At 72.0% G+C, this 54312-nt stretch carries 64 protein-coding genes (2 of these 64 running past the window's edge); 4 read left to right on the forward strand and 60 right to left on the reverse strand.

Translation table 11 applies throughout. From position 1 onward, the window contains the following. The 10 genes from ABD345_RS12045 to ABD345_RS12090 all read right to left on the reverse strand — a co-directional run. Window positions 1-1119, reverse strand: partial view of a hypothetical protein gene (locus ABD345_RS12045; RefSeq protein WP_344551996.1) — the 5' portion only. Its footprint begins 456 nt before the window's first position; only the first 1119 of its 1575 coding nucleotides appear in the window; it begins with the start codon at window positions 1117-1119; its stop codon lies off the left edge, out of view. 65 nt (window positions 1120-1184) lie between these two features. Beyond that, a complete protein-coding gene (locus tag ABD345_RS12050; RefSeq protein ID WP_344551997.1) occupies window positions 1185-2945 on the reverse strand; it encodes a GMC oxidoreductase in 1761 nt (586 codons plus the stop codon). 21 nt (window positions 2946-2966) lie between these two features. Next, the gene (locus ABD345_RS12055; protein ID WP_344551998.1) at window positions 2967-4574 is read right to left on the reverse strand and encodes a succinic semialdehyde dehydrogenase; all 1608 of its coding nucleotides are present in this window, start codon (window positions 4572-4574) and stop codon (window positions 2967-2969) included. Between the two features lie 84 nt (window positions 4575-4658). After that, window positions 4659-6311, reverse strand: a complete 1653-nt coding sequence (locus ABD345_RS12060) for a serine/threonine-protein kinase (RefSeq protein WP_344551999.1) — start codon at window positions 6309-6311, stop codon at window positions 4659-4661. Between the two features lie 155 nt (window positions 6312-6466). Continuing rightward, window positions 6467-7558: a protein kinase gene (locus tag ABD345_RS12065; RefSeq protein WP_344552000.1), complete on the reverse strand. Its 1092-nt coding sequence runs from the start codon at window positions 7556-7558 to the stop codon at window positions 6467-6469. A gap of 161 nt (window positions 7559-7719) precedes the next feature. Continuing rightward, window positions 7720-9360, reverse strand: a complete 1641-nt coding sequence (locus ABD345_RS12070; protein WP_344552001.1) for a serine/threonine-protein kinase — start codon at window positions 9358-9360, stop codon at window positions 7720-7722. Between the two features lie 246 nt (window positions 9361-9606). Beyond that, window positions 9607-10725, reverse strand: a complete 1119-nt coding sequence (locus tag ABD345_RS12075) for a GuaB3 family IMP dehydrogenase-related protein (protein WP_344552002.1) — start codon at window positions 10723-10725, stop codon at window positions 9607-9609. Between the two features lie 162 nt (window positions 10726-10887). Next, entirely contained in the window at window positions 10888-12390 is a 1503-nt protein-coding gene (guaB, locus tag ABD345_RS12080) for an IMP dehydrogenase (RefSeq protein WP_344552003.1), read from the reverse strand. 264 nt (window positions 12391-12654) lie between these two features. Next, window positions 12655-13377 carry an RNA polymerase sigma factor ShbA gene (gene shbA, locus ABD345_RS12085; RefSeq protein ID WP_344552004.1) on the reverse strand — a complete coding sequence of 241 codons (723 nt, stop codon included), beginning with the start codon at window positions 13375-13377 and terminating at the stop codon, window positions 12655-12657. A gap of 195 nt (window positions 13378-13572) precedes the next feature. Then, window positions 13573-14184 carry a response regulator transcription factor gene (locus ABD345_RS12090; RefSeq protein ID WP_014136228.1) on the reverse strand — a complete coding sequence of 204 codons (612 nt, stop codon included), beginning with the start codon at window positions 14182-14184 and terminating at the stop codon, window positions 13573-13575. 533 nt (window positions 14185-14717) lie between these two features. On the opposite strand from ABD345_RS12090, the gene ABD345_RS12095 reads away from it, so the two are divergent. Beyond that, entirely contained in the window at window positions 14718-15044 is a 327-nt protein-coding gene (locus ABD345_RS12095; RefSeq protein WP_030457376.1) for a WhiB family transcriptional regulator, read from the forward strand. An 82-nt stretch (window positions 15045-15126) separates the two neighbouring features. Here ABD345_RS12095 and ABD345_RS12100 read toward each other — a convergent pair whose 3' ends face one another. The 3 genes from ABD345_RS12100 to groES form a co-directional block, all read right to left on the reverse strand. Further along, a complete protein-coding gene (locus tag ABD345_RS12100; protein ID WP_344552005.1) occupies window positions 15127-16128 on the reverse strand; it encodes a LysR family transcriptional regulator in 1002 nt (333 codons plus the stop codon). Window positions 16129-16264: 136 nt separating this feature from the next. After that, entirely contained in the window at window positions 16265-17893 is a 1629-nt protein-coding gene (gene groL / locus ABD345_RS12105) for a chaperonin GroEL (RefSeq protein ID WP_344552006.1), read from the reverse strand. Between the two features lie 117 nt (window positions 17894-18010). Then, entirely contained in the window at window positions 18011-18316 is a 306-nt protein-coding gene (gene groES, locus ABD345_RS12110) for a co-chaperone GroES (protein WP_014136232.1), read from the reverse strand. 366 nt (window positions 18317-18682) lie between these two features. Here groES and ABD345_RS12115 point away from each other — a divergent pair, with 366 nt between their 5' ends. Further along, complete coding sequence (locus tag ABD345_RS12115; protein WP_344552007.1) at window positions 18683-19861, forward strand: class I SAM-dependent methyltransferase; 1179 nt, start codon at window positions 18683-18685, stop codon at window positions 19859-19861. Here ABD345_RS12115 and ABD345_RS12120 read toward each other — a convergent pair. From ABD345_RS12120 to tsaB, 5 genes are all read right to left on the reverse strand, one after another. Next, the gene (locus tag ABD345_RS12120) at window positions 19837-20724 is read right to left on the reverse strand and encodes a polysaccharide deacetylase family protein (RefSeq protein ID WP_344552008.1); all 888 of its coding nucleotides are present in this window, start codon (window positions 20722-20724) and stop codon (window positions 19837-19839) included. The two genes, ABD345_RS12115 and ABD345_RS12120, sit on opposite strands and share 25 nt — an antisense overlap. Window positions 20725-20791: 67 nt before the next feature. Beyond that, window positions 20792-21052 carry a hypothetical protein gene (locus tag ABD345_RS12125; protein ID WP_344552009.1) on the reverse strand — a complete coding sequence of 87 codons (261 nt, stop codon included), beginning with the start codon at window positions 21050-21052 and terminating at the stop codon, window positions 20792-20794. Next, window positions 21049-22137: a tRNA (adenosine(37)-N6)-threonylcarbamoyltransferase complex transferase subunit TsaD gene (gene tsaD / locus ABD345_RS12130; RefSeq protein ID WP_344552010.1), complete on the reverse strand. Its 1089-nt coding sequence runs from the start codon at window positions 22135-22137 to the stop codon at window positions 21049-21051. The genes ABD345_RS12125 and tsaD overlap by 4 nt, the downstream gene beginning before the upstream one ends. Further along, a complete protein-coding gene (rimI, locus tag ABD345_RS12135) occupies window positions 22130-22609 on the reverse strand; it encodes a ribosomal protein S18-alanine N-acetyltransferase (protein ID WP_344552011.1) in 480 nt (159 codons plus the stop codon). Before rimI ends, tsaD begins: the two co-directional genes overlap by 8 nt. Window positions 22610-22663: 54 nt before the next feature. Beyond that, window positions 22664-23311 (reverse strand): tRNA (adenosine(37)-N6)-threonylcarbamoyltransferase complex dimerization subunit type 1 TsaB, encoded by a 648-nt coding sequence (gene tsaB / locus ABD345_RS12140; protein ID WP_344552012.1) that lies wholly within the window; start codon window positions 23309-23311, stop codon window positions 22664-22666. A gap of 167 nt (window positions 23312-23478) precedes the next feature. On the opposite strand from tsaB, the gene ABD345_RS12145 reads away from it, so the two are divergent. Beyond that, window positions 23479-24048: a L,D-transpeptidase gene (locus ABD345_RS12145; RefSeq protein ID WP_344552013.1), complete on the forward strand. Its 570-nt coding sequence runs from the start codon at window positions 23479-23481 to the stop codon at window positions 24046-24048. A 16-nt stretch (window positions 24049-24064) separates the two neighbouring features. Here the strand turns inward: ABD345_RS12145 and ABD345_RS12150 are convergent, their stop codons facing one another. The 7 genes from ABD345_RS12150 to glmS all read right to left on the reverse strand — a co-directional run bounded on the left by ABD345_RS12150 (window position 24065) and on the right by glmS (window position 31551). Further along, window positions 24065-24265, reverse strand: coding sequence for a hypothetical protein (locus ABD345_RS12150; protein WP_344552014.1), 201 nt, complete (start codon window positions 24263-24265; stop codon window positions 24065-24067). 102 nt (window positions 24266-24367) lie between these two features. After that, window positions 24368-24880: a tRNA (adenosine(37)-N6)-threonylcarbamoyltransferase complex ATPase subunit type 1 TsaE gene (gene tsaE / locus ABD345_RS12155; protein ID WP_344552015.1), complete on the reverse strand. Its 513-nt coding sequence runs from the start codon at window positions 24878-24880 to the stop codon at window positions 24368-24370. A 62-nt stretch (window positions 24881-24942) separates the two neighbouring features. Beyond that, window positions 24943-26097 carry an alpha/beta fold hydrolase gene (locus ABD345_RS12160; RefSeq protein WP_344552016.1) on the reverse strand — a complete coding sequence of 385 codons (1155 nt, stop codon included), beginning with the start codon at window positions 26095-26097 and terminating at the stop codon, window positions 24943-24945. 3 nt (window positions 26098-26100) lie between these two features. Continuing rightward, entirely contained in the window at window positions 26101-27285 is a 1185-nt protein-coding gene (alr, locus tag ABD345_RS12165; RefSeq protein ID WP_344552017.1) for an alanine racemase, read from the reverse strand. 290 nt (window positions 27286-27575) lie between these two features. Next, window positions 27576-29012, reverse strand: a complete 1437-nt coding sequence (locus ABD345_RS12170) for an NAD(P)H-hydrate dehydratase (protein ID WP_344552018.1) — start codon at window positions 29010-29012, stop codon at window positions 27576-27578. Between the two features lie 250 nt (window positions 29013-29262). Beyond that, window positions 29263-29631, reverse strand: a complete 369-nt coding sequence (locus ABD345_RS12175) for a holo-ACP synthase (RefSeq protein ID WP_344552019.1) — start codon at window positions 29629-29631, stop codon at window positions 29263-29265. 63 nt (window positions 29632-29694) lie between these two features. After that, window positions 29695-31551, reverse strand: coding sequence for a glutamine--fructose-6-phosphate transaminase (isomerizing) (gene glmS, locus ABD345_RS12180; RefSeq protein ID WP_344552063.1), 1857 nt, complete (start codon window positions 31549-31551; stop codon window positions 29695-29697). Between the two features lie 99 nt (window positions 31552-31650). On the opposite strand from glmS, the gene coaA reads away from it, so the two are divergent. Continuing rightward, on the forward strand, window positions 31651-32643 hold the full coding sequence (gene coaA / locus ABD345_RS12185; RefSeq protein ID WP_344552020.1) for a type I pantothenate kinase: 993 nt from the start codon (window positions 31651-31653) through the stop codon (window positions 32641-32643). A gap of 41 nt (window positions 32644-32684) precedes the next feature. Here the strand turns inward: coaA and glmM are convergent, their stop codons facing one another. The 35 genes from glmM to rplC all read right to left on the reverse strand — a co-directional run. After that, a complete protein-coding gene (gene glmM / locus ABD345_RS12190) occupies window positions 32685-34049 on the reverse strand; it encodes a phosphoglucosamine mutase (protein ID WP_344552021.1) in 1365 nt (454 codons plus the stop codon). 134 nt (window positions 34050-34183) lie between these two features. Further along, window positions 34184-34690, reverse strand: coding sequence for a 30S ribosomal protein S9 (rpsI, locus tag ABD345_RS12195; RefSeq protein WP_014136250.1), 507 nt, complete (start codon window positions 34688-34690; stop codon window positions 34184-34186). A gap of 47 nt (window positions 34691-34737) precedes the next feature. After that, entirely contained in the window at window positions 34738-35181 is a 444-nt protein-coding gene (rplM, locus tag ABD345_RS12200) for a 50S ribosomal protein L13 (RefSeq protein ID WP_014136251.1), read from the reverse strand. A gap of 229 nt (window positions 35182-35410) precedes the next feature. Next, a complete protein-coding gene (locus ABD345_RS12205) occupies window positions 35411-37069 on the reverse strand; it encodes an ABC-F family ATP-binding cassette domain-containing protein (RefSeq protein ID WP_344552022.1) in 1659 nt (552 codons plus the stop codon). Between the two features lie 42 nt (window positions 37070-37111). Further along, complete coding sequence (gene truA / locus ABD345_RS12210) at window positions 37112-38014, reverse strand: tRNA pseudouridine(38-40) synthase TruA (protein ID WP_380276350.1); 903 nt, start codon at window positions 38012-38014, stop codon at window positions 37112-37114. Between the two features lie 121 nt (window positions 38015-38135). After that, window positions 38136-38636 carry a 50S ribosomal protein L17 gene (rplQ, locus tag ABD345_RS12215; protein WP_033213976.1) on the reverse strand — a complete coding sequence of 167 codons (501 nt, stop codon included), beginning with the start codon at window positions 38634-38636 and terminating at the stop codon, window positions 38136-38138. A 127-nt stretch (window positions 38637-38763) separates the two neighbouring features. Then, the gene (locus ABD345_RS12220) at window positions 38764-39786 is read right to left on the reverse strand and encodes a DNA-directed RNA polymerase subunit alpha (protein ID WP_014136256.1); all 1023 of its coding nucleotides are present in this window, start codon (window positions 39784-39786) and stop codon (window positions 38764-38766) included. 133 nt (window positions 39787-39919) lie between these two features. After that, on the reverse strand, window positions 39920-40327 hold the full coding sequence (rpsK, locus tag ABD345_RS12225) for a 30S ribosomal protein S11 (protein WP_014136257.1): 408 nt from the start codon (window positions 40325-40327) through the stop codon (window positions 39920-39922). Between the two features lie 73 nt (window positions 40328-40400). After that, the gene (gene rpsM, locus ABD345_RS12230; RefSeq protein WP_033213983.1) at window positions 40401-40781 is read right to left on the reverse strand and encodes a 30S ribosomal protein S13; all 381 of its coding nucleotides are present in this window, start codon (window positions 40779-40781) and stop codon (window positions 40401-40403) included. 173 nt (window positions 40782-40954) lie between these two features. After that, complete coding sequence (gene rpmJ / locus ABD345_RS12235; protein ID WP_003956441.1) at window positions 40955-41068, reverse strand: 50S ribosomal protein L36; 114 nt, start codon at window positions 41066-41068, stop codon at window positions 40955-40957. A gap of 35 nt (window positions 41069-41103) precedes the next feature. Continuing rightward, window positions 41104-41325 carry a translation initiation factor IF-1 gene (gene infA / locus ABD345_RS12240; protein WP_003956442.1) on the reverse strand — a complete coding sequence of 74 codons (222 nt, stop codon included), beginning with the start codon at window positions 41323-41325 and terminating at the stop codon, window positions 41104-41106. A gap of 186 nt (window positions 41326-41511) precedes the next feature. Next, complete coding sequence (gene mscL / locus ABD345_RS12245; RefSeq protein ID WP_344552024.1) at window positions 41512-41946, reverse strand: large conductance mechanosensitive channel protein MscL; 435 nt, start codon at window positions 41944-41946, stop codon at window positions 41512-41514. 109 nt (window positions 41947-42055) lie between these two features. Further along, window positions 42056-42892, reverse strand: a complete 837-nt coding sequence (map, locus tag ABD345_RS12250; RefSeq protein WP_344552064.1) for a type I methionyl aminopeptidase — start codon at window positions 42890-42892, stop codon at window positions 42056-42058. A 114-nt stretch (window positions 42893-43006) separates the two neighbouring features. Next, entirely contained in the window at window positions 43007-43666 is a 660-nt protein-coding gene (locus ABD345_RS12255; RefSeq protein ID WP_344552025.1) for an adenylate kinase, read from the reverse strand. Next, window positions 43666-44973, reverse strand: coding sequence for a preprotein translocase subunit SecY (secY, locus tag ABD345_RS12260; RefSeq protein WP_344552026.1), 1308 nt, complete (start codon window positions 44971-44973; stop codon window positions 43666-43668). The genes ABD345_RS12255 and secY overlap by 1 nt, the downstream gene beginning before the upstream one ends. Before the next feature lie 260 nt (window positions 44974-45233). Beyond that, window positions 45234-45686 (reverse strand): 50S ribosomal protein L15, encoded by a 453-nt coding sequence (rplO, locus tag ABD345_RS12265; RefSeq protein WP_380273573.1) that lies wholly within the window; start codon window positions 45684-45686, stop codon window positions 45234-45236. A gap of 2 nt (window positions 45687-45688) precedes the next feature. After that, window positions 45689-45871 carry a 50S ribosomal protein L30 gene (gene rpmD, locus ABD345_RS12270; RefSeq protein WP_014136270.1) on the reverse strand — a complete coding sequence of 61 codons (183 nt, stop codon included), beginning with the start codon at window positions 45869-45871 and terminating at the stop codon, window positions 45689-45691. Beyond that, window positions 45871-46491, reverse strand: coding sequence for a 30S ribosomal protein S5 (gene rpsE, locus ABD345_RS12275; protein ID WP_030457410.1), 621 nt, complete (start codon window positions 46489-46491; stop codon window positions 45871-45873). The genes rpmD and rpsE overlap by 1 nt, the downstream gene beginning before the upstream one ends. Before the next feature lie 48 nt (window positions 46492-46539). Next, a complete protein-coding gene (gene rplR, locus ABD345_RS12280; protein WP_014136272.1) occupies window positions 46540-46923 on the reverse strand; it encodes a 50S ribosomal protein L18 in 384 nt (127 codons plus the stop codon). A gap of 3 nt (window positions 46924-46926) precedes the next feature. Beyond that, window positions 46927-47466, reverse strand: a complete 540-nt coding sequence (gene rplF / locus ABD345_RS12285; RefSeq protein WP_344552027.1) for a 50S ribosomal protein L6 — start codon at window positions 47464-47466, stop codon at window positions 46927-46929. 22 nt (window positions 47467-47488) lie between these two features. Further along, the gene (gene rpsH / locus ABD345_RS12290) at window positions 47489-47896 is read right to left on the reverse strand and encodes a 30S ribosomal protein S8 (RefSeq protein WP_100837834.1); all 408 of its coding nucleotides are present in this window, start codon (window positions 47894-47896) and stop codon (window positions 47489-47491) included. A gap of 267 nt (window positions 47897-48163) precedes the next feature. Continuing rightward, entirely contained in the window at window positions 48164-48349 is a 186-nt protein-coding gene (locus tag ABD345_RS12295; protein WP_344552028.1) for a type Z 30S ribosomal protein S14, read from the reverse strand. A gap of 3 nt (window positions 48350-48352) precedes the next feature. Continuing rightward, window positions 48353-48922, reverse strand: coding sequence for a 50S ribosomal protein L5 (gene rplE / locus ABD345_RS12300; RefSeq protein ID WP_344552029.1), 570 nt, complete (start codon window positions 48920-48922; stop codon window positions 48353-48355). Next, window positions 48922-49233 carry a 50S ribosomal protein L24 gene (gene rplX / locus ABD345_RS12305; protein WP_030457413.1) on the reverse strand — a complete coding sequence of 104 codons (312 nt, stop codon included), beginning with the start codon at window positions 49231-49233 and terminating at the stop codon, window positions 48922-48924. Before rplX ends, rplE begins: the two co-directional genes overlap by 1 nt. 15 nt (window positions 49234-49248) lie before the next feature. Continuing rightward, window positions 49249-49620, reverse strand: a complete 372-nt coding sequence (rplN, locus tag ABD345_RS12310; RefSeq protein ID WP_030300391.1) for a 50S ribosomal protein L14 — start codon at window positions 49618-49620, stop codon at window positions 49249-49251. A 102-nt stretch (window positions 49621-49722) separates the two neighbouring features. Continuing rightward, the gene (rpsQ, locus tag ABD345_RS12315; protein WP_014136278.1) at window positions 49723-49995 is read right to left on the reverse strand and encodes a 30S ribosomal protein S17; all 273 of its coding nucleotides are present in this window, start codon (window positions 49993-49995) and stop codon (window positions 49723-49725) included. Beyond that, the gene (rpmC, locus tag ABD345_RS12320; protein WP_344552030.1) at window positions 49995-50219 is read right to left on the reverse strand and encodes a 50S ribosomal protein L29; all 225 of its coding nucleotides are present in this window, start codon (window positions 50217-50219) and stop codon (window positions 49995-49997) included. The genes rpsQ and rpmC overlap by 1 nt, the downstream gene beginning before the upstream one ends. Beyond that, window positions 50219-50638 carry a 50S ribosomal protein L16 gene (gene rplP, locus ABD345_RS12325; protein WP_030457415.1) on the reverse strand — a complete coding sequence of 140 codons (420 nt, stop codon included), beginning with the start codon at window positions 50636-50638 and terminating at the stop codon, window positions 50219-50221. The genes rpmC and rplP overlap by 1 nt, the downstream gene beginning before the upstream one ends. A 5-nt stretch (window positions 50639-50643) precedes the next feature. Then, on the reverse strand, window positions 50644-51480 hold the full coding sequence (gene rpsC / locus ABD345_RS12330; RefSeq protein WP_344552031.1) for a 30S ribosomal protein S3: 837 nt from the start codon (window positions 51478-51480) through the stop codon (window positions 50644-50646). Next, window positions 51480-51827: a 50S ribosomal protein L22 gene (gene rplV, locus ABD345_RS12335; protein ID WP_033250909.1), complete on the reverse strand. Its 348-nt coding sequence runs from the start codon at window positions 51825-51827 to the stop codon at window positions 51480-51482. The genes rpsC and rplV overlap by 1 nt, the downstream gene beginning before the upstream one ends. A gap of 88 nt (window positions 51828-51915) precedes the next feature. Continuing rightward, on the reverse strand, window positions 51916-52197 hold the full coding sequence (gene rpsS / locus ABD345_RS12340) for a 30S ribosomal protein S19 (RefSeq protein ID WP_014136283.1): 282 nt from the start codon (window positions 52195-52197) through the stop codon (window positions 51916-51918). Between the two features lie 11 nt (window positions 52198-52208). Next, entirely contained in the window at window positions 52209-53045 is an 837-nt protein-coding gene (rplB, locus tag ABD345_RS12345) for a 50S ribosomal protein L2 (protein WP_344552032.1), read from the reverse strand. 45 nt (window positions 53046-53090) lie between these two features. Then, window positions 53091-53408, reverse strand: a complete 318-nt coding sequence (gene rplW, locus ABD345_RS12350; protein WP_014136285.1) for a 50S ribosomal protein L23 — start codon at window positions 53406-53408, stop codon at window positions 53091-53093. Next, a complete protein-coding gene (rplD, locus tag ABD345_RS12355; protein ID WP_014136286.1) occupies window positions 53408-54085 on the reverse strand; it encodes a 50S ribosomal protein L4 in 678 nt (225 codons plus the stop codon). Before rplD ends, rplW begins: the two co-directional genes overlap by 1 nt. 5 nt (window positions 54086-54090) lie before the next feature. Further along, on the reverse strand, window positions 54091-54312 hold the final stretch of the coding sequence (gene rplC / locus ABD345_RS12360) for a 50S ribosomal protein L3 (protein WP_014136287.1). The gene runs 426 nt beyond the window's last position; the window shows 222 of its 648 coding nt (coding positions 427-648); its start codon lies off the right edge, out of view; it ends in the stop codon at window positions 54091-54093.

Consider the following 54312-nt stretch of genomic DNA (forward strand, 5'->3'; position numbering starts at 1 on the left):
CAGCACCGCCCGGTCGCGCTGGGCCAGCCGCCCCCGGTGCGCGGACCAGCCGAGCGCCAGCGCCGCGACCAGCGCCGGCAGGACGGCGAACCACCAGCCGTCGCCGTGGTCGCCCAGGTCGAACAGCGACACCGCCAGGTGGCTGTCCTCGAAGCCCCCGACCAGCAGCGTCGCGCCGCTGCCGATGCCGTGCACCGCCACGCCGTAGTTGGTGACCATCACCAGGGGGCCGGCTTTCCAGAGCGAGTCGCCGTAGGAGAGTTGCATCACCAGCCCGACCGCGGTCAGCAGCACCAGCAGCCCGCAGACCACCCGGAAGGCGTGCTGCCAGGCGACCAGCAGGCTGCCCAGCCAGCCGCGCCGGGCGGCCTCGGCGCGCAGCGCGGCCGCGCCGTCCACGGCCAGCACCACCACGGCCGCGGCGATGCCCGCGGAGAGCGTCAGCGGCAGCAGGGCCGGGCCGACCTCGGAGCTCATCGAGGCGTAGCCGTCGCCGTCGCCCGACTCCTGGCCCGCCAGCCAGCCGAGCAGCAGTGCGACCACCGCGGACACCGCGCCGGTGCGCAGCGCCTGGATCCCGACCGCGGCCCCGGCCGGTTCGGCGGCCCCGGCCCGGCGGCGGGCCCGGGCGCCGAGGTGCAGGCCGAGCCAGAGCAGCAGCAGCCAGCCCAGCGCGACCAGGTACAGCACCAGGTGGACGTTGGTCTCCAGGCTGGTCGTCGAGGCGTCGCCCCTCCGCTTGGTGGCGTGCATGACGATCCGCAGCGGCGCGCCGAAGCCGGTGAGGACGAGGGACAGCCAGCTCTGGAAGCCGTTGTCGGACCCGAACGGCGTGATCCGGAACGAGTCGTCGTCCTGGCTGCCGGTGCCGATCGCGGCGGCCAGCACCAGCAGCAGGGTGGGGGCGATCAGCACCCGGCCGGCGGTCAGCCAGCCCCGGGAGAGCGCCGGCGCCTCCCGGGTGTGGTGCACCTTGCCGGCGCCCCACGGGGAGCCGCCGACCGGGCCGGTGTCCTCGATCACGTCCCCGATCGCGGGCGCGGAGAGCGGCCTGCCGCAGTTGGCGCAGGTCACCGCGGGGTCGGCCGAGGCCGCTCCGCAGGACGGGCAGATGGGCATGCTGGTTCCCCCCAGGGTGGTTCGTGCTTCGAGGGCCCGTTTATCCCACCGCGGGTAAAGGGATGTCAATCTCCTTCCGGGGCCCGGCGGGGCACCTCGGGCACGGCCAGCAGCGGCAGCCTGAGCGCGCCGAACGCCCCTGCCGGGACGGCGGGTTGACGCGGAGTGACGGGCGGGACCGGTCGGTAGCCGGCGCCCGGCTCGGGGCGCGGGTCGGCCTCGCCGCGGTTGGGCCACATCGACATGGCGCGCTCGGCCTGTGCGGTGATGGTGAGCGAGGGGTTGACGCCCAGGTTGGCGGAGACCGCGGAGCCGTCGACCACGCTGATCCCGGGGTGCCCGTACAGCCGGTGGTAGGGGTCGACGACGCCGGTCTCGGCGCTGTCGCCGATCGGGCAGCCGCCGAGGAAGTGCGCGGTCAGCGGGATGTCGAAGACCTCGCCGGCGGTGGAGCCGGGGAAGCCGTTGATGGAGGCGGCGAGCGCCCGGGCGCCCTCCTCGGCGGCCGGGATCCAGCTCGGGTTGGGCGCGCCGTGGCCCTGCCGGGAGGTCAGTCTCCCGTTCTTCAGCGAGACGGTCAGCGAGTTGTCGAGGGACTGCATGACCAGGCCGATGATGGTCTTCTCCGACCAGCGGTGCTGGTTCATCGACTGGGCGAAGATCCACGGGTGCCGGGCGGCGGTGCCCAGGTAGCGCAGCCAGCGCGGTCCGCGCCCGGCGCCGCTGACCTGCTGGATGGAGAGCGCGCCCATCGCGTTGGAGCCGCGCCCGTAGCGGACCGGCTCGATGTGGGTGTTCGCGTCGGGGTGCACCGAGGAGGTGATGGCCACGCCGCGGGTGAAGTCGGGGCGCTCCCCGTAGCGCCGGGTGGAGGTCTGCGCGCCCACCAGGGCCTCGGAGTTGGTGCGGGTGAGGTGGCCGAGCCGGGCGGAGATCCGGGGCAGCAGCCCGCCCGCGCGCATCCGGTGCAGCAGGGTCTGGGTGCCGTAGGTGCCGGCCGCGACGACGACCCGCTCGGCGGTGATCGTGCGCGCCCCGGCCTTCCGGGCCCGCCGGGTGCGGGCGTCGGTGGGCAGCACGTCGACCGCGTAGCCCCCGCCGTGCGGGCGCAGCCGCTCGACGGTGGTCATCGGCAGGATCTCGGCGCCGGCCCGCTCGGCCAGGTACAGGTAGTTCTCGGTGAGGGTGTTCTTGGCGCCGTGCCGGCAGCCGGTCATGCACTCGCCGCACTCGGTGCAGGCCCGGCGCTTCGGCCCGGCGCCGCCGAAGTACGGGTCGTCGACCTCGCCGCCGGGCGCGGCCTTCGCCTCGCCGGTGCCGTCCCGTCCGTCGCCGAAGAACACCCCGACGGGTGCCAGGTGGAAGGTGTCGCCGCAGCCCATCGCCTCGGCGGCGGCCTTCAGGTGCACGTCGGAGGGGGTCATGGTGGGGTTGAGCCGCACCCCGAGCATCCGCTGCGCCTGGTCGTAGAACGGGGCGAGCTCGGCCTGCCAGTCGGTGATGTGCGCCCACTGCCGGTCCTCGAAGAACGCCTTCGGCGGGACGTACAGCGTGTTGGCGTAGTTCAGCGAGCCGCCGCCGACGCCCGCCCCGGCCAGGATCAGCACGTTGCGCAGCAGGTGGATGCGCTGGATGCCGTAGCGGCCGAGGGCGGGTGCCCACAGGTAGTCGCGCAGGCTCCAGGAGGTGCGGGGCAGTTCCTCGCGGCGGAACCTGCGCCCGGCCTCCAGGACGGCGACCTTGTAGCCCTTCTCGGTGAGCCGCAGGGCGGCGACCGAGCCGCCGAAGCCCGAACCGACCACCACGACGTCGTAGTCGTACGACACTGCTGCCCCCTCCAGGGTCGGCTACTTCAGCCGGAACGCCTTCATGGCCTTCAGGCCGGTGGTGAAGAGCTCGGCGAACTTCCGGTCGTCCATGCCCATCGACGGGCCGATCGGCAGCAGCCGCTGCACGGCGACGGTCTGCGCCTCGGTGTAGCGCAGGATGCCCTCGGCGCCGTGCCGCCGGCCGAGCCCGGAGTCGCCCATGCCGCCCATCGGCGAGGCCACCGAGCCGTACGCGGCGGCGTACGCCTCGTTGACGTTGACGGTGCCGGTGCGCAGCCGGGCGGCGACCTTGCGGCCGCGGGCGGTGTCCTTCGTCCAGACCGAGGAGTTCAGGCCGTACGGGGTGCCGTTGGCGGCGGCGACGGCCTCGTCCTCGGTGTCGAAGCGGTAGACCGAGACGACCGGGCCGAAGGTCTCCTCCGAGCAGACCGCCATCTCGGGGGTGACGCCGTCCAGGATGGTGGGTTCGTAGAACAGCGGGCCCAGGTCGGGCCGGGCCTGCCCGCCGGTCAGCACCTTCGCGCCGGCCCCGACGGCCTCCTCGACGTGCCGGGTGACGGTCTCCAGCTGGCGGGCGGAGACCAGCGAGCCCATGTCGGCGCCGTAGGCGAGGCCGCCGCCCAGGCGGAGCGCGGCGGTCTTCTCGGCGAACTTCGCCAGGAAGGCGTCGGCGACCGAGCGGTGCACGTAGAGCCGCTCGATGGAGATGCAGAGCTGGCCGGCCGAGGAGAAGCAGGCCCGGACGGCGCCCGCGGCGGCCCGTTCCAGGTCGGCGTCGGCGAGCACCAGCATGGCGTTCTTGCCGCCGAGTTCCAGCGAGGCGCCGACCAGGCGTTCGGCGGCCCGGCGGGCGACGTCCCGGCCGGTGCGGGTGGAGCCGGTGAAGGCGACGTAGTCGGCGCGCTCGACCACCTGCGGGCCGACCACCGGGCCGTCGCCGAGCACGATCTGCCACAGCTGCGGGGGCAGTCCGGCCTCGACGAACAGCTCGCGGGCCCACAGCGCGGTCAGCGCGGTCTGGGTGTCCGGCTTGTTGACCACCGCGTTGCCGGCCACCAGGGCGGGCAGCGCGTCGCCGACCGACAGCTCCAGCGGGTAGTTCCACGGCGAGATCTGCCCGACCACGCCCTTGGGGCGGCGGGACTCGACGGCGCTGGTCAGCCCGGGGACGGCGCCGCCGCGGCGGCGGTCCTTCAGGTAGGAGTGCGCGGTGCGGCCGTAGTGCCGGGCCGCCGAGGCGACGGCCATCACCTCCTCGAAGGCGTGCAGCCGGGCCTTGCCGGTCTCCGCCTGGATCAGGTCCAGCACCTCGTCCTGCCGCGCCAGCAGCAGGTCGTGGAAGCGCAGCAGGACGCCCGCCCGGTACCGCACCGACAGCGCGGCCCAGGCCGGCTGGGCCCGCCGGGCCTGCTCGAACGCCAGCTCCACGTCCTGTTCCGAGGACACCGGCAGGTCGGCCAGCGCCTCGCCGGTGAGCGGCGCGAGGGTCCGCGCGCGCTGCCCACCGGCGGCGGTGACGCCCTTGGCCAGCCGGGCGACCAGCGCCGCGGGCACCGCCGAAGCGACGCCGCGCGCCGCGCCCTTCGCCGCAGGGTTGCGCCGGGCCTGGATCGTGCTCTCCGTCATGCGGGCAGCCTAGGCCCTGGACCCCGACTTGTGTACCCGCCGGTAACAGCGAAAGCCGAACGTGTCGCCCCGGCCGGACGGAGCCTAGGAGGTCGGGGTGAAGTTGTTCAGCACCGTGGTGAACTGCCGCAGGCTGTCGCGCCAGTCCTTCTCCGGGCCCGACACGTACACCATGAACGCCGTCCCGTCGGCGCGCCGGAACTCGACCTCCTTGGCGCTCCGGCGGGCGTCCTTGGCGCCGAAGCCGAACTCCCACACCGCGCCCTCCTCGCCCTTGATCTTGGCGATGGCGAGGCTGGTGCGCTGGTAGTCCTTCAGGCTCTTGCTCAGCGAGGTCTCCATCTGCAGGAAGTGCTCCTGCGGGGAGAGCGGCTGGCCGACCGTGACCGCGAACAGCAGGAAGTGCTCCAGGTTGTCCGGCGAGTAGTAGATCTGCCCGCCGGGCTTCTCGGTGCGCACCCAGTCCCCGTCGGTGGGCAGCAGGAAGCGGAACCCGGCCGGGTCGTCCTGCCAGGTGTACCCGGCGGGCGCGGGCGCGCCGCTGGGCAGCGGGCTGTCGGTGGGCAGCGGGTTGTCGGTGCCGGACGCGGCCGGGCCGGGCGTCACCGTCACGACCGGCGTCCCGCGGTGCTGCTGGTAGTAGTACGCGCCGCCGCCCGCCCCGGCCAGCAGCAGCACGCCGACGGCCGCCCACAGCACGGCCCGACCGCGCCGCCGGGGCGGTGCGGCCTGCGGGGCGGGGGCGGGCGGTGCGACGGGCGTCGCCGCCCGGTCCGGGCCGGACTCGGTGGCCGCCTCGGCCGCCGGGGCGGCGGGTTCGCCCTCCGCGACCCGGTCGACCACCGGGACCAGCTGGGTGGGCAGCCGGGACGCGCCGGCCTGCTCGGGCACCCGGATGCTGACGGTGTGTCCGTGGGCGACCTCGCGCAGCATCCGGCCCGCCTCGTCGGCGCCGGGCCGCTCGTCCGGGTCCTTGGCCATCAGCGCGGCCAGCACCGGCCCGAGCCCGCCGGCCCGGCGCGGTTCGGGCAGCGGCTCGTCGACGACGGCGGTGAGCGTGCTGAGCGGGTTGTCGCGGCGGAACGGCGACTCGCCCTCGACCGCGTGGTACAGCGTCGCGCCGAGCGCCCACAGGTCGGAGGCCGGTCCGGGCCGCTGGCCCTGGGCCCGCTCCGGGGCCAGGTAGTCGGGCGAGCCGACCAGGTCACCGGGGCGGGTGATGTCCATCGCGCCCTCGAACTTGGCGATGCCGAAGTCGAGCAGCACCGCCCGCCCGGTGCCGTGCTCCAGCAGCACGTTGGCGGGCTTGACGTCGCGGTGCAGCACCCCCAGTTGGTGACCGCGGTGCAGGGCGGCGAGCACCTGGAGGCCGACGTCGGCGGCCTCCCGGGGCGTCAGGGTGCCGTCCTGGGTGATCACGTCGGACAGCGCGCGGCCGTCCACCAGCTCCATCACGATCCACGGCCGGCCGTCCTGCTCCAGCACGTCGTGGATGGTGATCACGCCCGGGTGCTTGATCCGGGCCGCGGCCCGGGCCTCCCGCTGCATCCGGGTCTGGAGCATCTCCCGGTCCTCCTCCGAGAGGTGGCTGACCGTCAGTTCCTTGACGGCCACCTCCCGGTCCAGCATCTCGTCCCTGGCACGCCAGACGGTCCCCATCCCGCCGCGCCCCAGGCGCTCGCCGAGCGCGTACCGCCCGGCCAGCAGACGGCCGGTCGACTGGTCCTGTGCGCCCATGACCGTCCCCCCTTCGCTCCCCCACCGCCGGTCGGACGGGGTCCTGGCAGACCGTGTGCCTGCTCGCACCGACGGTTCAGGAGGCAAGCCTAGGCTGCGCCGGGCCCCCCGGGAATCGCACCCCGGGCTACGAATCGCACCGTGACCGGCCGCTCTCAGCCTGCGACCGCCACGATCCCGGCGAGCGCCGCGACCAACAGCAGCAGCACTCCGCCCAGCACCAGCGGTCCGAGCAGCCGGGGCGGCACCCGCGGTGGGCGCACCGGGAGCTGACGGTCCGTCTCCCGCCGCGCCGCCCGCGCCGGGCGCCGGCCGCGCTGCCGCGGCACCAGTGGGCCCGCCACCGGGCGGGGCACCGGCAGCAGCGGGTCGGGCGGTCCGTCCAAGCCCGGTTCGGGTGCGAACACCAGCAGTTCGCGCAGTTCCCGCTGGACGGCGGCCGCGTCCGGCCGGACCGCGGCGTCCGGCCGCAGCAGCCGCTCGACCAGCGGCCGCAGCGGCCCGCAGCCGTCGGCGGGGCGGTGCCGCCCGTCCCGGACGGCCGCCAGCAGCGTCGGCAGGTCGTCCTCCGGGTACGGGCCGTGGCCGGTCAGCAGCCGGTACAGCAGCACCCCCAGCGCCCAGGTGTCCGCGGGGGCGCCCGGGTCGATCGCCCAGCGCTCGGCGAGCGCTCCGAGCATCAGCGCCCGGGTCTCGTACACCCGGCGCGGCACCTCGCCGCCCAGCGCCGCGCACAGCTCCTCCTCGGCGGCGCCCAGCAGCAGGCCGCCGAGCATCGCCGCGCCGTCCTCGCAGACCAGCACCGTGCGCAGGGTCAGGTTCCCGTGCGTCAGACCGGCCTCGTGCAGCGAGCGCAGCGCGCCCGCCAGGTCCGCCCCGATCTCCGCGACCCGGTACGGCGAGACCGGGCCGTTGCCCGCCAGCCGCTCCAGCGGCACCCCCGCGACCGCCTCCTCCGCGATCCACAGCACCTCGTCCTCGGGCCCGGCCGCGAGCCCCCGCAGCAGCCGCGGGTGCCTCCCCGCCGCCGCCGCGACCTGCGCGACCCGCGCGGTCACCCGCGGCCCGTACGACGGCGCGGGCGCCCCCACCGGGTGCCCCGGCACCAGCAGTTCGGGCAGCTCCAGCCCGAACAGCCGCACCCGCGCCCCGCCGTGGACGTCCACCGCGAGCACCCCGGTCCCGTCCTCCGGACGGTCCGTCACCCGGTACCGCCCGGCCACCACTTGCCCCGGCTCCGCTCGCATGCCTGTTCCTCACGCCGTAGTCCCGCCAGCGTACGGCTCCCGCCTGCCCCCGCGACCGCTCGGTACGCGCTTTCCGCCCCACCACCGGGAGCCGCCCCGCCGCCCCGGACCCCCGCCCCGCCCGCGCCGGAGCCGCCCCGGCGGTCCCCCGCGGCTGCCCGCTACGGCGCGGGCTGGAAGCTCTCGAAGGAGACCTGCCGGGCCTGCGAGCCCTCCGGGGCCGTCCAGACCTCCTCGGGCATGGTCCAGTAGATCGCGTACCCGTACTTGCCGCCCCCGGTGACGAAGCCGCGGTTGAGCGAGTGCAGCAGGGTGTCGGTCTTGCCGGTGTAGGTCCACTCCCAGTCGGCGGCGTTGGTCCAGTCGCGGTAGGAGATGGCCTCCACCCGGACCTTGCGGTAGTTGGTCATCTTCGCGTTGCGGTCGGACGCCTGCCAGTCCTTCAGCGCGCTGTCCCCGGCGGGGCTCTGCCAGTCGACGACCAGCCGCAGCCCGCGGCCCTCGAAGCGCCGGCTGGTGGCGCGGTAGTCGTGCCCCTGGTCGGCCATCCACTCGGGCAGCGTGATGCTGAACCCGGACGGGTCCTTGTACACCTTGAACCCGGCGGGCACCTGCCCCCCGGAGGCCGACGGCGAAGCCGTGCCCGGGGCCGACGCGGTGGCCGAAGCCGACTCCGACGCCGGGGCGGAGGGGGACGCCGAGGCCGAACCGCCGTCCGCCGGACCGGCCGGCGGCACCGCCGCCACCTGCGTCGCCCCGGCCCCGGCCGCCGGCTCCTGGTCGCCCTTCGGCCAGAACGCCACCAGCGCCGCGACCAGCACCAGCACCGCGGCCAGCGCCGCGCCGGTCAGCGCCGCGCGCCGCCGCCCGCCGGACGGCCCGGCCGCGGCGGGCGGTTCGGCGGTCCGGGCGGCCGCCTCCACCGGGGCCGGCGGGGCCGGGACGACCACCGTCTCGGCGTCCGGCAGCGGCTTCCCGGCGGCGATGAGTTCGAGCAGCGGCCGGGCCGTGTCGGCGTCCATCCGCTCGGCCGGGTCCTTCTCCAGCAGGCCCTCGATGACCCGGCGCAGCGGCCCGGCGTTGCGCGGGGCGGGCAGCGGTTCGGTCATCACGGCGGTGAGGGTGGCCAGCGCGTCGCCCCGGTCGTACGGCGGGACGCCCTCGACCATCGCGTACAGCGTGCCGCCCAGCGACCACAGGTCGGAGGGCGGTCCGGGCAGCTTGCCGCGGGCGCGCTCGGGGGCGATGTAGGAGGGGGCGCCGACCAGCATGCCGGTGGAGGTGATGGAGGTGTCGCCCTCGACGCTGGCGATGCCGAAGTCGGTGAGCACGGTCCGCCCGTCCTCGCCGATCAGCACGTTCGACGGCTTGACGTCCCGGTGCAGGATGCCCTGGGCGTGCGCGGCGCCGAGCACGCCGAGCAGGTCGAGCGCGACCTGCGCGGCCCGTTCGGGGGCGAGCGGGCCGTCCTCGGCGACCACGTCGGCCAGCGACCGGCCGGCCACGAGTTCCATCACGATCCACGGCCGGTCGTCCTCCTCGACCACGTCGAAGACGGTGACGGCGGCGGTGTGCCGGATCCGCGCGGTGGCCTTGGCCTCCCGCAGGGTGCGGACGACCAGCCGGTGCTTCTCGATCTCGTCGACGGTGCCGGTCATCCGGAGTTCCTTGACCGCGACGATCCGGCCCAGTACCTCGTCCTCGGCCCGCCAGACGGTGCCCATGCCGCCGCGTCCGAGCACCTCGCCGAGCCGGTAGCGGTCCGCCAGCAGTCGGCCGGTCGGTTCCTGCGGCTGCGTCATCGGTGCGCTCTCCCCATGGTGTTGCGGTCGACGGCGGGCATCCCGGCCGTGACCTGACGGCGTGTCGGACCACCGGAGGTGGCGGTCGCACGCCGGACACCCATCATCCCCTGTCCCGTCCCTCCCCGGCCACCCGCCCCCTCGCCCGGCCGCCCGGACCACCGGGCCCGCCCGTGGCCGGAGGGCCCCCGCCGTGGATCACGGCGGGGGCCCTCCGGTCGTGCTGAGGTCCGCTCAGCGGGGGTGTCAGCGGCCGGGGTTGACCGTGACCTCGACCCGCTGGAACTCCTTGAGCTCGGTGTAGCCGGTGGTGGCCATCGCCCGGCGCAGCGCGCCGAACAGGTTCATCGTGCCGTCGGGGGTGTGCGACGGGCCGGCCAGGATCTGCTCGGTGGTGCCGACGGTGCCCAGGTGGACCCGCTTGCCGCGCGGCAGCTCCTCGTGGACGGCCTCCATGCCCCAGTGGTAGCCCCGGCCGGGCGCGTCGGTGGCGCGGGCCAGCGCGGCGCCGATCATCACCGCGTCCGCGCCGCAGGCGACGGCCTTCGGGATGTCGCCGCTGTAGCCGACGCCGCCGTCCGCGATCACGTGCACGTACCGGCCGCCGGACTCGTCCATGTAGTCGCGGCGGGCGGCGGCGACGTCCGCCACGGCGGTCGCCATCGGGACCTGGATGCCCAGGACGCCCCGGGTGGTGTGCGCGGCGCCGCCGCCGAAGCCGACCAGCACGCCGGCCGCGCCGGTGCGCATCAGGTGCAGCGCGGCGGTGTAGGTGGCGCAGCCGCCGACGATCACCGGGACGTCGAGCTCGTAGATGAACTGCTTGAGGTTCAGCGGCTCGGCCGCGCCCGAGACGTGCTCGGCCGAGACGGTGGTGCCGCGGATGACGAACACGTCGACGCCGGCGTCCACCACGGCCTTGGAGAACTCGGCGGTGCGCTGCGGCGAGAGGGCCGCGGCGGTCACGACGCCGGAGTCACGGACCTCCTTGATCCGCTCCTTGATCAGCTCGGCCTTGATCGGCTCCGCGTACACCTCCTGCAGGCGCCGGGTCGCCGCCGCCTCGTCGGTGATCGCGGCGATCTCCTCCAGCAGCGGCCGCGGGTCCTCGTACCGCGTCCACAGCCCCTCCAGGTTCAGCACGCCCAGGCCGCCGAGCTGCCCGATCGCGATGGCCTGCTGCGGCGAGACCACGCTGTCCATCGGCGCGGCCAGGAACGGCAGTTCGAACCGGTACGCGTCGATCTGCCAGGCGATCGAGACCTCCTTCGGGTCACGCGTACGGCGGCTGGGGACGACGGCGATGTCGTCGAAGGAGTACGCCCGGCGGCCGCGCTTGCCTCGCCCGATCTCGATCTCAGTCACTTCGAGCCCTTCTGCTGCTTTCCATCTCCCGACCGGGTCACCCCGGCCACGCCCCAAGTATCCCGTACTCGCCCCCACCTGCCCCGCCAGGGGCGCGCCCGGAGCCGGACGCACGAAACCGCCCGGTCGCGGTCGATCCGCGGCCGGGCGGTTCCGGTGGCCTCAGCGGGCGTTGTAGTTCGGCGCCTCGACGGTCATCTGGATGTCGTGCGGGTGGCTCTCCTTGAGGCCGGCCGAGGTGATCCGGACGAACCGGCCCTTGGTCTGCATCTCCTCGATGGTGGCCGCGCCCACGTAGCCCATGGTCTGGCGCAGGCCGCCGACCAGCTGGAACAGCACCGCGGACAGCGGGCCGCGGTAGGGCACCTGGCCCTCGATGCCCTCGGCGATCAGCTTCTCGTCGGAGGAGACCTCGGCCTGGAAGTACCGGTCCTTGGAGAAGGACTTCGCCTGGCCGCGGGTCTGCATGGCACCCAGCGAGCCCATGCCGCGGTACGACTTGAACTGCTTGCCGTTGATGAACAGCAGCTCGCCGGGCGACTCCTCGCAGCCGGCCAGCAGCGAGCCGAGCATCACGGTGTCGGCGCCGGCGCACAGCGCCTTGCCGATGTCGCCGGAGTACTGCAGGCCGCCGTCGCCGATGATCGGGACGCCCGCGTCCTGGCAGGCCTGGGCGGCCTCGTAGATCGCGGTGACCTGCGGGACGCCGACGCCGGCGACCACCCGGGTGGTGCAGATCGAGCCGGGGCCGACGCCGACCTTCACGCCGTCCACGCCCGCGTCGAGCAGCGCCTGGGCGCCGTCCCGGGTGGCGACGTTGCCGCCGACCACGTCGACCGGCACGGCGGCCTTGATCTTGGAGATCCAGGACAGCGCGTTGTGCGAGTGCCCGTGCGAGGTGTCGACGACCAGGAAGTCCACGCCCGCGCCGACCAGCGCCTGGGCGCGGTCGAAGGCCTCGGCGGAGGCGCCGACGGCGGCACCCACCAGCAGCCGGCCCTCGGCGTCCTTGGCGGCGTTCGGGTACTTCTCCGCCTTGACGAAGTCCTTGACGGTGATCAGGCCCTTGATCCGGCCCTCGTCGTCGACCAGCGGCAGCTTCTCGATCTTGTGGCGGCGCAGCAGCGCCACGGCGTCCTCGCCGGAGATGCCGACCTTGCCGGTGATCAGCGGCATCGGGGTCATGATGTCGCCGACCTTGCGGCTGCGGTCGGTCTCGAAGGCCATGTCGCGGTTGGTGACGATGCCCAGCAGCTTGCCCTCGGGGGTGGCCACCGGCACGCCGGAGATCCGGAACCGGGCGCACAGCGCGTCGGCCTCGGCCAGCGTCGCCTCCGGGCCGACCGTGATCGGGTCGGTGACCATGCCGGACTCGGAGCGCTTCACCAGGTCGACCTGGTTGACCTGGTCCTCGATCGAGAGGTTGCGGTGCAGGACGCCGACGCCGCCCTGGCGGGCCATCGCGATCGCCATCCGCGACTCGGTGACCTTGTCCATCGCCGCCGACAGCAGCGGGATGTTGACCCGCACGTTCCGGGAGATCCGCGAGGAGGTGTCGACCTGGTTGGGCAGCACCTCGGAGGCCCCGGGCAGCAGCAGGACGTCGTCGTACGTGAGTCCGAGCATCGCGAACTTCTCGGGTACGCCGGCGGCGTTGTAAGACATGGGGAACCTTCCGTGGCGGGCCGTCGTTCTGCGCACGGGCGCCCGGCTGTCATGGGCCGCCAAGACGCCCGGTGCCTGGAGGAACCTCCAACGGAACCCCGCGCGCACCGGAGAAACTTTGGCGACCCGACCAGGCGCCGATACCCCATGGTACTGGTGACGCGGGGTAGGTCGTCGCGCCCTCTTGACAACACCCGGTCGGCCGCGCTTCTTCCGCCCCGGCCCGGACGGCCGTCCACGCGCGTCCAGCAGCGCGGACCGGGATCAGCCGGTCTCCTCCGCCAGTGCCCGCAGCCGCGACAGCGCCCGGTGCTGGGCGACCCGCACCGCGCCCGGCGACATGCCGAGCACCTCGCCGGTCTCCTCCGCCGACAGCCCGTCCGCCACCCGCAGCAGCACCAGCTCGCGCTGCCGGGCCGGCAGGTACGACAGCAGCTCCTTGATCCACTCGGCGTCGCTGGACAGCAGCGCCCGCTCCTCCGGCCCGAGCGAGTCGTCCGGCGTCTCCGGCAGGTCGTCCGGCGGGATCACCGTCGAGCCGGGCCCGCGCATCGCGGCCCGCTGCAGGTCGGCGATCTTGTGCGCGGCGATCCCGTACACGAACGCCTCGAACGGACGCCCGGTGTCCCGGTAGCGGGGCAGTGCGCAGAGCACCGCGACGCAGACCTCCTGGGCCACGTCGTCCACGTGGTGCCGGGCCCCGCCGGGCAGCCGCACCAGCCGGCCGCGGCAGTACCGCAGCGCCAGCGGGAGCACGTAGCCGAGCAGCGCCTCGATCGCCGGGCCGTCCCCGCGGACCGCCGCGGCGACCAGTTCGGCCACCTCCGGCGACGTCCCCGCGCCGAGGACGGGCGGGCGGACCGCCGCTCCCGACGGGCCGTCGGCCGCGGTCACCGCACCCTCCGGTGCCGACGACGGATCGGCAGCCGCACCCCCGGGGGCGGGCTGCACCGGGTCGGGCCCGGCGGCCTCCTCGTCGTCACGCATCGGTCCATGGTGCCTGGTCGGGCCGGAAAACGCGGCACCGCGTCCGGACTTGTGCATCGGAACGTTATCCGTCGCCGCGTGCACCGTGCCGCCTCCCCTGCCTGTCCGCTGGTCCCCGAGGTGCTCCACTACTCCATGGTGCAGCCTCGGGACCACAACGTCACACGTCCGAGCGAGCGCAGTTCGCGCGCCCGCTCAGCGGACCAGGCCCCAACGGAAGCCCAGCGCCACCGCGTGCGCGCGGTCCGAGGCGCCCAACTTCTTGAACAGGCGCCTGGCGTGCGTCTTCACGGTGTCCTCGGACAGGAACAGCTCGCGGCCGATCTCGGCGTTGGAACGGCCGTGGCTCATCCCCTCCAGCACCTGGATCTCACGGGCCGTCAGGGTCGGCGCGGCGCCCATGTCCGGGCTGCGCAGCCGGCGCGGCGCCAGGCGCCAGGTCGGATCGGCCAGCGCCTGGGTGACGGTGGCCCGCAGTTCGGCGCGCGAGGCGTCCTTGTGCAGGTAGCCGCGGGCCCCGGCGGCGACCGCGAGGGCCACCCCGTCCAGGTCCTCGGCGACGGTGAGCATGATGATCCGGGCGCCCGGGTCGGCCGACAGCAGCCGGCGGACCGTCTCCACCCCGCCGAGGCCGGGCATCCGGACGTCCATCAGAACGAGATCGGAACGGTCGGCCACCCAGCGGCGGAGGACCTCCTCACCGTTCGTCGCAGTGGTCACCCGGTCGACGCCGGGCACGGTCGCCACCGCACGGCGAAGCGCCTCCCGGGCGAGCGGGGAATCGTCGCAGACGAGTACGGATGTCATGACCGTCCTCCGCAGCTGATCCGCGTCACGTTGAGCCTCCTGGCTGGTACGAACCTCTCCGACACGGCCCCGGGACGGACCCGTTCCGATCGCCTCGCTGCGCGACCGTTCCCGATGTCCTGCGCCCTCTGACCGCCTCCGTACTTCCAACGACCGTCACTCGAATGAGTTACGGCTTCACCTCCATCTCCACCACTGTACGTGGCCGACCCATCACACAAGAGCCACCTCGCGGTGCAAGCGCCGCACTTTTGTGCAGCTCGCACGCGGTGTCCGCGCCGCGCGCGCCCTCCAAGGGCCGCTCGCGCCCGGTCGGACACCCGATCGATGGAGCATTCGGGTTCAAACCTATCGCCCCTTTTGTCCGTTTTTATAGCTTCTGTCAGGTCATTGACTGATTCGTCGCTGTGTGGGTGACTTGTCCGTGTAGCTGGCTTAAGTCATATTTCCAGGTGTCCGTACCGGCCCCGTGCAGCCTCGCCGCAGCGACCGCGACCGAGCCGCCAGGTCCCGAGCCATGAAGGGAACGAACCATGGCAGATTTCTCCCGCCTCCCCGGCCCCAACGCAGACCTCTGGGACTGGCAGCTCTCCGCAGCCTGCCGCGGCGTCGACAGCTCGCTGTTCTTCCACCCCGAGGGCGAGCGCGGCGCGGCCCGGACCTCCCGCGAGACGAGCGCCAAGGAGGTCTGCATGCGCTGCCCGGTCCGCACCCAGTGCGCGGCCCACGCCCTGGCCGTCCGCGAGCCCTACGGGGTCTGGGGCGGCATGACGGAGGACGAGCGCGAGGAGCTGCTCGGCCGCTCCCGCAACCGGCTGGCCGAGGTCCCGCTGGCGATGCCGCAGACCATCCGGCGCTGACCGCCCGTCCCGCCGCGGCCGTCCCCGCCGCAGCGGACCGCGCCCCGCCGCGCCGCCCGCCCGTCCCCGGCCGGCGCCGCGCTCAGCGGGCGGCGGCCGCCGCCGCGAGCTGGTCCAGCATCAGCGCCACCGCCGGCACCTCCGCGAGGTCCGGCAGGGTCAGCGCCACCACCTCCCGCCGGGCCGGCTCGCCCGACGCCACCCGCACCGGCACCGCCGCCACCCCCGGGTGCCGCACCGACTCCAGCGCCAGCCCCGGCAGCACCGCCACCCCCAGGCCCGCGCCGACCAGGCCCACCACCGCCGGGTAGTCGTCCGTGGCGAACTCGATCGCCGGCGCGAAACCCGCGTCCGTGCACAGCTCCACCAGGTGCCCCCGGCACTGCGGGCAGCCCGCGATCCACTGCTCCCCCGCCAGCTCCGCCAGGTCCACCGGCGCGTCCTCGCCCCGCTCCGCCAGCGGGTGCCCCGCCGGGACCAGCCCCACCATCGGGTCGTCCAGCAGCGGGCGCACCACCAGGTCCGACCAGTCGTTCGCGGCCGCCGTCGCCGCCGCCTCCAGCGCCGCCTCGGCCCGCGCCTCGCGCAGCGTCGCGTGCGGGGACGGCAGGCTCGGCCCGCCCTGCGAGTCCGGGTACCGGAACGCCAGCGCCACCTCGCACTCCCCGCCGCGCAGCATCGCCAGCGCCTGGACCGGCTCCGCCTCCACCAGCGAGACCCGCACCCCCGGGTGCGCCGCCCGCACCTGCGCCACCGACCGCGGCACCAGCGTCGAGCTGGCCGTCGGGAACGAGACCAGCCGCACCCGCCCGGCCCGCAGCCCGGCGATCGCCGCGACCTCCTCCTCCGCGGCCGACAGCCCCGCGAGGATCCCGTCCGCGTGCCGCAACAGCACCCGCCCGGCCTCGCTCAGCTGCATCTCCCGCCCCGCCCGCACCACCAGCGGGGTGTCGACCGCCTTCTCCAGCGCCTTCATCTGCTGGCTCACCGCCGGCTGCGTGCACCCCAGTTCGCGCGCCGCGGCGGAGAACGACCCGGTCCGGGCGACGGCGTGCAGGACACGGAGGTGGCGGGCTTCGATCACGCTTCAACTCTAGGGGAGGCGGAAAACGGCGGAACGCGAAAGGGCGCGAGGCCCCGCGGCCCGAGCCCCGCACTACGGGAGTGCGTGGTCGGTCGCGCGGTTCCTCGCGCCCCTCAGTGCCTGTCGGCCAGCCGTTTCAGTGGCTGTGGCCGTGGCCGCCGTGCGAGTGGCCCGCGGCCTCCTCCTCTTCCTTCTTCTCCACCACGAGGGTCTCGGTGGTGAGCAGCAGGGAGGCGATGGAGGCGGCGTTCTCCAGGGCGGAGCGGGTGACCTTGACCGGGTCGATGACGCCGGCCTTGACCAGGTCGCCGTACTCGCCGGTGGCGGCGTTGTAGCCCTGGCCGGGCTCCAGCTCGGAGACCTTGGAGGTGATGACGTAGCCCTCCAGGCCGGCGTTCTGGGCGATCCAGCGCAGCGGCTCGGCGAGCGCCTTGCGGACCACGGCGACACCGGTGGCCTCGTCGCCGGACAGGCCGAGGCCGTCCTCCAGGACCTTCGCGGCGTGCACGAGCGAGGCGCCGCCGCCGGCGACGATGCCCTCCTCGACCGCGGCGCGGGTCGCCGAGATGGCGTCCTCCAGGCGGTGCTTGCGCTCCTTGAGCTCGACCTCGGTGGCCGCGCCGACCTTGATCACGCAGACGCCGCCGGCCAGCTTGGCGAGGCGCTCCTGGAGCTTCTCGCGGTCCCAGTCGGAGTCGGTGTTGGCGATCTCGGCCTTGATCTGGGCCACCCGGCCCGCGACCTCGGCGGAGTCGCCGGCACCGTCGACGACGATGGTCTCGTCCTTGGTGACGGTGATGCGGCGGGCGGTGCCGAGCACGTCCAGGCCGACCTGGTCGAGCTTGAGGCCGACCTCCTCGGAGACGACCTGGCCGCCGGTGAGGGTGGCGATGTCGCCGAGGATGGCCTTGCGGCGGTCGCCGAAGCCGGGGGCCTTGACCGCGACCGCGTTGAAGGTGCCGCGGATCTTGTTGACCACCAGGGTGGAGAGGGCCTCGCCGTCGACGTCCTCGGCGATGATCAGCAGCGGGCGGGAGCCGCCGGCCTGCAGGACCTTCTCCAGCAGCGGCAGGAGCTCCTGGATGGAGGAGATCTTGCCCTGGTTGATCAGGACGTACGGGTCCTCCAGGACGGCTTCCTGGCGCTCCGCGTCGGTGACGAAGTACGGCGACAGGTAGCCCTTGTCGAACTGCATGCCCTCGGTGAACTCGAGCTCGACGCCGAAGGTGTTGGACTCCTCGACGGTGATCACACCGTCCTTGCCGACCTTGTCGATCGCCTCGGCGATCAGCTCGCCGACCTGGGTGTCCTGGGCGGAGAGGGAGGCGACGGCGGCGATGTCGTCCTTGCCCTCGATCTCGCGGGCCACCGAGAGCAGGTGCTCGGAGACGGCGGCGACGGCCTTGTCGATGCCCTTCTTCAGGGCGGCCGGGCCGGCGCCCGCGGCGACGTTGCGCAGACCCTCGTTGACCAGGGCCTGGGCCAGCACGGTGGCGGTGGTGGTGCCGTCGCCCGCGACGTCGTTGGTCTTGGTGGCGACCTCCTTGACCAGCTGCGCGCCGAGGTTCTCGTACGGGTCGTCGAGCTCGACCTCGCGGGCGATGGTCACACCGTCGTTGGTGATGGTGGGGGCGCCGAACTTCTTGTCGATGACGACGTTGCGGCCCTTGGGGCCGATGGTCACCTTGACGGTGTCGGCCAGCTTGTTGACACCGCGCTCCAGCGAGCGGCGGGCGTCCTCGTCGAACTGCAGGGTCTTCGCCATGGTCCCGTTTCCTCAGGGGTAGGTCTGCGTACGTGGAGCAACAACCGCGCCCCGGGCCCCTGTCAGTGCTGACACGGTTCCGGGGCGGGGCTGGGACGTCTTACTGCGCGGACGTCTTTACTTCTCGATGATCGCGAGGACGTCGCGGGCCGAGAGGACGAGGTACTCCTCGCCCTGGTACTTCACCTCGGTGCCGCCGTACTTCGAGTACAGGACGATGTCACCGACGGCGACGTCGAGCGGCAGACGCTGGCCGTCCTCGAAGCGGCCCGGGCCGACGGCCAGGACGACGCCCTCCTGGGGCTTCTCCTTGGCGGTGTCCGGGATCACCAGGCCGGAGGCGGTGGTGGTCTCGGCGTCGAGCGGCTGGACCACGATGCGGTCCTCGAGCGGCTTGATGGCAACCTTGCTGCTGGTGGTCACGTCCGAGCTCCCCTTCGGAGATTACGGGGTTGTCTAACAGGTAGGTGGCGAAGTCTGCGCGGCCGCCGTCGCGGGGGTCGGACACGCTTCATCGCGTTAGCACTCTCCCTGGGGGGAGTGCCAGGAACGACCTTAGGACGCGGTTAGCACTCAGTCAACCAGAGTGCCAATGGCGTCGGGTTCGAGTTTCCGTTCGACACCGGGCGGCCCCGAGTACGGATACTCAAGTCGCGCACGAATTCCCTTGCCAGGGTGGGCACATGGCGAAGAAACGGCAGCCCGTGGGACGGGCGCCGGCCGGGCCGGTGCCGGCGGCCTCGGTGCTCGGTGCGCTGCGGCCCCGAGCCGAGCCGCGACAATGGCCCGGTGGAGATCGAGTCGTTCCGGGCGCTGCTGACCGAACAGGGGCAGGCGCTGCTGGCCGAGTTGCGGGGGTTCACGGCGGCCGGGGAGCTGGCGCTGGCGACCAGGCTGCGGCGGGAGTACCCGGCGGAGCTGGTGCGGGCGGCGTTCGAGCAGGCCCGGCTGCGGCAGCGGGCCCGGGCGAAGTTCGGGGCGGACGCGGACGCGATGTACTTCACCCAGCACGGGGTGGAGCAGGCGACCCGGCGTTCGGTGGCCGAGTGGCGGGCGGGCCGGTTCGCGGCGCTGGGGGTGCGGCGGCTGGCCGACCTGTGCTGCGGGATCGGCGGGGACGCCGTCGCGCTGGCCCGGGCCGGGATCGCGGTGCTGGCGGTCGACCGGGACGGGCTCACCTGCGAGGTGGCCCGGGCGAACGCGGCGGCGCTGGGCGTGGCCGATCTGGTGGAGGTCCGCCGGGCGGACGTCGCGGACGTCGACACGGCGGGCTTCGACGCGGTGTTCACCGATCCGGCGCGGCGCACCTCGCACGGCCGGGTGTTCGACCCCCAGGCGTACTCGCCGCCGCTGTCCTGGGCGGTGGAGGCGGCCCGCGGCGCCCCGTTCGGTGCGCTGAAGGTGGCGCCGGGCATCCCGCACGAGCTGGTGCCGGAGGGCGCCGAGGCGGAGTGGGTGTCGGACCGGGGCGAGGTGAAGGAGGCGGTGCTGTGGTTCGGCACGGCCGCCGCCGAGCCGTACCGGGCGACGCTGCTGCCCGGCCCGCACTCGCTGTCCGGCGGCGCGCTCCCCGCCCCGCCGGTGGGCCCGGTGGGCCGCTACCTGTACGAGCCGGACGGCGCGGTGATCCGCGGCCGGATGGTCGCCGAGGTGGTGGCGGCGGTGGACGGGCGGCTGATCGACCCGATGATCGCCTACGTCACCTCGGACGAGCTGCGGCCGACGCCGTACGCGCAGGCGTACGAGCTGACCGACGTGCTGCCGTTCCAGGTGAAGCGGCTGAAGGCGCTGGTGAAGGAGCGCCGGATCGGCACCGTGGTGATCAAGAAGCGCGGGACGTCGATCGTCCCGGAGGAGCTGCGGCGGCAGCTGAAGCCGGCCGGGCCGAACGCGGTGACGGTGCTCGTGGCCCGCACCGCGGCCGGCCCGGTGATGATGCTGGGTCAGCCGGTGGGCCGGGCGATGTAGTCGTCGAGGCGGGCGACCGCGAAGCCCTGCTCCTGGATCCGGGAGAGCAGTTCGCCGAACATCCGGGTCATGGTCTCGCCCTTGAGCTCGGACGGGCCGCGGAAGTGGGCGAGGATGATGTCGCCGTTGCGCAGCTTCTTGTCGGCGGCCTGGTACTGCATGTCGTGGATCTGCATGGACTCCCGCCACAGCACGACGGCGCGCGGCCCGCACTCCTGGACGGCGGCGTTCAGGGCGGCGGTGTTGGCGCCGTCGCCGTAGGGCGGGCGGAACAGGTACGGGGCGGTGCCGTACTGCTCGGTGAGGGCCGCCTGGTCGTCGCAGACCTGTGACTTCTGCTGGGCGGCCGGGAGCTTGCTCATCACCGGGTGGTCGACGGTGTGGTTCTGGATGCTGTTGCCGAGCGCCTGCAGCGGCTTGAAGTAGGCGTAGTCGTTCTTGACGATGTCCTTGGTCAGGAACATCGTGACCGGCACCTTCAGCTCGGTGAGCATCTCGACGAACTCCGGGTCCTTCTCGGCCCCGTCGTCGATGGTGATGAACACGACCTTGTCGGAGGTCGGGACTTCGCTGAACACCGGCACCTGGCCGGACCTGGTGAGCTTGATCGGCCGGTCGGCGGGCGGGGCGGGCGCCTCGGGCATCGGCTTGAGCCCCCACTTCGCCCAGGCGGCCTCGGGCGCCGCGCCCCGGGCGGCCGCCGAGGGCGAGCCGGGAGCGGAGGCGGCCGGGGAGGTGGCGGCGACCGGCTTGGCCGGGACGGCCGGGGAACGGGCGGGCTCCGGGCCGCTGCTGCACCCGCCGGCCGCCAGCAGCACCGCCAGGGCGCCCGCCCCGTACCCGACCCGCACCCGCTGCTTCACCGATGTCCCCCGCTCGTCCTCGACACGCGTGTCGATAATAGGACGATCGGATCGGACTACTCGGTTGCTACCCCGCGTCCGTGCGGGTGAAGGTCCAGCGGTGCACCGGCCGGGCCAGCAGGTGCGCGGGCGGCTCCGGCACCGGCACCGGCTCGCCCGTCCACAGCGCGATCAGCAGCACCCGCTCGCCCGGCGCGGTGAACAGCTCCACCCGCTCCAGGCCGGCCGCGCCGCGCACCGCTGGCAGCGCGGACTCCCGTGCCCAGGCGTGCAGTTCGGCGCCCAGGCCGTCGGCGGCCCGGGCCTCCCACATCGCCGCCAGGGTCACTTCAGCGCCTCGTGCGCGTGCGCGTGGAAGTGCTCGTGCCCGGTGCCCGGGACGTGGGTCTCGGTGACCGGCAGCGAGGAGTCCGCCGACAGGTCGAAGGAGGACGGGGCGCGGTCGCGCCAGACCATCTCCGAGCCGAGCGCCGCCACCATCGCGCCGTTGTCGGTGCACAGGCCCGGCCGCGGCACCCGCAGCACGATGCCCGCCCGGTCGCAGCGCTGCTGCGCCATCTCGCGCAGCCGCGAGTTGGCCGCCACGCCGCCGCCGATCATCAGGTGGTCGACGCCGTTGTCCTTGCACGCCCGCACCGCCTTGCGGGTCAGCACGTCGGTGACCGCCTCCTGGAAGGACGCCGCGACGTCCGCCACCGGCACCTCCTCCCCGGCCCGCCGCTTGGCCTCCACCCAGCGCGCCACGGCGGTCTTCAGGCCGGAGAACGAGAAGTCGTACGCCGGGTCCCCGGCGTTGTTCAGGCCGCGCGGGAAGGCGATCGCCTTCCCGTCGCCGTCCTTCGCCATCCGGTCCACCACCGGTCCGCCCGGGAAGCCCAGCCCGAGCACCCGCGCCACCTTGTCGAACGCCTCGCCCGCCGCGTCGTCGATGGTCGCGCCCAGCGGCCGCACGTCGGAGGTGATGTCGCTGCTGAGCAGCAGCGAGGAGTGCCCGCCGGAGACCAGCAGCGCCATCGTCGGCTCCGGCAGCCGGCCGTGCTCCAGCTGGTCCACGCAGATGTGCGAGGCCAGGTGGTTCACCCCGTACAGCGGCTTGTCCAGCGCCCACGCGTACGCCTTGGCGGCGCTCACGCCCACCAGCAGCGCGCCCGCCAGGCCGGGGCCCGCGGTGACCGCGATGCCGTCCAGGTCGCTCGCCTTGATCCCGGCGGTGTCCAGCGCCCGCCGGATGGTCGGGACCATCGCCTCCAGGTGCGCCCGGCTGGCGATCTCCGGCACGACGCCGCCGTACCGGGCGTGGTCGTTGACGCTGGAGGCGACCGCGTCGGCCAGCAGCGTGGTGCCGCGGACGATGCCGACGCCGGTCTCGTCGCAGGAGGTCTCGATGCCGAGGACGAGGGGTTCGTCAGCCATTGTGATGATCCTTCAGATCGCTTGCGTCACTTGCCAGGTGGTCCAGACGCATCACCAGTGCGTCCACGTTGGCGGGCTGGTAGTAGCCCCGCCGGATCCCGACCGGCTCGAACCCGAACCGCTCGTACAGCCGCTGCGCGCGCAGGTTGTCCACCCGCACCTCCAGCAGCAGCTCGGCGCAGCCGCGCCGGACCGACTCCGCGGTCAGCTCCGCCAGCAGCATCCCGCCGAGGCCCGCCCCCTGGTGGCCGGAGTCCACCGCGATCGTCTGCACGTCACCGTCCGACCCGACCGCCATCAGCCCGGCGTACCCGACGACCGCCCCGGCCCCGTCCACGGCCACCACGTAGTGCCGGCTCCCGCCGGGGTGCGCCTCGGCCAGCTCCGACCAGTACATCCCGCGCGACCACGCGTCCTCGGGGAACAGCCGGTGCTCCAGCACCATGACGGGCTCGATGTCCCACCACCGCATGGGACGCAGCGCGTACCTAGCCACGCCGGCCGACCGTTCCGGCCCAGGGGGGCGTCATGCCGGGAGCACCGCCTTGTAGCCCGCGGGCACCTGCGCGTCCGGCCGCCGCAGGTACAGCGGGGCGTTCGGCAGCAGCTCCCGGCCGGCCGCCAGCTCGCGGACCGCGAAGTCGGCCAGCGCGCCCGCCGAGACGTGCTCGGGGCCGCTCGCCGCGGGCAGCGCGTACAGCAGGGCGCCCGCGCCGACCGTCCGCCCGCCGGGCTCGATCTCGGCCGGGCGGTCCACCGCGGGGCCGCTCACCCGGGCGCCGTCGGCGTCGTAGGAGGCCCAGTAGACCTCCTTGCGGCGCGCGTCGGTCGCGACGGTGAACGCCCCCTCCAGGCCCTCGGTGCGGGCCTGGTGGGCGATCGCGTCCAGGGTGCAGACGCCGTGCACGGGCAGGCCGAGCGCGTCGCCGAGGGCGGCGGCGGTGACCAGGCCGACCCGCAGGCCGGTGTACGGGCCGGGGCCGACCCCGACGGCGACGGCGGTCAGCTCGCGCTTGTCCACGCCGGCGGTGCGCAGCACGGCCGCGACGGTGGGCAGCAGCAGTTCGCCGTGCCGCCGGGCGTCGACCTCGTAGGACTCGGCGAGCACCTTCCCGCCGTCGTGGACGGCGGCGGTGACGGCGGGGGTGGCGGTGTCGAAGGCGAGGAGGAGCACGGGTCCAAGGTTAGAGGGTCCGCCCCCGGGGCCCGCACCGCGCCCGCGCCGGCACCGCCCCGGCCGGGAACACACGATCGCCAGGAGGCCGGAACGGCGGTCCGCACCTGGCACGATGGGCTTCGCCGATGTCGATACGGTGCGGCGCGGAGCGTTGAGGAGCTGACGTGGCGAAGCTGGGTCCTGGTGTGGTGGTCGGCGGGCTGACCCTGGGCGCCCTGGCGGTGATCGGGCTGCTGGCCTTCCAGGCGAACGGCGCGGCCTCGCGCGCGGTCGCGGCCGTGCCGTCCGCGTCGAGCGCCGCCCCCTCGGCCTCCGCCCCGGAGAGCGGCCGGCCGACCCCGCCGCCGCTGCCCGCCGATTCCGGCACGGGGGTGCGGGTGGTGTACTCGCTGAAGGACCAGCAGGTGTGGCTGGTCGACCCGAAGAAGCCGAACCCGGTGCTGGCCTCGTTCAAGGTGGTGCCGGGCAACACCCTGCCCGCGGCGGGCACCTACAGCGTCGCCAGCCGGACCGCGGCGGGCACCGGCACCGACGGGCGGCAGATCGAGCACGTGGTGCGGTTCGCCCAGCAGTCGGGCACGGTGTTCGGCTTCAGCGCGCTGGTGGACGAGAAGGCCCCGGCCCCGTCGCAGGACCCGAAGAAGAAGACCGGCGGCATCCGGGCCACCCGGGCGGACGGCCAGGCGCTGTGGGACTTCGCGCCGAACGGCACCCGGGTGGTCGTGGTCGCCTGACCGGCGGCCCGCGGCGCTACGCGGCGCGGCGCTCCGGCGGGGTGGAGACCGCCTCTGCGGCCCGGCCGGCGGCCAGCAGGACGCGCATCGGCACCGGCCCGGCGGCGGTGCGCGGCGGGTCGGGCTCGGCGGCGGCGGGCGTCGGCCCCGGACGGGCCCCGGTGTTCCCGGTGTTCTCGGTGTTCCCGGTGTTCTCGGTGGGGGGTGTGCTCGGCATCGGGCGCCTCCCTAGTTAGGCATACCTAACCTGCTGACGCCATCCCATCACGCCCGCGCGGTGCGCCGCAACCGTTTCCCGACGCGCTGTCGGAAACCCGACTCAGTTCTCACCCAATCCGGTGAGTTCCGCGCCGTCCCAGCGACCGCCCAGCCCGGTGAGGGTGACCCGCCGCCCGTCCGACTCCTCGTCCAGCGCGTCCACCGCCTCGCCGCCGAGGGTCCGCTCGATCCGGATCTCCAGCCGGTCCTCGGACAGCTCCTCGACCTTGCCCTCGCCCCACTCGACCACCACCACCGACTCGGGCAGCGACACGTCCAGGTCGAGGTCCTCCATCTCGTCCAGCCCGCCGCCCAGCCGGTACGCGTCCACGTGCACCAGCGCCGGGCCGCCGGTCAGCGAGGGGTGCACCCGGGCGATCACGAAGGTCGGCGAGGTGACCGCGCCGCGCACCCCCAGGCCCTCGCCCAGGCCGCGGGTCAGCGTGGTCTTGCCCGCGCCCAGCTCCCCCGAGAGCAGCACCAGGTCGCCGGGGCGCAGCAGGGCGGCCAGGCGCCGGCCGAGGCCGGTCATCCGCTCCGCGGTTTCGACGGTCAGAGTGGTCTGCGAACCCATGGCGTCCTTCTTCGATCGTTGCGGCCACTCCATAAGGTGCCACACCGGGCGAAGCGCTCCGCTCAGTCCTCGGCGGGCTGCTGCGCCCGCTCCCGCAGCGCGTCCGGCAGCGGGCCCGTCCCGGCCCGTTCGGCGGCGCGCTCCAGCAGCCCGGCCAGCTCCCGGTCGACGGTGCCGGGGCGCTCCAGCATCACCAGGTGCCCGGCGCCCTCGACCAGCACCAGCCGGGCGCCGGGCAGCGCGGCGGCGATCGCCTCGGAGTACTCGGGCGGGGTCAGCAGGTCCTTGGTGCCGGCCAGCACGAGGACCGGCAGGCCCTCCAGGGCGGCCAGCGCGGCGCGCTTGTCGTGCGCGGAGAACGTCGGGTAGAACTCGGCGACCACGTCGATCGGGGTGGCGTCCAGCAGCTGCTCGGCGAACCGGACGACCGCCGGGTCGACGTCCTTGCCGCCGAACGAGAACCGCCGGTAGAACACCGCGGCCAGGTCGGAGCCCCAGCGCCGGGTCGCCTCCACCAGCTGGACCTGGCGGCCCAGCGCCCTTATCACCCCGGGCGCGACCCGCTTGACCACCTTGGCGCCGACCGCGGGCAGGCCCAGCGGCACCGCGTCCCAGTCGCCCGCCAGGGTGCCGACCAGCGCGACGCCCGCCACCCGGCCGCCGGGCCCGAACAGCTCGGGGTGCCGGTCGGCGAGCGCCATCACCGTCATCCCGCCCATCGAGTGCCCGACCAGCACGATCGGCCCCTCGGGGACGACCGCGTCCAGCACCGCCTTCAGGTCGGCGCCGAGCCCGTCGATCGAGGCGGCCTCGCCGGCCAGGTACGAGCGGGAGCGCTCGGAGCGGCCGTGGCTGCGCTGGTCCCAGAACACGGTGCGCAGCGCGCCGCGCAGCGCGGCCCGCTGGAAGTGCCAGCCGTCCTGGTTGAGGCAGTAGCCGTGGCAGAACACCACGGTCGGCCCGGCGCCGGGCGGCGCCTCGTCGACCTCGACGTACAGCTCGGTGCCGTCGGCGGCGGGCACGGTCGTCGCGGTGCCGCGCAGCGAGCCGAAGGCGGCCGCCGCGTCCAGTTCCTCGCGGGCCCGCCTGCGCATCGCTCTCCCGACCGTCAGCCGCTCGATCGCCACCCCGGCGGCCGCCCCGGCCGCCAGCACGCCCAGCGAGATGCCGATCAGCCCGGCCCGGGACACCCCGCCGGAGGAGGACTCCTCAGCCATCCGTCACCCCCGCAGCCCGCCGACGTAGCGCCGCGGGACCCGCCCCCCGATCCGGGTGATGATCTCGTACGCGATGGTGCCGCAGGCCCGCGCCCAGTCCTCGGCGGTGGGCTCGCCCCGCTCGCCGGAACCGAACAGCAGCACCTCCTCGCCGATCTCCGGGGTGTCCCCGCCGAGGTCGACGACGAACTGGTCCATCGCGACCCGCCCGGCCACCCGGTACCAGCTCGACCCGATCTGCACCGGGCCGGTGTTGCTGGCGTGCCGCGGCACGCCGTCCGCGTAACCGAGCGGCACCAGGCCGAGCGTGGTCCGGCCGGAGGTCGTGTAGTGGTGCCCGTACGAGATGCCGTGACCGCCGGGGACCTGCTTGACCAGCGCCAGCCGGGCCGCCAGCGACATCACCGGGCGCAGCCCGAAGTCGGCGGGCGCGCCGACCTCCGGGACGGGCGACAGGCCGTACATCGCCAGGCCGGGCCGGACCAGGTCGTAGTGCGACTGCGGCAGCAGCAGCGTCGCCGGGGAGTTCGCCAGGTGCCGCACCTCGGGGTCGACGCCGGCCCGCTCGGCGAACGCCAGGGCCTGCGCGAACGAGTCCAGCTGGGCCTGGATCGACGGGTGGCCCGGCTCGTCGGCCGCCGCGAAGTGCGACCAGACGCCGACCACCCGCAGCAGGCCGTCCGCCTGCGCCTTGACGGCGTTCTCCACCAGGTCCGGCCAGTCGTGCGGCTGGCAGCCGTTGCGGCCCAGCCCGGTGTCGGCCTTCAGGTGCACCCGGGCCGGGATCCCGGTCTCCCGGACGGCGGCGAGCAGCTCGTCCAGCGCCCACTGGCCGCTCACCGAGATGTCCACCGACTCCCGCAGCGCCCGCGCCCACGGCCCGCCCGGCGTCCACAGCCAGCACAGGATCCGGACCTGCTCCGGCCCGATCCCGGCGGCCCGCAGCGCGAGCGCCTCCTCCGGCGTCGCCGTCCCCAGCCAGCCGACCCCGGCCGCGACGGCCTCCCGGGCGCACCTGAGCGCGCCGTGGCCGTAGGCGTCCGCCTTGACCACCGCCATCAGCTCAGGCCCGTCGGTGCGGGCCCGCAACGCGGCCAGGTTGTCGCGCAGCGCGGCCAGGTCGATGGTCGCCTCGGCCCGCGCTCCCTGGGCCAGCGCGGGCGTCCCGGTGGTGTTCGCAGTCGTCATCGCGTATCAGTCTCCCAGACCGCGGCCGGAGGGTCGGTATTCAGGGGGCGCGAGGAACGGCGGGGCGCGAAAACAGGGGCTCGGGCAAGAACGGCGGGAGGCGAAATCAGGGGCTCGGGGAACGGCGAGTCGATGCTGCTGACGGCCGGAGCCCATCGGAGTGTCCGTGCTGCTGCGTGCAGTAACAGAACCCGAAGCGGCGGCACCCAACGGCAGTGAACCGCCCGCAGCCACGGCCTCGCCGTTCCCCGAGCCCCTGAACACGCGCACCGCCGAGCCCCTGCCGGGGCTCACGCGAGCGAGGCCCACGCCGGGTGGAGCGCTCCCGCCAGGTCCAGGGCCGTGATCGGGGCGCCGTCGCCCGCCGCGTGGCGGCCGGCCAGGCCGTGCAGGTGGGCCGCGGCGGAGGCGGCGTCCAGCGGGGTGAGGCCGGTGGCGAGCAAGGAGCCGGCCAGGCCGGAGAGGACGTCGCCGCTGCCCGCGGTGCCGAGCCAGCCGGTGCCGGTGGAGTTGACCCGGGCCCGGCCGTCCGGGTCGGCGACGACCGTCGTGGAGCCCTTGAGCAGCACCGTCGCCCGGTACCTCGCGGCGAGCAACCGGGCCGCCCACAGCCGCCGGGCGGCGACCTCCTCGGCGTCGGCCTCCTCGCCGACGCCCGCGAGCAGCCGGGCCGCCTCCCCGGCGTGCGGGGTGAGCAAGACGGGCGCGTCCCGCCCGGCCAGCGCGGCCGGGCCGAGGCGGGCGAGTTCGGTGAGCGCGTCGGCGTCGGCCAGGACGGGCACGCCGGTGTCCAGCGCCTCGCGCAGCGTGCGTTCGGCGTCGGCGCCGCCGCCGGGGCCGACCACCCACGCCTGGACGCGTCCGGCCCGGGCCGGGCCGTCCTCGGTGACCAGCGTCTCGGGGTGGCGGCGGACCACCTCCGCGGCGGCGTGCCCGGCGTAGCGCACCGCCCCGGCGCCGCCGTACAGCGCCCCGGCGACGGCCAGCACGGCCGCGCCCGGGTAGCGGGCGGACCCGGCGGCGACGCCGACCACCCCGCGCCGGTACTTGTCGCTCTCCGCGCCGGGGACGGGCAGCAGCGCGGCCAACTCGGCCCGCTGGAGCGCCTCGACGGGGGCGGGCGGCAGGTCGAGCCCGAGGCCGACCAGGTGGACGACGCCCGCGTACCCGGCGCCGGGGTCGATCAGCAGGCCGGGCTTGTGGGTGCCGAAGCAGACCGTGACGTCGGCGCGCAGCGCGGGCCCGGCGACCTCGCCGGTGTCCGGGTCCACCCCGGACGGGACGTCCACGGCGACCACGCGGCCGCGGCGCGGCGCGGTGGCGAACGGGGCGGCGGCCGGGCGCAGCGGGCCGCGGCCGCCGATGCCGACGATGCCGTCCAGCACCAGGTCGGCCCGGCCGAAGGCGTCCGGGTCCGCGGTGACCCGCCCGCCGGCGGCGAGCAGCGCGGCCAGGCCCCCGGCGTGCGCCTTCGCCGGGTCCAGCAGCAGCGCCTCGGCGCGGGCCCCGCGCCGGGCCAGCCGGGCGGCCGCGAAGAGGGCGTCGCCCCCGTTGTCCCCCGACCCGGCCAGCACCAGCACCCGGCTCCCGTACACCCGGGGCAGCAGCCCGGCACAGACCGCGGCCAGCCCGGCGGCGGCCCGCTGCATCAGCGTCCCCTCCGGCAACCGCGCCATCAGCGCGGCCTCGGCGGCCCGGACCTGCTCGACGGTGTGGGCGTGGCGCATGCGGATTCTCCTCGTCTTCGAGCGCCGCCAGGGGCTCGGGGAACGGCGAGGCCCAGTCTGCGCGAGGTTCACTGCCGTTGCGCGCATCTGCTTCGGGTTCTCTTGAAGACACGCAGCAGCACGGACACTTCGATGGGCTCCGGCCGTCAGCAGCATCGACCCGCCGTTCCCCGGGCCCCTGGTGGTGCATGCCCGTCTGCCGACAGTTCCCCGGGCCCCTGGATCGTTCCCCTTCATCTGCCGAAGAGTCTCAGCCTTCGGCGATGACCACCGCCGAGGCGACGCCCGCGTCGTGGCTGAGCGAGACGTGCCAGGAGGTGACGCCGAGCGCGGCGGCGCGGGCCTCGACGGTGCCGGTGATGTGGAGCAGGGGGCGGCCGGACTCCTCGACCCGGACTTCGGCGTCCTCCCAGCGCAGGCCGGGCGGGGCGCCGAGGGCCTTGGCGACGGCCTCCTTCGCGGCGAACCGGGCGGCCAGCGAGGCGGTGCCGCGGCGCTGGCCGGAGGGGAGGGTGAGTTCGGCGGGGGTGAAGAGGCGTTCGGCGAGCCCGGGGGTGCGTTCCAGGGACTGTTCGAACCGTCCGATGTCCGCCACGTCGATGCCGACCCCGATGATCACCTGCGTACTCCCTCGTCCGTCCCCGGGACGGGCCGACCGCCCCGGGGATGGACGATACGCGGGCTACTCGACCGTGACGGACTTGGCCAGGTTGCGCGGCTGGTCGACCTCGTGGCCCTTGGCGGTGGCCAGCTCGCAGGCGAAGACCTGGAGCGGGACGCTGGAGACCAGGGGCTGGAGCAGGGTCGGGGTGACCGGGATGCGGATCAGGTGGTCGGCGTAGGGGACGACGGCCTCGTCGCCCTCCTCGGCGATCACGATGGTCCTGGCGCCGCGGGCCCGGATCTCCTGGATGTTGGAGACGATCTTGTCGTGCAGGATCGAGCGGCCGCGCGGCGAGGGCACCACCACGACCACCGGCAGGCCCTCCTCGATCAGGGCGATCGGGCCGTGCTTGAGCTCGCCGGCGGCGAAGCCCTCGGCGTGCATGTAGGCGAGCTCCTTGAGCTTGAGCGCGCCCTCCAGGGCCACGGGGTAGCCGACGTGCCGACCGAGGAAGAGCACCGAGCGGGCGTCGGCCAGCGAGCGGGCGAGCTCGCGGACGGGCTCCATGGTGCCGAGGACCTGCTCGACCTGCCGGGGGGCGTCGCCGAGTTCGCGGATGACGGAGGAGATCTCGTCGCCCCACTTGGTGCCGCGCACCTGGCCCAGGTAGAGGGCGACCAGGTAGCAGGCGACCAGCTGGGTGAGGAACGCCTTGGTGGAGGCGACCGCGACCTCGGGGCCGGCGTGGGTGTAGAGGACGGCGTCGGACTCGCGCGGGATGGTCGAGCCGTTGGTGTTGCAGATCGCCAGCACCTTGGCGCCCTGCTCGCGGGCGTGCCGCAGCGCCATCAGGGTGTCCATGGTCTCGCCGGACTGCGAGATGGCGATCACCAGGGTGCGGTCGTCCATGATCGGGTCGCGGTAGCGGAACTCGCTGGCGACCTCGACCTCGCAGGGGACGCGGGTCCAGTGCTCGATCGCGTACTTGGCGATCATGCCGGCGTGGAACGCGGTGCCGCAGGCGACGATCACCACCTTGTCGACCTCGCGCAGCACCTGGTCGGGGATCCGCAGCTCGTCGAGGGTGAGCCGGCCGTCGGTGCCGATCCGGCCAAGGAGGGTGTCGGCGACGGCCTTCGGCTGCTCGGCGATCTCCTTGAGCATGAAGTAGTCGTAGCCGCCCTTCTCGGCGGCGGAGGCGTCCCAGTCGACGTGGTACTCGCGGACCTCGGCGGGGGTGCCGTCGAAGTTCGTGACCGTGACGCCCTCGGGGCGCAGCTCGACCACCTGGTCCTGGCCGAGCTCGATGGCCTCGCGGGTGTGCGCGATGAACGCGGCGACGTCCGAGGCGAGGAAGTTCTCGCCGTCGCCGACGCCGACCACCAGCGGCGAGTTGCGGCGGGCGCCGACCACCGTGCCGGGGGCGTCGGCGTGCACCGCGACCAGGGTGAAGGCGCCGTCGAGCTGGCGGCAGACGGCGCGCATGGCCTCGGCCAGGTCGCCGTCGTAGGTCTCGGCGAGCAGGTGGGCGACGACCTCGGTGTCGGTCTCGGAGCGGAGGGTGTGGCCCCGGTCGGCGAGGTCGGCGCGCAGCCGCGCGAAGTTCTCGATGATGCCGTTGTGGACCACCGCGACCTTGCGGTGGTCGTCCAGGTGGGGGTGGGCGTTGGCGTCGGTGGGGCCGCCGTGGGTGGCCCACCGGGTGTGTCCGATGCCCGTGGTGCCGGCCGGGAGAGGGGTTTCGGCCAGCGACTTCTCAAGGTTGACGAGCTTTCCGGCCCGCTTGTCGGTGGAGAGGAGCCACTGCCCGGCGGCGCCCTCCGTCTGGACCGCGACGCCGGCCGAGTCGTAACCCCGGTACTCCAGCCTCCGCAGTCCCGCGATCACTACGTCGAGGGCCGATTGTGGCCCCGTATATCCAACAATTCCGCACATGTGCGCCAGCATATGTGCGGACGTTCGACCCCCGGGGGGTCGGATGACCACACCGGGTGACCGACACCACAACACCCGGCACCCTGCGGACGGCCCACAATGGACACCGTGCTGACCGAACTCTGTACGAAGGGTGCGCCCCCCGCGCCCACCCCCTCCCCGTACGTGGATCTGGACCGCGCCGAGTGGAGCGCGCTGCGCGAGCGCACCCCGCTGCCGCTGACCGCCGAGGAGGTCGAGCGCCTGCGCGGGCTCGGCACGGCCCTGGACCTCGACGAGGTCCGGGACGTCTACCTGCCGCTGTCGCGCCTGCTGAACCTGTACGTGCACGCCACCCACGAGCTGCGCGGCGCGATCGGGAGCTTCCTCGACACGCCGGACACCGAGCGGGTCCGCACCCCGTTCATCATCGGCGTGGCCGGCTCGGTCGCGGTCGGCAAGTCCACCACGGCCCGGCTGCTGCAGGCGCTGCTGGCCCGCTGGCCCGAACACCCCCGGGTCGAGCTGGTCACCACCGACGGCTTCCTGCTCCCCAACGCGGAACTGCGCCGGCGCGGCCTGATGGCCCGCAAGGGCTTCCCCGAGTCGTACGACCGCCGGGCGCTGATGCGCTTCGTCGCGGACGTGAAGGCCGGCAAGGAGCGGGTCACCGCGCCGGTGTACTCGCACCTGGTGTACGACATCGTGCCGGACGAGCAGCTGGTGGTGGAGCGCCCCGACATCCTGATCGTCGAGGGCCTGAACGTGCTGCAGCCGGCCCTGCCGGGCACCGACGGGCGGACCCGGATGGCGGTCGCCGACTACTTCGACTTCTCGATCTACGTCGACGCCCGCACCGACGACATCGAGGCCTGGTACCTGGACCGGTTCCGCAAGCTGCGGCAGACCGCCTTCCAGGACCCGAACTCCTACTTCCGGCGCTTCACCGAGGTGCCCGAGGAGGAGGCGATGGACTACGGCCGCCAGGTCTGGCGGACCATCAACCGGCCCAACCTGCTGGAGAACGTGCTGCCCACCCGCGGCCGGGCCACCCTGGTCCTGCAGAAGGGCCAGGACCACAAGGTCCGCCGGGCGCTGCTGCGCAAGCTCTGAGCCCGCGCCGGGGGAGGGGCGGCCCCTCCCCCGGCCCGGCCTCAGCCCAGGTGCAGCCGCACCGCGTCGGCGAGCCGCTGGCAGACGTCCTGCGCCTGCTCGTGGCCGACCGCCTCGACCATCACCCGCACCAGCGGCTCGGTGCCGGACTTGCGTAGCAGCACCCGGCCGGTGGTGCCGAGCTCGGCCTCCGCCGCGGCGAGCGCGGCCTGCAGCTCGACGCAGGACTCCACCCGGTCCTTGTCCACGCCCTTGACGTTGATCATCACCTGCGGGAGCCGGGTCATCACCGCGGCCAGGTCCGCCAGCGGCTGCTTGGTGGCGGCCAGCCGGGCGCCCAGCATCAGGCCGGTCAGGGTGCCGTCGCCGGTGGTGGCGTGGTCCAGCAGGATCACGTGGCCGGACTGCTCGCCGCCCAGCGCGTAGCCGTGCTGCTTCATCTCCTCCAGCACGTACCGGTCGCCGACCGCGGTGCGCACCAGGTCGATGCCCTCGCGCTCCATCGCCAGGGTGAAGCCCAGGTTCGACATCACGGTGGCGACGGCGGTGTTGCGGCGCAGCGTGCCGGCCTCCTTCATGCCGACCGCCAGGATCGCGATGATCTGGTCGCCGTCGACCTCGTTGCCCTCCGCGTCGGCGGCCAGGCAGCGGTCGGCGTCGCCGTCCAGGGCGACGCCGAGGTCGGCCCGGTGCTCCTTCATCGCGGCGCGCAGCCGCTCCAGGTGGGTGGAGCCGACGCCGTCGTTGATGTTCAGGCCGGTCGGCTCGGTGCCCAGGGTGTACACCACCTCGGCGCCGGCCCGGGCGAACGCCTCCGGGGCGACCCGGGCGGCCGCGCCGTGCGCGCCGTCGATGACCACCCGCACCCCGTCGAGCCGGTTCGGCAGCACCGCGACCAGGTGCGCCACGTACCGGTCGAAGCCCTCGTTGTACTGGCGGACCCGGCCGACCGCCGCGCCGGTGGGGCGCTTCCAGCTCTCGTCGCCGGCGCCGTAGCGGCGGTAGTGCGCCTCGATGGCGTCCTCCAGCGCGTCGTCCAGCTTGTGGCCGCCGCGGGCGAGGAACTTGATGCCGTTGTCGGGCATCGCGTTGTGGCTGGCGGACAGCATCACGCCGAAGTCCGCGCCGAGCGCGCCGGTCAGGTACGCCACCGCGGGGGTGGGCAGCACGCCGACCCGCAGCACGTCCACCCCGGCGCTGGCCAGGCCGGCGATCACGGCGGCCTCCAGGAACTCTCCGGACGCCCGGGGGTCTCGGCCGACCACGGCCACCGGCCGGTGCCCCTCGAACGCGTTGGCGTCGCCGAGCACATGGGCGGCGGCCACCGACAGGCCAAGCGCCAGCTCCGCGGTCAGGCCCTCGTTGGCCACCCCGCGCACCCCGTCCGTACCGAAGAGTCGTGCCATGTTCGCGTTCGTCCGTCCTGTCGCGCCGGTGGTGGGCTCGGGTGCTGCCGTCCCCGCGGACCCCGCACGGTCCGGGAGGCACAACGCCCCGGAGCACAGAGTGCTCCGGGGCGAGGATCGCATGAAGGGTGCGATTAGCGCTTGCTGTACTGCGGCGCCTTGCGGGCCTTCTTGAGACCGGCCTTCTTGCGCTCGACGGCGCGCGAGTCACGGGTCAGGAAGCCGGCCTTCTTGAGCGCGGCGCGGTTGTTGTCCACGTCCGCCTCGTTCAGCGCACGGGCGACACCGAGGCGCAGCGCGTACGCCTGGCCGGAGACGCCGCCGCCGGCGATGCGGGCGATGACGTCGTAACGGCCGTCCAGCTCAAGGAGCTTGAAGGGCTCGTTCACGGTCTGCTGGTGCACCTTGTTGGGGAAGTAGTTCTCCAGGGTGCGACCGTTGATCTTCCACTGGCCGGTGCCGGGGACGATGCGCACGCGGGCGATCGCCTCCTTGCGGCGGCCGAGGCCGGCGCCGGGGACGGCCTCGCCGAAGCGGCCGGCCAGCGACTCGGTGGTGTACTCGGTCTCGGTGGTGTACTCGTCGACGTTCTCGTCGTCGAACTCGACCTCGAGGGTGCTCTCGATGGCAGTCTCGGCCACGGTGTTCCTCAGCTCTTCTACGTCAGTTGGGGTGTGGGTGGCCGGAATTACTGCGCGACCTGGGTGATCTCGAACGGCACCGGCTGCTGCGCAGCGTGCGGGTGCTGGTCGCCCGAGTAGACCTTCAGCTTCGAGAGCATCTGACGGCCCAGGCTGTTCTTCGGAACCATGCCCTTGATGGCCTTCTCGACGGCCTTCTCCGGGTTGTTCGCGAGCAGGTCGTCGTAGCGGACCGAGCGGAGACCGCCCGGGAAGCCGCTGTGGCGGTAGGCCAGCTTCTGGGTCTTCTTGTTGCCCGAGAGGTGCACCTTGTCGGCGTTGATGATGATGACGAAGTCACCAGTGTCAACGTGCGGCGCGTAGATCGCCTTGTGCTTGCCCCGCAGGAGGTTGGCGGCCTGGGAGGCCAGGCGGCCGAGCACGACGTCGGTCGCGTCGATGACGTGCCACTGACGCTGGACGTCGCCGGGCTTGGGGCTGTACGTACGCACGGTCGTAGCCTTCGCTTTTCAGTGAGTGGGTCCTGACAGGAGCACCAAGGCCCGGGGCCTCCAGCCGATCCGCCCGGACGCAATTCGGGCAGCCGCTGGAGTTCGGCCTGTCGTCTCCGGCGTACCGACCTCTCACGTGAGATAGAGCGAGCCAATACGCACAACAGCGGCCAACCTTACCGGGCCGGTGGGGTGGAATCCAAACCGGCCCGGCGTGACGGACTTCGATTCAGCGGTCCCGGACCACCCGGGTCTCGTCCCAGACCGGCTCCGGGGCCTCGTAGACCCGGCCGTCCGAGCCGAACACCAGGAAGCGGTCGAAGCTCCGGGCGAACCAGCGGTCGTGGGTGACGCACAGCACGGTGCCGTCGAACGCCTCCAGGCCCTGCTGCAGCGCCTCGGCGCTCTCCAGGTCCAGGTTGTCGGTGGGCTCGTCCAGCAGCAGCGCGGTCGAGCCGGACAGCTCCAGCTTGAGGATCATCAGCCGGGCCTGCTGCCCGCCGGACAGCGACTCGAACTTCTGCTCCTCCTGCCGGTCCAGCTCGTAGCGGCGCAGCGCGGACATCGCCGCGCCGCGGGAGAGCGCGTGCTCCTCCTCGACGATCGAGCGGACCGTGCGGCCGAGCAGCTCCGGATGGGCGTGGGTCTGCCGGAAGTGGCCGGGGACCACCCGGGCGCCGAGCTTCCACGTGCCGCCGTGCTTCACCGTGTCGTCACCGGCCAGCAGCCGCAGGAAGTGCGACTTGCCGGAGCCGTTGGAGCCCAGCACCGCGACCCGCTCGCCGTAGAAGACCTCCAGGTCGAAGGGCTTCATCAGGCCGGACAGCTCCAGGCCCTGCATGGTGAAGGCCCGCACGCCGGTGCGGCCGCCCTTGAGCCGCATGGTGATCGACTGCTCGCGCGGCGGCGCCTCGGGCGGGCCGGCCTCCTCGAACTTCTTCAGCCTGGTCTGCGCCGCGGCGTACCGGGAGGCCATCTCGTGGCTGACCGCGGCCGCCTGCCGGAGCGTGACCACCAGCTTCTTCAGCTTGGCGTGTTCCTCGTCCCAGCGGCGGCGCAGCTCCTCGAAGCGCTCGAACCGGGCCTTGCGGGCCTCGTGGAAGGTGTCGAAGCCGCCGCCGTGCACCCAGACGCTGGAGCCGGTCGCGCCGGACTCCACCGCGATGATCTTCTCGGCGGTGCGGGAGAGCAGCTCGCGGTCGTGCGAGATGTACAGCACGGTCTTGTTGGTGGCCCGGATCGCCTCCTCCAGCCAGCGCTTGCCCGGCACGTCCAGGTAGTTGTCCGGCTCGTCGAGCAGCAGCACCTCGTCCGGGCCGCGCAGCAGCGCCTCCAGCACCAGCCGCTTCTGCTCGCCGCCGGAGAGCGTGTTCAGGCCGCGCCACTGCGCCCGGTCGAAGGGCATCCCGAGGGCGGCCGTGGTGCAGACGTCCCAGTCCGCCTCGTACTCGTAGCCGCCGGCGTCCGACCAGTCGGACAGCGCCTGGGCGTAGGCCATCTGCGACTTCTCGTCGTCCTGGGCGATCATCGCCAGCTCGGCGGCGTCCACCCGGCGGGCCGCGTCGGCGATCCGCTTGGGGGCGACGGAGACCAGCAGGTCGCGCACCGAGGCGTCGGCGGGCAGCGCGCCCGGGGCGTCCTCGGTGCTCTCCCGGCCGGTGGTGCCGACGAACTGCCGCATCACGCCCAGCCCGCCGGTGACCGTCACCGAGCCACCGTGCGGCTGGGTGTCCCCCGCGATCATCCGCAGCAGCGTGGTCTTGCCGGCGCCGTTCGCGCCGACCAGCGCGACCGCGGCGCCCTCGCCGACCCGGAAGGACGCGTCGTCGAACAGCACCCGCCCGTCCGGCAGGTAGTACTCCAGGTGCGAAATCTCGACGTGTCCCATGCGAAGGAATTGTGCCAAGCCCCCACCCCGCGACAAAACGGATTACCCGCCCGCCGCTCCCCCGCCGGTCACGCCCCCGTCGGCGCCCGGCAGCGTCCGCAGCCGCCGGGAGATCCGGTTGCGCTCCGCGAGCAGCTCGTCGGCCGGGTAGCCGACCTCCTCCAGGGTCAGCCCGTGCGGCCGGATCACGTTGACCGCCGAGTTGCGCACCCCGCCGGCCAGCACCTCGCCCGGGAACTCCACCGGCCGGTGCCCGTCGCCGACCAGCAGCATCGCCCCGACCAGCGCGCGCACCATGTTGTGGCAGAACGCGTCCGCCCGCACGGTGGCCACCGCGAGCGAGCCCTCCTGGGCCGCGTACGGGTCGATCGGCACCCGGTCCCAGTGCAGTTCCAGCAGGGTGCGGATGGTGGTGGCGCCCTCGCGCTTCTTGCAGTACGCCGCGAAGTCGTGCTCGCCGACCAGCAGCGCCGCCGCCTCGTTCATCTTCTCCAGGTCGAGCGGCCGGTCGTGCCAGAGCACGTGCCCGCGCAGCAGCGGGTCGACCCCGCCGGGGTGGTCGGCGACCCGGTACGCGTAGCGGCGCCAGACCGCCGCGAACCGGGCGTCGAAGCCGTGCGGCGCCGCGGCGACCCGGTACACCCGGACGTCGGCGGGCAGCCGCCCGGCGAGCCGGCGCAGCAGCTTCTCCCCGTGCCGGTCCCACAGCGCGTCCGGCAGGTCGACGTGCGCGACCTGGCCGCGGGCGTGCACCCCGGCGTCGGTGCGGCCGGCCACAGTCAGCGGGAAGTTCTCCGCGCTGCGCAGCACGATCCGCAGCGCGTCCTCCAACTCGCCCTGCACGGTGCGCCGTTCGCGCTGCCGGGCCCAGCCGGAGAACTCCGCGCCGTGGTAGGCGAGGTCCAGCCTGACCCGGGTGTGCCCGTCCGCCGGGCCGTCCTTCACCGGCGGCAGCTCCGCGCAGTCGTTCCCCACTCCAACTCCCCTGTCTCACTGCTGGGATGCGAACGGGCCCGCTCCCCCGGCGAGCGGGAGAACGGGCCCGGACGAAGACCTACGGCGAAGCTCAGGCCTCGGTGGTCTCGGCGGCCTCGTCGGCCTTGGTCTCCTCGGCCTCGGCGGCCTTGGTCTCGGCGGCCTTGGTCTCGGCCTCCTTGACGGAGCGCTTGGTGGCGGCCTCGGCCTCGGCGACGGTCGCCTTGGTGGCGATCTCGCCCTCGACCAGCTCGATCACGGCCATGGGCGCGTTGTCGCCGCGACGGCCGCCGATCTTGGTGATGCGGGTGTAACCGCCGGGGCGGTTCTCGAACCGCGGGGCGATCTCGGTGAAGAGGGTGTGCAGGACCGACACGTCGGTGATGGTCTTGCGCACCAGGCGACGGTTGTGGATGTCGCCCTTCTTCGCCTTGGTGATCAGCTTCTCCGCCAGCGGGCGCAGGCGACGGGCCTTGGCCTCGGTGGTGGTGATGCGGCCGTACTGGAACAGCTCGCGGGCCAGGCCGGCCAGCAGCAGCGGCTCGTGGGACGGGCCGCCGCCGAGACGGGCACCCTTGGTGGGACGGGGCATGTTCAGCTCCTTGAATCTCCGACTGCGGCCGTACCAGGTACCGCAGCGGGCGTGCGGACACCGCGTCCGCACGACTTCTCACGCCACCGGAGGCGGTCCGGCGAAGGACCGCCCCCGGTGTCGAAACTCAGTACTGCTCGGTCTCCGCGTAACCCTGGTCGTCCAGGTCGTCGGCGCCGAAGGCGTCGGCGGCGGCGGTCGGGTCGAACCCGGGCGGGCTGTCCTTGAGGGCCAGGCCCATGCCGGCCAGCTTCGCCTTGACCTCGTCGATCGACTTCGCACCGAAGTTGCGGATGTCGAGCAGGTCGGCCTCCGAGCGGGCGACGAGCTCACCCACGGTGTGGATGCCCTCGCGCTTGAGGCAGTTGTAGGAGCGGACGGTGAGTTCCAGCTCCTCGATCGGCAGCGCCAGGTCGGCGGCCAGGGCGGCGTCCGTCGGCGACGGGCCCATGTCGATGCCCTCGGCGTCGACGTTGAGCTCGCGGGCCAGGCCGAACAGCTCGACCAGGGTCTTGCCGGCCGAGGCCATCGCGTCGCGCGGACGCATGGCGGGCTTGGTCTCGACGTCGACGATCAGCTTGTCGAAGTCGGTGCGCTGCTCGACACGGGTCGCCTCGACCTTGTAGGTGACCTTGAGCACCGGGCTGTAGATAGAGTCGACCGGGATGCGGCCGATCTCCTGGCCCGAGGCCTTGTTCTGCACGGCGGAGACGTAGCCGCGACCGCGCTCGACGGTCAGCTCCATCTCCAGCTTGCCCTTGCCGTTCAGCGTGGCGAGGACCAGCTCGGGGTTGTGCACCTCGACACCGGCCGGGGGCGCGATGTCGGCGGCGGTGACCACACCCGGGCCCTGCTTGCGCAGGTACATCACGACCGGCTCGTCGTGCTCCGAGGAGACGACCAGCTGCTTGATGTTCAGGATGAGGTCGGTGACGTCCTCCTTGACGCCCGGCACGGTGGTGAACTCGTGCAGGACGCCGTCGACCCGGATGCTGGTGACGGCGGCACCGGGGATCGAGGAGAGGAGCGTGCGGCGGAGCGAGTTGCCGAGGGTGTAGCCGAAGCCCGGCTCCAGCGGCTCGATCACGAACCGCGAGCGGAACTCGTCGACGACCTCTTCGGTCAGCGAAGGACGCTGAGCGATCAGCATGTTCTGGATCCTCCAGTTGTCTTCGGCACCCACTATTTGATGCCGATAGAACTCAAGCGTACGGGCTCCCGCGACAAACGGGAGCCCGTACGAGGTTTAAAACACCGGGCGCCTGGTGAACCCAGGCTCCGCGTCAGACGCGGCGGCGCTTCGGCGGACGGCAGCCGTTGTGCGGGGTGGGGGTGACGTCCTGGATCGAGCCGACCTCCAGGCCGGTGGCCTGGAGCGAGCGGATCGCGGTCTCACGGCCGGAGCCGGGACCCTTGACGAAGACGTCGACCTTGCGCATGCCGTGCTCCTGCGCGCGACGGGCAGCGGCCTCGGCGGCCATCTGCGCGGCGAACGGGGTGGACTTGCGCGAGCCCTTGAAACCGACGTGGCCGGCGGAGGCCCACGAGATCACGTTGCCCGAGGGGTCGGTGATCGAAACGATGGTGTTGTTGAACGTGCTCTTGATGTGAGCGTGCCCGTGGGCGACGTTCTTCTTCTCCTTGCGGCGGATCTTCTTCGCGCCGGCAGCCTGACGACCCTTGGGGGGCATAAGTCTGTTCTCCTACTGAGGTGGTCGGTCCGCTAACCCGCGGGCCGGAGGGATGTCCGGTTGACGGGACGGACTACTTCTTGCCCGGCTTCTTCTTGCCGGCGATCGCGCGACGCGGGCCCTTGCGGGTACGCGCGTTGGTGTGGGTGCGCTGGCCGCGGACGGGCAGGCCGCGGCGGTGGCGCAGGCCCTCGTAGCAGCCGATCTCGACCTTGCGGCGGATGTCGGCGGCGACCTGGCGGCGGAGGTCACCCTCGACCTCGAAGTTCGCGTCTACGAACTTCTGCAGCTTGACGAGGTCGTCCTCGGTGATGTCGCGGACGCGGATGTCACCGCTCACGCCGGTCTCGGCGAGCGCCTGCTGGGCGCGGGTCTTGCCGATGCCGTAGACGTAGGTGAGGGCGATCTCGATCCGCTTCTCGCGGGGGAGATCAACGCCGGAAAGGCGTGCCATTCAAGGCTCCTGTGGTTCTCTCAGAGGTCTGACGTGCCGCCTACTCGCTGTCTCTCGACAGGGAGCCCCGGCCTCTGACCGGGGGTGGCAGTCCGTCCATCGGACGGATCGGGCGGCCCGCTTATGACGTTGGTGCGCGTCGCGCGAAGGTCCTACGAGAAATGCGGGGTGGATCAGCCCTGGCGCTGCTTGTGGCGCAGGTTGTCGCAGATCACCATGACCCGGCCGTGGCGGCGGATCACCTTGCACTTGTCGCAGATCTTCTTGACGCTCGGCTTGACCTTCATGATTCAGGTTCTCCGGGGTCTAGATCTGGCGGTTGTTACTTGTAGCGGTAGACGATCCGGCCGCGGGTCAGGTCGTAGGGGCTGAGCTCCACCACGACCCGGTCATCCGGGAGGATGCGGATGTAGTGCATGCGCATCTTGCCGCTGATGTGCGCGAGGACCTTGTGACCGTTCTGCAGCTCGACCTTGAACATCGCGTTCGGAAGAGACTCGATCACGGTGCCCTCGATCTCAATGGCGCCTTGCTTCTTAGCCATGAACTGCGAGATCCACCCTTCGGGTCCGGCTACCGTATGCGGAACGCTCGTGCGAACCAGGCTTCACCTCGACCCGGGGGATCCCCTGGGCGGAGGGCGTGCGGGAACACGCTACGAGAGAGCCGACGCACCATCGTAAACCAAGCACCGCACCGGAGCGAAATCAGCTCGTCGCGGTGCCGCGGCTCAGTACTTCGCGGCGACCTGCACCGGGACGACCGGCTGCACCACGGCGGTGCACGCCGCGCAGCGGCGGGCGGCCTCGGGGATGTCGGTCAGGCACTCCGGGCAGGGGCGCTTGGGCACCGAGGGCTTCTTCGGCAGGTACCGGGCGGTGGCCTTGGAGACCGGCAGCACCACGCAGAAGTACAGCACCGCGGCGGTCAGCACGAACGCGATCAGCACGTTCAGGAACTGCCCGTACGGGAAGTGCACGCCGGCCACCGAGAAGGTGTAGGCGCTGAAGTCGCCCGCCGCGCCGACCACCACGCCGACCACCGGGGTGAGGAAGGCGGTGACGAAGCCGGTCACCACGCCGGTGAAGGCGGCACCGATGACCACACCGACGGCCATGTCGATCACGTTGCCGCGCATCATGAAGTCGCGGAAGCCCTTGAGCACTGTCTCTCCCCTGGGTAGCTGCAGGTGTCAGCTGATGAAAATAGGACAAGGAGCCCGGAGGTCCAAAACCCCCGGGCTCCGCTGAGAGAAGGGACTCACTCCGGCCGGGTCAGCCCAGCGGGTCCGGCGCCGCGGTGACGCCCAGCTTGGCCAGCTCGGCCCGGCCGCCGTCGAAGGCGGTCAGCACCAGCGGGCCCTGCTCGGTGACGGCCACCGAGTGCTCCCAGTGCGAGGCCCACGTCCCGTCGGTGGTGACGACCGTCCAGTCGTCCGCCAGCACCTCGGTGTGCGGGGTGCCGAGCGAGACCATCGGCTCGATCGCCAGCACGGTGCCCGGGACCAGCTTCATGCCCTTGCCGCGGCCGGCCACGTAGTTCAGCACGTGCGGCTCCATGTGCATCGCGGTGCCGATGCCGTGGCCGCCGTAGCCCTCGGTGATGCCCCACTTGCCCTTCGGCGGCAGCGGCTGGCGGCGGATGAAGCCCTCGATCGCCCGGGAGACGTCGACCAGCCGGTTGCCCTTCTTCATCTGGGCGATGCCGGCCCACATCGAGCCCTCGGTGACCTTCGACAGCATCACGTTCTCGGCGGCGGTCTCGCCGACCGCGACGGTGATCGCCGCGTCGCCGTGCCAGCCGTCCAGGATCGCGCCGCAGTCGATCGAGATCAGGTCGCCGGCCTTCAGCACCCGCTCGCCGGGGATGCCGTGCACGACCTCCTCGTTGACCGAGGCGCAGATCACGCCCGGGAACCACAGGCCGCCGTGGTCGGCACGGAAGTTCGAGGTGGCGCCGTGCTTGGCGATGACCGCGTCCGCGACGTCGTTCAGCTCCCCGGTGGTCACCCCCGGGGCGACCGCCTCGCGGGCGGCCTTCAGCGCCTCGGCGACGACCAGCCCGGCCGCCCGCATCTTGGCGATCTGCTCGGGGGTCTTGATCTCCACCATCTGGTCAACGCCTTCCACGTTCTGAATCTCGGACTGCCCTCCACCGTACGACGCACGAGACGGCCGGGTCGCCCGCTTCGGGGCGACCCGGCCGTCTCACGACGTCCCGTGGTGTCAGGCGTTCTTCTTCTGCTCCAGGGCGGCGACCGCGCGCTCGGTCACCTCGTCCACCTTGCCGAGGGCGGGGATGGTGACCAGCAGGCCCTGCTCCTGGTAGTAGCCGATGATCGGCTCGGTCTTGGAGTGGTACTCCTCCAGCCGGACCCGAACGGCTTCCTCGGTGTCGTCCGAGCGCTGGTACAGCTCGCCGCCGCACTCGTCGCAGACGCCCTCGACCTTCGGCGGGTTGTACACCACGTGGAACACGTGGGCGCCGTCGTTGCGGCACAGCCGGCGACCGGCGATCCGCTTGACGACCTCGTCCTCGGAGACCTCAAGGTCCAGCACGCCGTCCAGCGCGATGCCCTGCTCGGCCAGGAAGGCGTCCAGCGCCTCGGCCTGGCCCAGGTTGCGCGGGAAGCCGTCCAGCAGGAAGCCGCCCGCGGCGTCCGGCTGGAGCATGCGGTCCTTGGCCATCCCGATGGTGACCTCGTCGGGCACGAGGCGCCCGGCGTCCATGTAGGACTTCGCCTCGACACCCAGCGGGGTGCCCTGGCTGATGTTGGCGCGGAACAGGTCACCGGTGGAGATGTGGGGAATGGACAGGGTCTTGGCCAGAACGTGCGCCTGAGTACCCTTCCCGGCCCCGGGGGGTCCGACGAGGACGATTCGCATCAGCGGAGGAACCCTTCGTAATTGCGCTGCTGGAGTTGGCTCTCGATCTGCTTAACAGTTTCGAGTCCGACGCCGACGACGATGAGCACGGAGGTGCCGCCGAACGGGAAGTTGGTCTGCTGTCCGAAGGCGACCAGGGCGACCATCGGGATCAACGCGATGAGGCCCAGGTAGAGGGAACCCGGCCACGTGATGCGGGTGAGCACGTAGTTCAGGTACTCGGCCGTCGGCCGGCCGGCCCGGATGCCCGGGATGAACCCACCATACTTCTTCATGTTGTCGGCAACTTCTTCGGGGTTGAAGGAGATCGCGACGTAGAAGAAGGCGAAGAAGACGATCAGGATGAAGTAGGTCGCCATGTAGACCGGGTGGTCGCCCTTGACGAAGTGGTTCTTGATCCAGATCGCCCAGTCGGCCTGGGAGTTGGTCAACTGCACCACCAGCGCGGGGATGTACAGCAGCGAGGAGGCGAAGATGACCGGGATCACGCCCGCCTGGTTGACCTTCAGCGGGATGTAGGTCGAGGTGCCGCCGAAGGAACGGCGGCCCACCATGCGCTTCGCGTACTGCACCGGGATCCGGCGCTGGGCCTGCTCGACGAAGATGACCAGGCAGACCACGATGATGCCGACCGCGATGACGGAGGCGAACTCGCCCCAGCCGCCCAGCAGGGTGCCGGTGGTCTTGATCGCCCACATCGAGCCCGGGAAGCCGGCTGCGATGGAGGTGAAGATCAGGATGGACATGCCGTTGCCGATGCCGCGGTCGGTGATCAGCTCGCCCAGCCACATGATCACGGTGGTGCCCGCGGTCATGATGATGACCATGGTGGCGATCCGGAAGACCGACTGGTTCGGCACGATGTCGTTGGCCTGGGCGCAACCCGAGAACAGCGCGCCGCTGGACGCGGTCGCCAGGATGCCGGTGCCCTGCAGCACCGCGAGGGCGATGGTCAGGTAGCGGGTGTACTGCGTGATCTTCGCGGTGCCGGCCTGCCCCTCCTTCTTCAGGGCCTCCAGCCGCGGGATGACCACGGTGAGCAGCTGCAGGATGATGCTGGCCGTGATGTACGGCATGATGCCGAGCGCGAAGATGGTCAGTTGCAGCAGCGCGTTGCCGCTGAACAGGTTGACCAGCCCGAACAGTCCTTCGTTCTGGCCCTTCACGCACTCGTGAACGGCCTGGAAGTTGATTCCGGGCATCGGAATGTGGGCGCCCAGCCGGAACAGCACCATGATGCCCAGCGTGAACAGCAGCTTCTTGCGCAGGTCGGGCGTCTGGAACGCCCGCGCGAACGCACTGAGCACGGTGCCTCCTGCGCCTCCCGCGCGTCGTCGGCGGAAGGGTCGGTCCTGATGTGGGGAAAGGGAACTTCACGGACTCTAACAGTGCCCGGGTCCCGGAAAGAAGCGTGTGCGGCCGCTCCCCCACTCACGGGGTACGGCTTGCCCGGGTTTGACACACAAATCGAGCGTGTGCAAGGGGTGTCAACGGCACCGGGCCCCGGCCCCCCTTTCGCAAGAGGGGGCCGGGGCCCGGTGTCTGTCCGTGCGTCAGATCGACGGCGTCAGAGCAGTTCGGTGACCGAACCGCCGGCCGCGGTGATCTTCTCGGCGGCGGGGCCGGAGACGGCGTCGACCGTCACCTGCAGCGCCACCGCGATGTCGCCCTGGCCGAGGACCTTGACGAGCTCGTTCTTGCGAACGGCGCCCTTCGCGATCAGGTCGGCCACGGTGACCTCGCCACCGTTCGGGTAGAGCTCGGCCAGGCGGTCCAGGTTCACGACCTGGAACTGCTTGTGGGCCGGGTTCTTGAAGCCCTTCAGCTTCGGCAGGCGCATGTGGAGGGGCATCTGGCCACCCTCGAAGCGCTGCGGAACCTGGTAGCGGGCCTTGGTGCCCTTGGTACCACGACCTGCAGTCTTGCCCTTGGAGCCCTCACCGCGACCAACACGGATCTTGTCCTTCTTGGCGCCCGGGGCGGGCTTCAGGTTGTGGAGCTTGATCGGCGAGTCCGACATGATCAGTCCACCTCCTCGACCGTGACGAGGTGGCGAACGGTGTGGACCATGCCGCGGATCTCCGGGCGGTCCTCCTTCACCACGGTGTCGTTCAGCCGCTTCAGGCCGAGCGAACGGAGGGTGTCACGGTGGTTCTGCTTGCTACCGATGTACGACTTGGTCTGAGTGACCTTCAGGCGAGCCATCAGGCGCTCACCCCAGCCGCACGGGCCCGGAGCAGCGCGGCCGGGGCCACGTCCTCCAGGGGCAGGCCACGACGGGCGGCGATCTCCTCGGGGCGCACGAGGCCCTTCAGAGCGGCCACGGTGGCGTGCACGATGTTGATCGCGTTGTCCGAGCCGAGCGACTTCGACAGGATGTCGTGAACGCCGGCGCACTCCAGGACGGCACGCACCGGGCCACCGGCGATAACACCGGTACCGGGGGACGCCGGCTTCAGCAGCACGACGCCGGCGGCCTTCTCGCCCTGGATGGGGTGCGGGATGGTGCCCTGGATACGGGGGACCTTGAAGAAGTTCTTCTTGGCCTCCTCAACGCCCTTGGCGATGGCGGCCGGAACCTCCTTCGCCTTGCCGTAACCGACACCCACGGTGCCGTCACCGTCGCCCACCACGACCAGCGCGGTGAAGCTGAAGCGACGACCACCCTTGACAACCTTGGCGACACGGTTGATCGCGACGACGCGCTCGACGTAAGCGGTCTTCTCGGCGACCGGGGCGCCGCCCCGCTCGTCCCGCTTACGGTCGCGCCGCTCGCCACCGGTGCCGCCGCCGGCGCCGCTACCGCGGCGCTGGGGTCCAGCCATTGGAATTACCTCTCTCGTTTACGTCCGCCGACAGAGTCGACGAGCGGCTTAGAAGTCGAGCCCGGACTCGCGGGCCGCGTCCGCCAGGGCGGCGATGCGGCCGGCGTACCGGTTGCCCGCGCGGTCGAAGACGACCGACTCGACGCCGGCGGCCTTGGCGCGCTCGGCGACCAGGCTTCCGACCTTCTTGGCCAGCTCGGTCTTGTCGCCCTCGGTGCCCTTGATGGACACGTCGAGGGTGGACGCCGACGCCAGGGTGTGACCCTTGGCGTCGTCGATGACCTGGGCGACCATGTGGCGGTTCGAACGCGTCACGACGAGGCGCGGACGCACCTCGGTGCCGACGACGCGCTTGCGAACGCGAATGGCACGGCGCTTGCGGGCGGCGTTCTTGTAGGCGTTGCCCTTGCCGATCTTGACAGAGACGCTCATCGCTTACTTACCACTCTTTCCGACCTTGCGGCGGATGACCTCGCCCGCGTACTTGACGCCCTTGGCCTTGTACGGGTCGGGCTTGCGCAGCTTGCGGATCTTGGCGGCGATCTCGCCGACCTTCTGCTTGTCGGTGCCGTCCACGTGGAACTTGGTGGGCGTCTCGACGACGAAGGAGATCCCCTCCGGCGCGGTGACCAGGATCGGGTGGCTGTAGCCCAGCGCGAACTCCATGTCGGAGCCCTTCGCCGTGACTCGGTAGCCGACGCCGCTGATCTCCAGCGACTTGCGGTAGCCCGCGGTCACGCCGGTGATCATGTTCGCCACCAGCGTGCGCGACAGGCCGTGCAGGGCCTTCGACTGACGCTCGTCGTTCGGGCGGGTGACGACCAGAGTGCCGTCCTCGCCCTTGCCGATCTCGATCGGCGCGGCGACGACGTGGGTGAGGGTGCCCTTGGGGCCCTTCACCGAGACCGTCTGGCCGTCGATGGTGACGTCCACACCAGCGGGAACCTGGATGGGCAGCCGTCCAATGCGCGACATTGCTGTACCTCCGTTTCCCGAATTACCAGACGTAGGCGAGAACTTCTCCGCCTACGCCCTTCTTGGCGGCCTGCTTGTCGGTCAGGAGGCCGGAGGACGTGGAGATGATCGCCACGCCCAGGCCGCCGAGAACCTTCGGCAGGTTGGTGGACTTTGCGTACACACGCAGACCCGGCTTGCTGATGCGCTTGATGCCGGCGATGGAACGCTCGCGGTTGGGGCCGAACTTGAGCTCGATGGTCAGCTTCTTGCCAACCTCGTTCTCAGCGGGCTCCTCAACCTTGTAGGAGGAGATGTACCCCTCCTGCTGCAGGATCTCGGCGACGTGCGCCTTGATCTTGCTGGCCGGCATCGCCACGGAGTCGTGGTACGCCGAGTTCGCGTTACGCAGACGCGTGAGCATGTCTGCGATGGGGTCGGTCATGGTCATGGTGGCCTCAGGCCTCTCCCGCCGTGGTTTCTCCGCACCAGGTCCCCCTCCGCGCACTCGGTGGAGTGCGAAAGGGGCACAAGCGCAGGGGACCTACGACGTAGTAAGACTGAATGTTCGCGGACCCTCACGAGAGGGCCGCGGCTCGCCCGAAGGGGACGCCGCAGCAGGGGCCCGACCCCAACACCTTACGGGATCCCTTCCGGGAACCCAAAAGCGTCGAGGTCGGGCACGCTGCTCGCTGATGTCAGAACAGCTGGTAAGGGATTACCAGGAGCTCTTGGTCACGCCCGGCAGCTCGCCGCGGTGCGCCATCTCACGGAGGCACACACGGCACAGGCCGAACTTGCGGTACACCGAGTGCGGACGGCCGCAGCGCTGGCACCGGGTGTACGCCCGGACGCCGAACTTCGGCTTGCGCTGGGACTTGGCAATCAGGGCAGTCTTCGCCATGGCTCACGCCTCCTTGAACGGGAAGCCCAGAGCGCGCAGCAGCGCCCGGCCCTCATCGTCGGTCTGAGCGGTGGTCACGACGGTGATGTCCATACCGCGCTGACGGTCGACCTTGTCCTGGTCGATCTCGTGGAACATGACCTGCTCGGTCAGACCGAAGGTGTAGTTGCCACGGCCGTCGAACTGCTTGGGCGAGAGGCCGCGGAAGTCACGGATACGCGGCAGCGCCAGCGACACCAGACGGTCCGTGAACTCCCACATGCGGTCACCGCGGAGGGTGACGTGGCAGCCGATCGGCTGGCCCTCGCGCAGCTTGAACTGCGCGATGGACTTGCGGGCCTTGGTGACGGCCGGCTTCTGACCGGTGATCGCGGTCAGGTCCTTGATGGCACCCTCGATCAGCTTGCTGTCACGGGCGGCCTCGCCGACACCCATGTTGACCACGACCTTGACCAGGCCGGGGATCAGCATGACGTTCTCGTACGAGAACTGCTCGTGCAGCTGACCCTTGACCTCGGAGAGGTACTTCTCCTTGAGGCGGGGGGTCACCTTCTCAACAGTCGTCTCAGACATCAGATGTCCTCACCGGTCCGCTTGGCAACGCGGATCTTGTTGCCCTGGTCGTCAAAGCGGTAGCCGACGCGGGTGACGACCTTCTTGCCGTCCTTCTCCACGACCAGCTGGACGTTGGAGACGTGCACCGGGGCCTCGACGGTCACGATGCCACCCTGAGTGCCGGGGCCCGGCTTGGTGTGCTTCTTGACCCGGTTGACACCCTCGACCAGGACCTTGTTGTCAGCGGGGATGGCCTGGATGACCTTGCCCTGCTTGCCCTTGTCCTTGCCGGTGATGACCTGGACCAGGTCACCCTTCTTGATCTTCATGCTGTTCGCCATGGGTTAGAGCACCTCCGGCGCCAGCGAGATGATCTTCATGAACTTCTTGTCGCGCAGCTCGCGGCCCACCGGGCCGAAGATGCGGGTACCGCGGGGGTCGCCATCGGTGTTCTTGAGAACGACGGCGGCGTTCTCGTCGAAGCGGATGTACGAACCGTCCGGACGACGGCGCTCCTTGACGGTGCGAACGACGACGCACTTGACGACGTCGCCCTTCTTCACCGAACCGCCGGGGATCGCGTCCTTGACGGTGGCGACGATGACGTCCCCGATACCGGCGTAGCGGCGACCGGAGCCACCGAGAACGCGGATGCAGAGAATCTCCTTGGCACCCGTGTTGTCGGCGACGCGCAGTCGCGACTCCTGCTGGATCACAGCTTTCTCCTGATCGTCAACAAGTGTTGACGGGCCGGCCGCTGCTCACACCCGCGCCCCTGGGGGCCTGGTGCACATACGGCCGTACCGCGAACAACCTTGTTACTTGGCCTTCTCGAGGATCTCGACGACGCGCCAGCGCTTCGTCGCGGACAGCGGCCGGGTCTCCATCAGGAGGACACGGTCGCCGACACCGCACGCGTTCTGCTCGTCGTGCGCCTTCAGCTTGTTGGTACGGCGGATGACCTTGCCGTACAGCGCGTGCTTGACGCGGTCCTCGACGGCGACGACGACGGTCTTGTCCATCTTGTCGCTGACGACGAGACCCTCACGGGTCTTGCGGAAACCGCGCGTCTCGTTGGTGTTCTCAGTCATCAGGCGCTCTCCACCGTCTCGATGCCCAGCTCGCGCTCGCGCATCAGGGTGTAGATCCGCGCGATGTCCTTACGGACCAGCCGGAGCCGTCCGTGGTTGTCGAGCTGCCCGGTCGCCGCCTGGAAGCGGAGGTTGAACAGCTCCTCCTTGGCCTCACGGAGCTTGGCAACGAGACCCTCGTTGTCCAGTTCGCGAAGCTCAGCAGCCTTGGTAGCGGCCGACATCAGCTCTCACCGTCCTCGCGCCGAACGATCCGGCACTTCATCGGAAGCTTGTGCGCGGCACGGGTGAGCGCCTCGCGAGCAATCTTCTCGTTCGGGTACGACAGTTCGAACATGACCCGACCCGGGTGCACGTTCGCGATCCACCACTCCGGCGAACCCTTACCGGAACCCATGCGGGTCTCGGCCGGCTTCTTGGTGAGCGGGCGGTCCGGGTAGATGTTGATCCAGACCTTGCCGCCACGACGGATGTGACGGGTGATCGCGATACGAGCGGACTCGATCTGACGGTTCGTCACGTAGGCCGGGGTCACGGCCTGGATGCCGAACTGGCCGAACGCCAGCTCGGTGCCACCCTTGGCCGCGCCGCGGCGCTTCGGGTGGTGCTGCTTGCGGTGCTTGACCCGACGGGGGATCAGCATTGCGGTCAGGCCTCCGTTCCGGTGTTCTCGGCGGCAGCCGGAGCCTCCACCGCGGCCTGGGCCGCGGGGGCCTCGGCAGCGGCGGGACGACGGCCGCGGCCACCGCGCTCGCCACCACGGCCACCGCGCTCGCCACCGCGGGCGGGACGACCGCCCTCGGGACGGGCCGGGCGGTTGCCGGAGCGGGCGGCGGCGTTCTCAGCGCGGACCTCGGCGATGTTCTTGACGTCGCCCTTGTAGATCCAGACCTTCACGCCGATGCGGCCGAAGGTGGTCTTGGCCTCGAAGAAGCCGTAGTCGACGTTCGCGCGCAGGGTGTGCAGCGGCACACGGCCCTCGCGGTAGAACTCCGAACGGCTCATCTCGGCGCCGCCGAGACGACCGGAGCACTGGACCTTGATGCCCTTGGCGCCGGCCTTCATGGTCGACTGCATGCTCTTGCGCATGGCGCGACGGAAGGAGACGCGGGAGGACAGCTGCTCCGCGACGCCCTGAGCCACGAGCTGGGCGTCCAGCTCGGGGTTCTTGACCTCGAGGATGTTCAGCTGGACCTGCTTGCCGGTCAGCTTCTCCAGGTTGCCCCGGATCTTGTCGGCCTCCGCGCCGCGGCGGCCGATCACGATGCCCGGACGGGCGGTGTGGATGTCCACGCGGACGCGGTCACGGGTGCGCTCGATCTCCACCTTCGAGATGCCGGCGCGCTCCATGCCCTTCGTCATGAGACGCCGGATGGCGACGTCTTCCTTGACGTAGTCCTTGTACAGCTTGTCGGCGTACCAGCGGGACTTGAAGTCCGTGCTGATGCCGAGGCGGAACCCGTGCGGGTTAACCTTCTGGCCCATTACCGGGTCCCTTCCTTGCTGCTGACGACCACGGTGATGTGGCTGGTCCGCTTGCGGATCCGGTAGGCACGGCCCTGGGCGCGCGGACGGAACCGCTTCAGGGTCGGACCCTCGTCAACGTACGCCTCGGAGATGTAGAGGTCGTCCACGTTGGAGTGGTTGTAGTTGTGCGAGGCGTTGGCGATGGCGCTGTTCAGCACCTTGCCGACCGGCACAGTGGCAGCCTGCGGAGCGAAACGCAGGACCGCCTGGGCCTCCGTGGCCGGCAGGCCACGGATGAGGTCCACCACGCGGCGGGCCTTCATGGGCGTGACGCGGATGTACCGCGCCTGGGCCCTGGCTTCCATGGTTGTCCCCTTAATGGAGTAAGTCACTTTGTCGTTCTGGCGCTACAGCTCGCGGAAGCCCCTAGGCGAAGCCTCCGGAATCGAAGACTTAGCGACGCTTCGACTTGCGGTCTTCCTTCACGTGCCCCTTGAAGGTGCGCGTGGGAGCGAACTCGCCGAGCTTGTGGCCGACCATCGACTCGGTGACGAACACCGGGACGTGCTTGCGGCCATCGTGAACCGCGATCGTGTGGCCGAGCATGGCCGGGGAGATCACGGAACGACGGGACCAGGTCTTGATGACGTTCTGCGTGCCCGCCTCGTTCTGCACGTCCACCTTCTTCTGAAGGTGGTCGTCGATGAAGGGGCCCTTCTTGAGACTGCGCGGCATCTGACCTGCTCCTAGCGCTTCTTGTTGGTCTTGCGGCGGCGCACGATGAGGGAGTCCGACGCCTTGTTCGGGCGACGGGTCCGGCCCTCGGGCTTGCCCCACGGCGAGACCGGGTGGCGACCACCGGAGGTCTTACCCTCACCACCACCGTGCGGGTGGTCGATCGGGTTCATGGCCACACCACGCACGGTCGGGCGGACGCCCTTCCAGCGCATACGGCCGGCCTTGCCCCAGTTGATGTTCGACTGCTCGGCGTTGCCGACCTCGCCGACGGTCGCGCGGCAGCGCGCGTCCACCAGGCGGATCTCACCGGAGGGCATGCGCAGGTGCGCCATGCGACCCTCACGGGCGAGCAGCTGAATGCCGGAGCCCGCGGAACGGGCCAGCTTGGCGCCACCGCCGGGACGGAGCTCCACCGCGTGGATGGTGGTACCGACCGGGATGTTGCGGAGCGGCAGGTTGTTGCCGGGCTTGATGTCGGCGCCAGCGCCGTTCTCGACCCGGTCACCCTGCGCGATGCCGCGGGGGGCGATGATGTAGCGCTTCTCGCCGTCCGCGTAGTGCAGGAGCGCGATGCGCGCGGTGCGGTTCGGGTCGTACTCGATGTGAGCGACCTTGGCCGGCACGCCGTCCTTGTCGTGGCGACGGAAGTCGATCACGCGGTAGGCACGCTTGTGACCGCCACCCTGGTGGCGAGCGGTGATACGACCGGCGTTGTTACGGCCGCCCTTGCTGTGCAGCGGGCGAACCAGCGACTTCTCCGGCGTGGACCGCGTGATTTCGACGAAGTCGGCCACGCTGGAGCCGCGGCGGCCCGGCGTAGTCGGCTTGTACTTGCGGATACCCATTTCTGTCCTCGTCCTTTACGACGATCGCAGTCCCTGACCCGAGGGTCAGGCGACCGGACCACCGAAGATGTCGATGCGGTTGCCCTCGGCCAGCGTCACGATCGCGCGCTTGGTGTCCTTGCGCTTGCCGAAGCCCGTCTTGGAGCGCTTGCGCTTGCCCTGACGGTTCAGCGTGTTCACGGCCTCGACCTTGACCGAGAAGACCGCCTCGACGGCCTGCTTGATCTGGGTCTTGTTGGCACCGGGGGACACGACGAACGTGTACTTGTTCTCGTCGAGGAGCGAGTAGCTCTTCTCCGAGATGACCGGCTTGATCAGGACGTCACGAGGGTCCGTGAACGTCTTGGAGGTGATCTCGCTCATCAGGCGGCAGTCCCTTCGAGCTCGCCCTCAGCAGCAACGGCCTTGGCGGACGCGGCCGGACCGGCCACGAAACGCTCGAAGGCGGCCTGGGTGAAGACCACATCGTCGGAGACGAGCACGTCGTAGGTGTTCAGCTGGCCGGCGTCCAGGATGTGCACGTTCGGCAGGTTGCGAGCGGACAGGATGCCCAGCTCGTCCTCGCGCTCGACCACCAGGAGGAGGTTCTTGCGCTCGGAGATCTTGCCGAACAGGACCTTGGCGGCCTTGGTCGACGGAGCCTCGGTCGCGGTCACGCCGGTGACGACGTGGATGCGCTCGTGACGAGCCCGGTCGGTGAGCGCGCTGCGCAGGGCGGCGGCGATCATCTTCTTCGGGGTCCGCTGCGAGTAGTCGCGCGGCACGGGACCGTGCACGACGCCACCACCGGCGAACTGCGGGGCGCGGGTCGAGCCCTGGCGGGCGCGACCGGTGCCCTTCTGGCGGTACGGCTTCTTGCCGCCACCGCGGACCTCGCCACGACGCTTGACCTTGTGGGTGCCCTGGCGAGCCGCGGCGAGCTGCGCCACGACGACCTGGTGCATCAGCGGAACGCTGACCTTGGCGTCGAAGATCTCGGCGGGCAGCTCCAGGCTGCCGGCCTTGTCGCCGGCCGGCGACAGGATGTCAATGGTGCTCATATCCTTCACAGCCCCTTCGCCGCGGTGCGGACGAGGACGAGGCCGCCGTTCGGACCCGGGATCGCGCCCTTGATGAGCAGCAGACCCTTCTCCGCGTCGACCGCGTGCACGGTCAGGTTCTGGGTGGTCACGCGCTCGTGGCCCATCCGACCCGCCATGCGCATGCCCTTGAACACGCGACCCGGGGTGGCGCAGCCACCGATGGAGCCGGGCGAACGGTGCTTGCG

This window comes from Kitasatospora saccharophila (assembly GCF_039529925.1).
In the GTDB taxonomy this organism is placed as follows: Bacteria; Actinomycetota; Actinomycetes; order Streptomycetales; family Streptomycetaceae; genus Kitasatospora; species Kitasatospora saccharophila.

Coding starts and splice junctions, on each gene's coding strand:
- ABD345_RS12055 (WP_344551998.1), bottom strand. CDS start 4,574: ATGACGGAGAGCACGATCCAGGCCCGGCGCAACCCTGCGGCGAAGGGC.
- ABD345_RS12060 (WP_344551999.1), bottom strand. CDS start 6,311: ATGGGCGCACAGGACCAGTCGACCGGCCGTCTGCTGGCCGGGCGGTAC.
- ABD345_RS12065 (WP_344552000.1), bottom strand. CDS start 7,558: ATGCGAGCGGAGCCGGGGCAAGTGGTGGCCGGGCGGTACCGGGTGACG.
- ABD345_RS12070 (WP_344552001.1), bottom strand. CDS start 9,360: ATGACGCAGCCGCAGGAACCGACCGGCCGACTGCTGGCGGACCGCTAC.
- guaB (WP_344552003.1), bottom strand. CDS start 12,390: ATGTCTTACAACGCCGCCGGCGTACCCGAGAAGTTCGCGATGCTCGGA.
- shbA (WP_344552004.1), bottom strand. CDS start 13,377: ATGCGTGACGACGAGGAGGCCGCCGGGCCCGACCCGGTGCAGCCCGCC.
- ABD345_RS12090 (WP_014136228.1), bottom strand. CDS start 14,184: ATGACATCCGTACTCGTCTGCGACGATTCCCCGCTCGCCCGGGAGGCG.
- ABD345_RS12095 (WP_030457376.1), top strand. CDS start 14,718: ATGGCAGATTTCTCCCGCCTCCCCGGCCCCAACGCAGACCTCTGGGAC.
- groL (WP_344552006.1), bottom strand. CDS start 17,893: ATGGCGAAGACCCTGCAGTTCGACGAGGACGCCCGCCGCTCGCTGGAG.
- tsaD (WP_344552010.1), bottom strand. CDS start 22,137: ATGGCTGACGAACCCCTCGTCCTCGGCATCGAGACCTCCTGCGACGAG.
- rimI (WP_344552011.1), bottom strand. CDS start 22,609: ATGCGGTGGTGGGACATCGAGCCCGTCATGGTGCTGGAGCACCGGCTG.
- ABD345_RS12150 (WP_344552014.1), bottom strand. CDS start 24,265: ATGCCGAGCACACCCCCCACCGAGAACACCGGGAACACCGAGAACACC.
- tsaE (WP_344552015.1), bottom strand. CDS start 24,880: ATGGGTTCGCAGACCACTCTGACCGTCGAAACCGCGGAGCGGATGACC.
- ABD345_RS12160 (WP_344552016.1), bottom strand. CDS start 26,097: ATGGCTGAGGAGTCCTCCTCCGGCGGGGTGTCCCGGGCCGGGCTGATC.
- alr (WP_344552017.1), bottom strand. CDS start 27,285: ATGACGACTGCGAACACCACCGGGACGCCCGCGCTGGCCCAGGGAGCG.
- ABD345_RS12170 (WP_344552018.1), bottom strand. CDS start 29,012: ATGCGCCACGCCCACACCGTCGAGCAGGTCCGGGCCGCCGAGGCCGCG.
- glmS (WP_344552063.1), bottom strand. CDS start 31,551: ATGTGCGGAATTGTTGGATATACGGGGCCACAATCGGCCCTCGACGTA.
- coaA (WP_344552020.1), top strand. CDS start 31,651: ATGGACACCGTGCTGACCGAACTCTGTACGAAGGGTGCGCCCCCCGCG.
- glmM (WP_344552021.1), bottom strand. CDS start 34,049: ATGGCACGACTCTTCGGTACGGACGGGGTGCGCGGGGTGGCCAACGAG.
- ABD345_RS12205 (WP_344552022.1), bottom strand. CDS start 37,069: ATGGGACACGTCGAGATTTCGCACCTGGAGTACTACCTGCCGGACGGG.
- rplQ (WP_033213976.1), bottom strand. CDS start 38,636: ATGCCCCGTCCCACCAAGGGTGCCCGTCTCGGCGGCGGCCCGTCCCAC.
- ABD345_RS12220 (WP_014136256.1), bottom strand. CDS start 39,786: ATGCTGATCGCTCAGCGTCCTTCGCTGACCGAAGAGGTCGTCGACGAG.
- rpsK (WP_014136257.1), bottom strand. CDS start 40,327: ATGCCCCCCAAGGGTCGTCAGGCTGCCGGCGCGAAGAAGATCCGCCGC.
- rpsM (WP_033213983.1), bottom strand. CDS start 40,781: ATGGCACGCCTTTCCGGCGTTGATCTCCCCCGCGAGAAGCGGATCGAG.
- rpmJ (WP_003956441.1), bottom strand. CDS start 41,068: ATGAAGGTCAAGCCGAGCGTCAAGAAGATCTGCGACAAGTGCAAGGTG.
- infA (WP_003956442.1), bottom strand. CDS start 41,325: ATGGCTAAGAAGCAAGGCGCCATTGAGATCGAGGGCACCGTGATCGAG.
- map (WP_344552064.1), bottom strand. CDS start 42,892: ATGGTGGAGATCAAGACCCCCGAGCAGATCGCCAAGATGCGGGCGGCC.
- ABD345_RS12255 (WP_344552025.1), bottom strand. CDS start 43,666: ATGCGAATCGTCCTCGTCGGACCCCCCGGGGCCGGGAAGGGTACTCAG.
- rplO (WP_380273573.1), bottom strand. CDS start 45,686: ATGTCGGACTCGCCGATCAAGCTCCACAACCTGAAGCCCGCCCCGGGC.
- rpmD (WP_014136270.1), bottom strand. CDS start 45,871: ATGGCTCGCCTGAAGGTCACTCAGACCAAGTCGTACATCGGTAGCAAG.
- rpsE (WP_030457410.1), bottom strand. CDS start 46,491: ATGGCTGGACCCCAGCGCCGCGGTAGCGGCGCCGGCGGCGGCACCGGT.
- rplR (WP_014136272.1), bottom strand. CDS start 46,923: ATGAGCGTCTCTGTCAAGATCGGCAAGGGCAACGCCTACAAGAACGCC.
- rplF (WP_344552027.1), bottom strand. CDS start 47,466: ATGTCGCGCATTGGACGGCTGCCCATCCAGGTTCCCGCTGGTGTGGAC.
- rpsH (WP_100837834.1), bottom strand. CDS start 47,896: ATGACCATGACCGACCCCATCGCAGACATGCTCACGCGTCTGCGTAAC.
- ABD345_RS12295 (WP_344552028.1), bottom strand. CDS start 48,349: ATGGCGAAGACTGCCCTGATTGCCAAGTCCCAGCGCAAGCCGAAGTTC.
- rplE (WP_344552029.1), bottom strand. CDS start 48,922: ATGTCTGAGACGACTGTTGAGAAGGTGACCCCCCGCCTCAAGGAGAAG.
- rplX (WP_030457413.1), bottom strand. CDS start 49,233: ATGAAGATCAAGAAGGGTGACCTGGTCCAGGTCATCACCGGCAAGGAC.
- rpsQ (WP_014136278.1), bottom strand. CDS start 49,995: ATGACTGAGAACACCAACGAGACGCGCGGTTTCCGCAAGACCCGTGAG.
- rpmC (WP_344552030.1), bottom strand. CDS start 50,219: ATGTCGGCCGCTACCAAGGCTGCTGAGCTTCGCGAACTGGACAACGAG.
- rplP (WP_030457415.1), bottom strand. CDS start 50,638: ATGCTGATCCCCCGTCGGGTCAAGCACCGCAAGCAGCACCACCCGAAG.
- rpsC (WP_344552031.1), bottom strand. CDS start 51,480: ATGGGCCAGAAGGTTAACCCGCACGGGTTCCGCCTCGGCATCAGCACG.
- rplV (WP_033250909.1), bottom strand. CDS start 51,827: ATGGAAGCCAGGGCCCAGGCGCGGTACATCCGCGTCACGCCCATGAAG.
- rpsS (WP_014136283.1), bottom strand. CDS start 52,197: ATGCCGCGCAGTCTCAAGAAGGGCCCCTTCATCGACGACCACCTTCAG.
- rplB (WP_344552032.1), bottom strand. CDS start 53,045: ATGGGTATCCGCAAGTACAAGCCGACTACGCCGGGCCGCCGCGGCTCC.
- rplW (WP_014136285.1), bottom strand. CDS start 53,408: ATGAGCGAGATCACCTCCAAGACGTTCACGGACCCTCGTGACGTCCTG.
- rplD (WP_014136286.1), bottom strand. CDS start 54,085: ATGAGCACCATTGACATCCTGTCGCCGGCCGGCGACAAGGCCGGCAGC.